General features: G+C 65.5%; 64 protein-coding genes (2 of these 64 running past the window's edge). 35 read left to right on the top strand and 29 right to left on the bottom strand.

The genetic code is table 11. The annotated features are described in order from the left end of the window. Both K3175_RS11920 and K3175_RS11925 read right to left on the bottom strand, forming a co-directional pair. Positions 1–1,219: the 5' portion of a TldD/PmbA family protein gene (locus tag K3175_RS11920; RefSeq protein ID WP_221543601.1), read on the bottom strand. Its footprint begins 128 nt before the window's first position; 1,219 of the gene's 1,347 nt are visible here — the first part of the coding sequence; it begins with the start codon at positions 1,217–1,219; its stop codon lies off the left edge, out of view. Between the two features lie 75 nt (positions 1,220–1,294). After that, positions 1,295–1,672 carry a hypothetical protein gene (locus K3175_RS11925; RefSeq protein WP_221543602.1) on the bottom strand — a complete coding sequence of 126 codons (378 nt, stop codon included), beginning with the start codon at positions 1,670–1,672 and terminating at the stop codon, positions 1,295–1,297. A 170-nt stretch (positions 1,673–1,842) separates the two neighbouring features. Between K3175_RS11925 and lptB the strand changes: the two genes are divergently transcribed. The 7 genes from lptB (at position 1,843) to K3175_RS11960 (ending at position 8,538) form a co-directional block, all read left to right on the top strand. Beyond that, positions 1,843–2,628 carry an LPS export ABC transporter ATP-binding protein gene (lptB, locus tag K3175_RS11930; RefSeq protein WP_221543603.1) on the top strand — a complete coding sequence of 262 codons (786 nt, stop codon included), beginning with the start codon at positions 1,843–1,845 and terminating at the stop codon, positions 2,626–2,628. 26 nt (positions 2,629–2,654) lie between these two features. Continuing rightward, positions 2,655–4,109: an RNA polymerase factor sigma-54 gene (rpoN, locus tag K3175_RS11935; RefSeq protein WP_221543604.1), complete on the top strand. Its 1,455-nt coding sequence runs from the start codon at positions 2,655–2,657 to the stop codon at positions 4,107–4,109. A 143-nt stretch (positions 4,110–4,252) separates the two neighbouring features. Next, entirely contained in the window at positions 4,253–4,951 is a 699-nt protein-coding gene (gene ctrA / locus K3175_RS11940; protein WP_221543605.1) for a response regulator transcription factor CtrA, read from the top strand. A 289-nt stretch (positions 4,952–5,240) separates the two neighbouring features. After that, positions 5,241–5,684 carry a response regulator gene (locus tag K3175_RS11945; protein WP_282098260.1) on the top strand — a complete coding sequence of 148 codons (444 nt, stop codon included), beginning with the start codon at positions 5,241–5,243 and terminating at the stop codon, positions 5,682–5,684. A gap of 60 nt (positions 5,685–5,744) precedes the next feature. Continuing rightward, entirely contained in the window at positions 5,745–6,446 is a 702-nt protein-coding gene (gene trmB, locus K3175_RS11950) for a tRNA (guanine(46)-N(7))-methyltransferase TrmB (RefSeq protein ID WP_221543607.1), read from the top strand. Between the two features lie 65 nt (positions 6,447–6,511). Further along, positions 6,512–7,879, top strand: a complete 1,368-nt coding sequence (locus K3175_RS11955; protein ID WP_221543608.1) for an NAD-dependent succinate-semialdehyde dehydrogenase — start codon at positions 6,512–6,514, stop codon at positions 7,877–7,879. 11 nt (positions 7,880–7,890) lie between these two features. Then, positions 7,891–8,538: an SDR family NAD(P)-dependent oxidoreductase gene (locus K3175_RS11960; RefSeq protein WP_221543609.1), complete on the top strand. Its 648-nt coding sequence runs from the start codon at positions 7,891–7,893 to the stop codon at positions 8,536–8,538. 13 nt (positions 8,539–8,551) lie between these two features. On the opposite strand, the gene K3175_RS11965 is transcribed toward K3175_RS11960, so the two are convergent. After that, complete coding sequence (locus K3175_RS11965) at positions 8,552–9,157, bottom strand: outer membrane protein (RefSeq protein WP_221543610.1); 606 nt, start codon at positions 9,155–9,157, stop codon at positions 8,552–8,554. Positions 9,158–9,383: 226 nt separating this feature from the next. Here K3175_RS11965 and K3175_RS11970 point away from each other — a divergent pair, with 226 nt between their 5' ends. Next, a complete protein-coding gene (locus K3175_RS11970; protein WP_221543611.1) occupies positions 9,384–10,091 on the top strand; it encodes a DUF3592 domain-containing protein in 708 nt (235 codons plus the stop codon). On the opposite strand, the gene K3175_RS11975 is transcribed toward K3175_RS11970, so the two are convergent. Continuing rightward, complete coding sequence (locus tag K3175_RS11975) at positions 10,088–11,239, bottom strand: aminotransferase class V-fold PLP-dependent enzyme (RefSeq protein ID WP_247710877.1); 1,152 nt, start codon at positions 11,237–11,239, stop codon at positions 10,088–10,090. The two genes, K3175_RS11970 and K3175_RS11975, sit on opposite strands and share 4 nt — an antisense overlap. 1 nt (position 11,240) lies before the next feature. Then, positions 11,241–13,505: an NADP-dependent malic enzyme gene (locus K3175_RS11980; RefSeq protein ID WP_221543612.1), complete on the bottom strand. Its 2,265-nt coding sequence runs from the start codon at positions 13,503–13,505 to the stop codon at positions 11,241–11,243. Between the two features lie 126 nt (positions 13,506–13,631). Here K3175_RS11980 and mutS point away from each other — a divergent pair, with 126 nt between their 5' ends. Together mutS and K3175_RS11990 are read left to right on the top strand one after the other, a co-directional pair. Further along, positions 13,632–16,256 carry a DNA mismatch repair protein MutS gene (mutS, locus tag K3175_RS11985; RefSeq protein ID WP_221543613.1) on the top strand — a complete coding sequence of 875 codons (2,625 nt, stop codon included), beginning with the start codon at positions 13,632–13,634 and terminating at the stop codon, positions 16,254–16,256. 27 nt (positions 16,257–16,283) lie between these two features. Further along, entirely contained in the window at positions 16,284–16,646 is a 363-nt protein-coding gene (locus tag K3175_RS11990; RefSeq protein ID WP_221543614.1) for a hypothetical protein, read from the top strand. Between the two features lie 108 nt (positions 16,647–16,754). Here the strand turns inward: K3175_RS11990 and K3175_RS11995 are convergent, their stop codons facing one another. Genes K3175_RS11995 through gluQRS form a run of 5 tightly spaced genes read right to left on the bottom strand, consistent with a single transcriptional unit; the run spans position 16,755 to position 19,775 of the window. Beyond that, positions 16,755–17,114, bottom strand: coding sequence for a hypothetical protein (locus K3175_RS11995; RefSeq protein WP_221543615.1), 360 nt, complete (start codon positions 17,112–17,114; stop codon positions 16,755–16,757). A gap of 53 nt (positions 17,115–17,167) precedes the next feature. After that, entirely contained in the window at positions 17,168–18,040 is an 873-nt protein-coding gene (locus K3175_RS12000; RefSeq protein WP_221543616.1) for a 3-hydroxyacyl-CoA dehydrogenase NAD-binding domain-containing protein, read from the bottom strand. Between the two features lie 60 nt (positions 18,041–18,100). Next, the gene (locus K3175_RS12005; protein WP_221543617.1) at positions 18,101–18,679 is read right to left on the bottom strand and encodes a cob(I)yrinic acid a,c-diamide adenosyltransferase; all 579 of its coding nucleotides are present in this window, start codon (positions 18,677–18,679) and stop codon (positions 18,101–18,103) included. Positions 18,680–18,692: 13 nt separating this feature from the next. Continuing rightward, positions 18,693–18,923, bottom strand: coding sequence for an HIG1 domain-containing protein (locus K3175_RS12010; protein ID WP_221543618.1), 231 nt, complete (start codon positions 18,921–18,923; stop codon positions 18,693–18,695). A 9-nt stretch (positions 18,924–18,932) separates the two neighbouring features. Further along, entirely contained in the window at positions 18,933–19,775 is an 843-nt protein-coding gene (gluQRS, locus tag K3175_RS12015) for a tRNA glutamyl-Q(34) synthetase GluQRS (protein WP_221544130.1), read from the bottom strand. Positions 19,776–19,903: 128 nt separating this feature from the next. On the opposite strand from gluQRS, the gene K3175_RS12020 reads away from it, so the two are divergent. From K3175_RS12020 to K3175_RS12030, 3 genes are all read left to right on the top strand, one after another. Next, complete coding sequence (locus K3175_RS12020; RefSeq protein ID WP_221543619.1) at positions 19,904–20,512, top strand: HNH endonuclease; 609 nt, start codon at positions 19,904–19,906, stop codon at positions 20,510–20,512. Between the two features lie 332 nt (positions 20,513–20,844). Beyond that, positions 20,845–21,372 (top strand): PEGA domain-containing protein, encoded by a 528-nt coding sequence (locus tag K3175_RS12025; RefSeq protein ID WP_221543620.1) that lies wholly within the window; start codon positions 20,845–20,847, stop codon positions 21,370–21,372. 248 nt (positions 21,373–21,620) lie between these two features. Then, complete coding sequence (locus K3175_RS12030) at positions 21,621–22,937, top strand: gluzincin family metallopeptidase (RefSeq protein ID WP_221543621.1); 1,317 nt, start codon at positions 21,621–21,623, stop codon at positions 22,935–22,937. Between the two features lie 63 nt (positions 22,938–23,000). On the opposite strand, the gene kynU is transcribed toward K3175_RS12030, so the two are convergent. From kynU to dksA, 7 genes are all read right to left on the bottom strand, one after another. Then, the gene (gene kynU, locus K3175_RS12035) at positions 23,001–24,245 is read right to left on the bottom strand and encodes a kynureninase (RefSeq protein WP_221543622.1); all 1,245 of its coding nucleotides are present in this window, start codon (positions 24,243–24,245) and stop codon (positions 23,001–23,003) included. Then, positions 24,238–24,885: an arylformamidase gene (gene kynB, locus K3175_RS12040; RefSeq protein WP_221543623.1), complete on the bottom strand. Its 648-nt coding sequence runs from the start codon at positions 24,883–24,885 to the stop codon at positions 24,238–24,240. The genes kynU and kynB overlap by 8 nt, the downstream gene beginning before the upstream one ends. Beyond that, entirely contained in the window at positions 24,882–25,673 is a 792-nt protein-coding gene (locus tag K3175_RS12045) for a tryptophan 2,3-dioxygenase (protein WP_221543624.1), read from the bottom strand. Before K3175_RS12045 ends, kynB begins: the two co-directional genes overlap by 4 nt. A gap of 36 nt (positions 25,674–25,709) precedes the next feature. Next, positions 25,710–26,180: a DUF4112 domain-containing protein gene (locus tag K3175_RS12050; protein ID WP_221543625.1), complete on the bottom strand. Its 471-nt coding sequence runs from the start codon at positions 26,178–26,180 to the stop codon at positions 25,710–25,712. A gap of 5 nt (positions 26,181–26,185) precedes the next feature. Beyond that, positions 26,186–27,649, bottom strand: coding sequence for an ABC transporter substrate-binding protein (locus tag K3175_RS12055; protein WP_221543626.1), 1,464 nt, complete (start codon positions 27,647–27,649; stop codon positions 26,186–26,188). A gap of 44 nt (positions 27,650–27,693) precedes the next feature. Continuing rightward, positions 27,694–28,062 (bottom strand): PilZ domain-containing protein, encoded by a 369-nt coding sequence (locus K3175_RS12060; RefSeq protein WP_221543627.1) that lies wholly within the window; start codon positions 28,060–28,062, stop codon positions 27,694–27,696. A 207-nt stretch (positions 28,063–28,269) separates the two neighbouring features. Then, on the bottom strand, positions 28,270–28,728 hold the full coding sequence (gene dksA, locus K3175_RS12065) for an RNA polymerase-binding protein DksA (protein ID WP_221543628.1): 459 nt from the start codon (positions 28,726–28,728) through the stop codon (positions 28,270–28,272). 277 nt (positions 28,729–29,005) lie between these two features. Here dksA and K3175_RS12070 point away from each other — a divergent pair, with 277 nt between their 5' ends. Further along, the gene (locus tag K3175_RS12070) at positions 29,006–29,335 is read left to right on the top strand and encodes a hypothetical protein (RefSeq protein WP_221543629.1); all 330 of its coding nucleotides are present in this window, start codon (positions 29,006–29,008) and stop codon (positions 29,333–29,335) included. Position 29,336: 1 nt separating this feature from the next. Here the strand turns inward: K3175_RS12070 and K3175_RS12075 are convergent, their stop codons facing one another. The 5 genes from K3175_RS12075 to K3175_RS12095 are packed head-to-tail and all read right to left on the bottom strand — an operon-like array spanning position 29,337 to position 32,641. Further along, positions 29,337–30,473 (bottom strand): GNAT family N-acetyltransferase, encoded by a 1,137-nt coding sequence (locus tag K3175_RS12075; RefSeq protein ID WP_221543630.1) that lies wholly within the window; start codon positions 30,471–30,473, stop codon positions 29,337–29,339. Next, positions 30,470–31,231, bottom strand: a complete 762-nt coding sequence (locus tag K3175_RS12080; RefSeq protein WP_221543631.1) for a glycerophosphodiester phosphodiesterase family protein — start codon at positions 31,229–31,231, stop codon at positions 30,470–30,472. Before K3175_RS12080 ends, K3175_RS12075 begins: the two co-directional genes overlap by 4 nt. A 41-nt stretch (positions 31,232–31,272) precedes the next feature. After that, entirely contained in the window at positions 31,273–31,728 is a 456-nt protein-coding gene (locus tag K3175_RS12085; RefSeq protein ID WP_221543632.1) for a RidA family protein, read from the bottom strand. After that, complete coding sequence (locus tag K3175_RS12090; RefSeq protein ID WP_221543633.1) at positions 31,725–32,354, bottom strand: HAD family hydrolase; 630 nt, start codon at positions 32,352–32,354, stop codon at positions 31,725–31,727. Before K3175_RS12090 ends, K3175_RS12085 begins: the two co-directional genes overlap by 4 nt. After that, a complete protein-coding gene (locus K3175_RS12095; RefSeq protein WP_247710932.1) occupies positions 32,351–32,641 on the bottom strand; it encodes a DUF3572 family protein in 291 nt (96 codons plus the stop codon). Before K3175_RS12095 ends, K3175_RS12090 begins: the two co-directional genes overlap by 4 nt. 53 nt (positions 32,642–32,694) lie before the next feature. On the opposite strand from K3175_RS12095, the gene K3175_RS12100 reads away from it, so the two are divergent. The 5 genes from K3175_RS12100 to K3175_RS12120 all read left to right on the top strand — a co-directional run bounded on the left by K3175_RS12100 (position 32,695) and on the right by K3175_RS12120 (position 36,859). Beyond that, on the top strand, positions 32,695–33,063 hold the full coding sequence (locus K3175_RS12100; protein WP_221543634.1) for a response regulator: 369 nt from the start codon (positions 32,695–32,697) through the stop codon (positions 33,061–33,063). A gap of 113 nt (positions 33,064–33,176) precedes the next feature. Then, positions 33,177–33,422, top strand: a complete 246-nt coding sequence (locus K3175_RS12105) for an acyl carrier protein (RefSeq protein WP_221544132.1) — start codon at positions 33,177–33,179, stop codon at positions 33,420–33,422. Further along, positions 33,419–34,669: a serine palmitoyltransferase gene (gene spt / locus K3175_RS12110; RefSeq protein WP_221543635.1), complete on the top strand. Its 1,251-nt coding sequence runs from the start codon at positions 33,419–33,421 to the stop codon at positions 34,667–34,669. The genes K3175_RS12105 and spt overlap by 4 nt, the downstream gene beginning before the upstream one ends. Positions 34,670–34,713: 44 nt before the next feature. After that, entirely contained in the window at positions 34,714–36,369 is a 1,656-nt protein-coding gene (locus K3175_RS12115; RefSeq protein WP_221543636.1) for an AIM24 family protein, read from the top strand. 58 nt (positions 36,370–36,427) lie between these two features. After that, positions 36,428–36,859 (top strand): OsmC family protein, encoded by a 432-nt coding sequence (locus K3175_RS12120; protein WP_221543637.1) that lies wholly within the window; start codon positions 36,428–36,430, stop codon positions 36,857–36,859. Positions 36,860–36,992: 133 nt separating this feature from the next. On the opposite strand, the gene K3175_RS12125 is transcribed toward K3175_RS12120, so the two are convergent. The 3 genes from K3175_RS12125 to K3175_RS12135 form a co-directional block, all read right to left on the bottom strand. Continuing rightward, complete coding sequence (locus K3175_RS12125) at positions 36,993–38,225, bottom strand: hypothetical protein (RefSeq protein WP_221543638.1); 1,233 nt, start codon at positions 38,223–38,225, stop codon at positions 36,993–36,995. An 81-nt stretch (positions 38,226–38,306) separates the two neighbouring features. Then, the gene (locus K3175_RS12130) at positions 38,307–38,624 is read right to left on the bottom strand and encodes a hypothetical protein (protein WP_221543639.1); all 318 of its coding nucleotides are present in this window, start codon (positions 38,622–38,624) and stop codon (positions 38,307–38,309) included. 94 nt (positions 38,625–38,718) lie between these two features. Beyond that, positions 38,719–39,348 carry a TetR/AcrR family transcriptional regulator gene (locus tag K3175_RS12135; RefSeq protein WP_247710878.1) on the bottom strand — a complete coding sequence of 210 codons (630 nt, stop codon included), beginning with the start codon at positions 39,346–39,348 and terminating at the stop codon, positions 38,719–38,721. A gap of 48 nt (positions 39,349–39,396) precedes the next feature. On the opposite strand from K3175_RS12135, the gene K3175_RS12140 reads away from it, so the two are divergent. Continuing rightward, positions 39,397–40,242, top strand: coding sequence for an oxidoreductase (locus tag K3175_RS12140; RefSeq protein ID WP_221543640.1), 846 nt, complete (start codon positions 39,397–39,399; stop codon positions 40,240–40,242). Between the two features lie 36 nt (positions 40,243–40,278). Here the strand turns inward: K3175_RS12140 and K3175_RS12145 are convergent, their stop codons facing one another. After that, positions 40,279–40,932 carry a YqaA family protein gene (locus K3175_RS12145; protein ID WP_221543641.1) on the bottom strand — a complete coding sequence of 218 codons (654 nt, stop codon included), beginning with the start codon at positions 40,930–40,932 and terminating at the stop codon, positions 40,279–40,281. A 176-nt stretch (positions 40,933–41,108) separates the two neighbouring features. Next, a complete protein-coding gene (locus tag K3175_RS12150; RefSeq protein ID WP_221543642.1) occupies positions 41,109–41,378 on the bottom strand; it encodes a DUF3892 domain-containing protein in 270 nt (89 codons plus the stop codon). Between the two features lie 451 nt (positions 41,379–41,829). Between K3175_RS12150 and K3175_RS12155 the strand changes: the two genes are divergently transcribed. Beyond that, positions 41,830–42,549, top strand: coding sequence for a DUF1804 family protein (locus K3175_RS12155; RefSeq protein WP_221543643.1), 720 nt, complete (start codon positions 41,830–41,832; stop codon positions 42,547–42,549). Between the two features lie 118 nt (positions 42,550–42,667). Further along, positions 42,668–43,981: a DNA-packaging protein gene (locus K3175_RS12160; RefSeq protein ID WP_221544134.1), complete on the top strand. Its 1,314-nt coding sequence runs from the start codon at positions 42,668–42,670 to the stop codon at positions 43,979–43,981. A 130-nt stretch (positions 43,982–44,111) separates the two neighbouring features. Here K3175_RS12160 and K3175_RS12165 read toward each other — a convergent pair whose 3' ends face one another. After that, the gene (locus tag K3175_RS12165) at positions 44,112–44,411 is read right to left on the bottom strand and encodes a GIY-YIG nuclease family protein (protein WP_221543644.1); all 300 of its coding nucleotides are present in this window, start codon (positions 44,409–44,411) and stop codon (positions 44,112–44,114) included. Positions 44,412–44,533: 122 nt separating this feature from the next. Between K3175_RS12165 and K3175_RS12170 the strand changes: the two genes are divergently transcribed. Beyond that, the gene (locus K3175_RS12170) at positions 44,534–45,676 is read left to right on the top strand and encodes a phage portal protein (protein WP_221544135.1); all 1,143 of its coding nucleotides are present in this window, start codon (positions 44,534–44,536) and stop codon (positions 45,674–45,676) included. On the opposite strand, the gene K3175_RS12175 is transcribed toward K3175_RS12170, so the two are convergent. Further along, positions 45,662–45,865 (bottom strand): hypothetical protein, encoded by a 204-nt coding sequence (locus K3175_RS12175; RefSeq protein WP_221543645.1) that lies wholly within the window; start codon positions 45,863–45,865, stop codon positions 45,662–45,664. The two genes, K3175_RS12170 and K3175_RS12175, sit on opposite strands and share 15 nt — an antisense overlap. Before the next feature lie 38 nt (positions 45,866–45,903). On the opposite strand from K3175_RS12175, the gene K3175_RS12180 reads away from it, so the two are divergent. From K3175_RS12180 to K3175_RS12235, 12 genes are all read left to right on the top strand, one after another. Further along, on the top strand, positions 45,904–46,224 hold the full coding sequence (locus K3175_RS12180; RefSeq protein ID WP_221543646.1) for a DUF6127 family protein: 321 nt from the start codon (positions 45,904–45,906) through the stop codon (positions 46,222–46,224). Further along, entirely contained in the window at positions 46,221–46,631 is a 411-nt protein-coding gene (locus K3175_RS12185; RefSeq protein WP_345719356.1) for an HK97 family phage prohead protease, read from the top strand. The genes K3175_RS12180 and K3175_RS12185 overlap by 4 nt, the downstream gene beginning before the upstream one ends. A gap of 319 nt (positions 46,632–46,950) precedes the next feature. Further along, complete coding sequence (locus tag K3175_RS12190; protein WP_221543647.1) at positions 46,951–48,120, top strand: phage major capsid protein; 1,170 nt, start codon at positions 46,951–46,953, stop codon at positions 48,118–48,120. Positions 48,121–48,316: 196 nt separating this feature from the next. Next, the gene (locus K3175_RS12195) at positions 48,317–48,607 is read left to right on the top strand and encodes a head-tail connector protein (RefSeq protein ID WP_221543648.1); all 291 of its coding nucleotides are present in this window, start codon (positions 48,317–48,319) and stop codon (positions 48,605–48,607) included. Beyond that, the gene (locus K3175_RS12200; protein ID WP_221543649.1) at positions 48,604–48,762 is read left to right on the top strand and encodes a hypothetical protein; all 159 of its coding nucleotides are present in this window, start codon (positions 48,604–48,606) and stop codon (positions 48,760–48,762) included. Before K3175_RS12195 ends, K3175_RS12200 begins: the two co-directional genes overlap by 4 nt. Then, positions 48,763–49,152 carry a tail completion protein gp17 gene (gp17, locus tag K3175_RS12205; protein ID WP_221543650.1) on the top strand — a complete coding sequence of 130 codons (390 nt, stop codon included), beginning with the start codon at positions 48,763–48,765 and terminating at the stop codon, positions 49,150–49,152. A 136-nt stretch (positions 49,153–49,288) separates the two neighbouring features. Then, complete coding sequence (locus tag K3175_RS12210; protein WP_221543651.1) at positions 49,289–49,696, top strand: phage major tail protein, TP901-1 family; 408 nt, start codon at positions 49,289–49,291, stop codon at positions 49,694–49,696. After that, a complete protein-coding gene (locus tag K3175_RS12215; protein WP_221543652.1) occupies positions 49,693–50,013 on the top strand; it encodes a gene transfer agent family protein in 321 nt (106 codons plus the stop codon). The genes K3175_RS12210 and K3175_RS12215 overlap by 4 nt, the downstream gene beginning before the upstream one ends. Position 50,014: 1 nt before the next feature. Further along, entirely contained in the window at positions 50,015–50,209 is a 195-nt protein-coding gene (locus K3175_RS14220; protein ID WP_345719357.1) for a phage tail assembly chaperone, read from the top strand. After that, the gene (locus K3175_RS12225) at positions 50,199–50,807 is read left to right on the top strand and encodes a tail tape measure protein (protein WP_221543654.1); all 609 of its coding nucleotides are present in this window, start codon (positions 50,199–50,201) and stop codon (positions 50,805–50,807) included. The genes K3175_RS14220 and K3175_RS12225 overlap by 11 nt, the downstream gene beginning before the upstream one ends. Before the next feature lie 22 nt (positions 50,808–50,829). Further along, entirely contained in the window at positions 50,830–53,136 is a 2,307-nt protein-coding gene (locus tag K3175_RS12230) for a DUF2460 domain-containing protein (RefSeq protein WP_221543655.1), read from the top strand. Further along, positions 53,133–53,326: the 5' end (the start) of a DUF2163 domain-containing protein gene (locus tag K3175_RS12235; RefSeq protein ID WP_221543656.1), read on the top strand. Its footprint extends 622 nt past the window's final position; 194 of the gene's 816 nt are visible here — the first part of the coding sequence; the start codon lies at positions 53,133–53,135; the stop codon falls past the right edge of the window. Before K3175_RS12230 ends, K3175_RS12235 begins: the two co-directional genes overlap by 4 nt.

Genomic DNA, 53,326 nt, shown 5'->3' on the forward strand with positions numbered 1-53,326 from the left:
CCGCAACCGGTTCGGCGATCTGGCCCTGGCGGATGCGAAAGCCCGTCGCCCCGCGGCTGTAATCGCCGGTGACGGTGTTGATGCCCTGCCCGAACAGCGAGGTGACATAGAGCCCGTCCTCGATATCCGCCATCAGCGCTTCGGGAGAAACCGCGCCGGGTTCCATATGCACATTGCTGGCGCTGACGCCCGGCGATCCGCCGCCCCCGCGCGAGGCATGGCCGGTCAGTTCGAGGCCGAGCTGGTCGGCGGAGGACACATTGGTGAGCCAGCCGGTAACGCGGCCACCGCGCACCAGTTCGCGCGGGCCGGTGCGCACGCCTTCGCCATCGAACGGCCGCGAACGCTGGCCGCGTTTGCGCAGCGGATCTTCCACGATGCGGATGGCCGGATCGAACAGTTCGTCGGCCTCATGCCCCAGGAGAAAGCTGGCCTTGCGCGCAATCGCCGGGGCCGACATCGCGCCCAGCAGATGGCCGACAAGCCCGCCCGCGATGCGCGGTTCGAAGACTACCGGCAGCTTGCTGCTGGGGATCGATTTCGGGTTCAACCGCTCCACCGCGCGCCGTCCGGCTTCGCCGCCAACGGTTTCCGGCGCGGGCAGATCGGCAAGGAAACGCGCGCCGCGCGAGGCATGATCGGTCTGCATCGAACTGCCCTCGCCCGCCACCACGCTGGCAGACAGCGAAAAGCCGCTGCCGGCATAACCGCGGGCGAAACCGGTCGATGTCGCCAGCGCGACCACGGCGCGGCTGGCGCCCGCGCTGCCGCCATTGCTGTTGGTGACGCCTGCCACGGCGCGCGCGGCCTCCTCGGTCGCGAGCGCGGCTTCGCGCAGGGCTGCCGGGTCGGGCTGATCGGGATCGTCGAGTTCGAGATCGGGCATGTCGCCGGTGAACTGGGCATCAGCAGGGGCGAGGCCAGCATGCCGGTCTTCGGGCGCGTGGCGCGCCATCTGCACCGCGCGTTCGGCCAGCGCCTTCAAACCTTCGGGCGCGAAATCGCTGGTATGGATCGAGGCGGAGCGTTTGCCGACAAAGACGCGCAGGCCGATCTCTTCGCTTTCGGAGCGTTCGACCTCTTCCAGCCGGCCGAGTCGCATGGACACGGATTCCGAAGCATTGGCCCGGGCCACGGCGTCGGCTGCATCCGCACCGGTCTTCTGCGCCAGTGCCACGAGTTCCTGGCAGCGCGCCAGTGCGGTTTCTTTATCGATCATGCCTCGCCTTCAACTCCGCAAACCCAGTGAAGGGTCCGGCTAGGGAGCCGGTGCGGGCGGCGCAAGCCCGGAAGGTCAGGCGGCGAAGATCGCCTTGAAGAATGCGGTCAGCACGAAGGGCAGGCCGATCGCAATCGCCCACAGCAGCACCTGATCGCGGCGATAGGCGCTGCGCAGGCTTGCATCATGCGCCTTGTCCCCTGGCAGATCCTTCCAGCGTTTTTCGAACCAGCGACACGCCGGGATGATGGCCCCGACCAGCAGGATCAGCGCGAAATAGGGGATGGTGCTGGAAACGCCGTCCTTCAGCGCTTCCACGGTCACGAAAATCTGGAGGCCGGTGTAGACGATGAGCGCCAGCGCGACATTGTCGCTCATTTTCTTGGACCAGTCCGGCGAACCGCTGTGCGTTGCGGTTGCGAAACCGTGTTCCCTATCCAGTGCTTTAGCCATCGCTCGTCTCCCCAGACTGTTGATGAAGGCATAGTTTCAAATTTGTGACCTTAAGGCAAGCGCCGCGCGAGAAGCCTAATCTTGGCGCCCGCCGGACTCTTCGCCGCGCTTTGCAGGGCAGACTTCGGTCGGGGGTTTTACAAACCCGTCCGCATGCTATGGCAAGCAGCATGGACCAAGACGTGATCAGCCCGGACAATGAAGAAGTCCATGATGCCGCCCCGCCCATCCCACAGGGCGGGCTGGAAGTCATCTCGATCGCGAAGAGCTATGACAAGCGGCAGGTGCTGACCGACATCTCGCTCAGCGTCGGCAAGGGCGAAGTGCTCGGACTGCTCGGCCCAAATGGCGCGGGCAAGACGACCTGTTTCTATTCGATCATGGGGCTGGTCCGGCCCGACGCCGGCCGCATCCTGATGGACGGCGAGGACGTGACCCGCCTGCCGATGTATCGCCGCGCGATCCTCGGGCTTGGCTATCTGCCGCAGGAAACCAGCATTTTCCGCGGCATGACGGTGGAACAGAACATCGCCTGCGTGCTCGAAATGGTCGAACCCGACCGGGACACGCGCGCGGCCGAACTGGACCGACTGCTCGACGAATTCGGCCTTACCCGGCTGCGCGAAAGCCCGGCGATGGCGTTGTCGGGCGGTGAACGCCGCCGCGCCGAAATCGCCCGCGCGCTGGCGGCCAAGCCGTCGATCATGCTGCTGGACGAACCCTTTGCCGGGATCGATCCGCTGTCGATCAGCGACATTCGCGATCTGGTGAAAGACCTGAAAACGCGCGGCATCGGCGTGCTGATCACCGATCACAACGTGCGCGAGACGCTGGAAATCGTCGACCGCGCCTGCATCATCTATGGCGGCCAGGTCCTGTTCGCCGGAACGCCCGAGGCGCTGGTGGCGGACGAGAACGTCAAGCGGCTCTATCTCGGCGAGAACTTCACGCTGTGATCGCGGACGGCGCCCGGAGATAGACAATGGCGCTCGGCCCGAGGCTGGACCTAAGGCAATCCCAATCGCTGGTGATGACGCCGCAGCTGCAGCAGGCGATCAAGCTGCTGGCGCTGTCCAATCTCGAAATCGAAAGCTTCGTCGCTGAGGCACTGGACAGCAACCCGCTGCTAGAAGTGGGGGAACTGCGCCACGAAAAGGGCGACGACCAGCCTGAAAGCGCGCCGGGCGAACACGAGTCGACACCCGATTTCGACGGCGAGACCGCGCTCGACATTGCCGATTATGCGCGGGACCCCGATTCCTCGCCAGCCGATCGCGGCGACTGGGCGCAGGCAGGCGGGCTGGCGAGCGGCGGGGAAGAGCTGCCCGATCTGGAGAACCGGTCGCGCAGCAATCTGAGCCTGGCTGAACATCTTGCCTCCCAGATCGGCGCGCTGGCGCATGACGCGCGCGAGGGACTGATTGCCGGGCGCATCATCCACGAACTGGATGAAGCGGGCTATCTCCTTACCTCGCTGCGCGAATTGAGCGACGATCTGGGCGCCCCGCTGGCCGAAGTGGAGCGGGCGCTCATGCTGGTCCAGTCGCTCGATCCTACCGGGGTGGGCGCGCGCAGCCTGTCCGAATGCCTTGCGCTGCAGGCGCGCGAGGCGGATCGTTACGATCCCTGCATGGCGCGGCTGATCGACCATCTCGATCTGCTGGGCAGCGGGGACATCGCCCGGCTGCGCCGCCTGTGCGATGTCGATGAGGAAGATTTCGCCGACATGCTGGCGGAGCTGCGCAGCTATGATCCCAAGCCTGGCTCGCGCTTCGGCGGGGAGGCCGAAACCGCCATCGTCCCCGACGTGATCGTGAAACCGGCCGAAGGCGGCGGCTGGCACATCCGCATCAACGAAGCCAGCCTGCCCCGGCTGGTGGTCAACCGCGACTATTACGTCGAACTGGAAGCGGGCGCGCGCGACAAGGCCTCGCGCGCCTGGCTGAACGAACAGCTGGGCGAAGCGGACTGGCTGATCCGCGCTTTGGACCAGCGCCAGAAAACCATTTTGAAGACCGCCACCGAAATCGTGACACGGCAGGAAGGCTTCTTCCGCGAAGGCGTATCTGCCATGCGCCCGCTCACCCTGCGCGAGGTGGCGGAAAAGATCGAGATGCACGAATCGACCGTCAGCCGGGTGACGAGCAACAAATATCTGTCCTGTCCGCGCGGCACCTTCGAGATGAAATATTTCTTCTCCAGCGGGGTCGCCGCCGCCGATGGCGAAGGCGCCAGCAGCGAAGCGATCAAGGCCCGCATCCGCGCCCTGTGCGATGCCGAGGATGTGAAGAAAGTGCTGTCGGACCAGAAGCTCGCCGACCTGCTGAACGAAGAGGGATTCGATCTCGCCCGGCGCACGGTCGCCAAATATCGCGAGGCCATCGGCATCGGCTCTTCCGCCCAGCGCCGGCGGGCGAAGAAACTCCGCGCGCTGTGAAGGCAACCGCCGCCGTTGCATTTGGCGTGGGCGAATTTTACGTCGTTTTAACCTTTTCCATTCATACCCGATCTGGGTAACAAGGGTTTGGGCTTTTTTCTGACGGGAACGAGCCAGCGGATTTAGAGGCAAGGGGGCCGCCCATGCGAGTATTGCTGATCGAAGACGAGCCGACCACGGCGAAAGCCATCGAGCTCATGCTGACTACCGAGGGCTTTAACGTCTATTCTACCGATCTGGGCGAAGAAGGCCTCGATCTGGGCAAGCTGTATGATTACGACATCATCCTGCTCGACCTCAATCTTCCTGACATGCACGGCTATGACGTGCTCAAGAAACTGCGAGTCGCCAAGGTTCAGACGCCTGTCCTGATCCTCTCCGGCGTGGCCGAGATGGACAGCAAGATCCGCAGCTTCGGCTTCGGCGCTGACGATTACGTCACCAAGCCGTTCCACCGCGAAGAACTGATCGCCCGCATCCACGCCGTGGTGCGCCGCTCGAAGGGCCATAGCCAGTCGATCATCCGCACCGGCAAGCTCGCAGTGAACCTCGACGCCAAAACGGTCGAAGTCGATGGCGCCCGCGTCCATCTGACGGGCAAGGAATATGCGATGCTCGAGCTGCTCAGCCTGCGCAAGGGCACTACGCTGACCAAGGAAATGTTCCTCAACCACCTTTACGGCGGAATGGACGAACCCGAACTGAAGATCATCGACGTCTTCATTTGCAAGCTGCGCAAGAAATTGAGCCATGCCTGCAACGGCGAGAATTACATCGAAACCGTCTGGGGCCGTGGTTACGTCCTGCGCGACGACGAAGAAGAAGAGGCCGCAGCAGCCTGATCTTCTTTTCGGGTCGGATCATTTTTCCGACCCGCCGCAGATCAGGGTTGATCTTGCACGCATAAAATAGTTAACGCCGATTTTCTTAAATCGTTAAGCCGCTCGAAGCTTACAGTTTCGGGCGGCCTAATATTTGATTAACCATAATGCGTATTCTTCCGTAATTGAATATTTCGGCTGAACTGCGAGTTTACTCCCGGGCAACAAGTATAACTTGGCGGGTAAGCGGCGGGACCACTCTCTGTATGGCGCCTGCTGGCTTCCTCGATGCGTTTGGGGGGTAGGGAAGATGAAGGTCTGTAAAGTGCCACGGATTGTCATAGTCGAAGCGGACCGCGCGCTCGCTTTCATGATGGCCGAATCGTTCACGTCTGCCGGGTTTAAGGTTGTCGGCTGCGCTCGAAATGCCGGGGATGCGATCGAACTGGTGCAGCAGCACAAGCCCGATATGCTGATTCTCGAATTCGATCTCGAGGGACAGATGAACGGACTGGAGCTGGTGGCCCAGATCAAGTTGCGTCACCCGGCCACGCGAACGATCCTCGTCACCGGATGGGACATCAACGATATTGCTGCACGGATCGAAGGGGTTCACCCAGATCGCATCGTGCGCAAGCCCTTCATGCCCCAAAAGCTGATCCAGGTTATCGAGCATGCGCATCACCGCGCATCGCCGCTGCCCGCCGTGGCGGCCACGCTTCCCCCACCGCCCCCTTCCTTTCACATGCATTGACTGGGGCGCGGGAACGACGGGCTGGACAAGCGCGGCCCGCTTGGCCTAGCGCGCCTGCCCATGTCAGCATTCAAGGAAGGCGATCCGACCACGCTCAACCGGCTCTACGGCCGCAGCCAGGGCAAGCCCCTGCGCGCCGCACAGCAGGAACTGGTCGACAAGCTGCTGCCCCAGATCGCCGTTCCCGCCGAAGGGCCGGTCACCGCTGAAGGCCTGTTCGGCTTCGACCGGCCATTGCATTTCGAAATCGGTTTCGGCGGCGGCGAACACATGGCTTATCGCGCCGACATGCTGCCCGATCACGGCTTCATCGGGGCCGAGCCTTTCGTCAACGGCGTCGCCCAGGCGCTGACCCATGTGCGCGACGGCGCCTTGGGCAATGTCCGCATCCATCACGGCGATGCGCTCGATGCGCTGGCCCGTGTGCCGGACGATGCGCTGACCATGGTTTATCTGCTCCATCCCGATCCCTGGCCCAAGAACAAGCATGCCAAGCGCCGCATGATGAACGATGGCCCGGTGCGCATGATTGCCGACAAGCTGAAGCCGGGCGGGGAATTCCGCTTCGGCACCGATCACGCGGTCTATCTGCGCCACGCGCTGATGGTGATGCGCCGCTTCACCGACGAATTCGAATGGATCGCGGCCGACCGGCATGCGTGGGAAAATCGCCCTTCTGGCTGGTGCGAAACGCGTTACGAACACAAGGCCCGCCACACCTATGGGCACGAGGTGTGGTATTTCCGCTTCCGGCGGAAATAGGCTTCGGAACGCTGCGGGGGGCGCGGCGATTGTTTGGGTGTAACCCCCAACCAAAGGCCCTCCCCTTGATCACCACAATTAATCCCGCAACCGGCGAAACCATCGCCGAATATGAAACGCTCGATAAGAACGGCATCGACCGCAAGCTCGAGACTGCGACGCGCACCTATCGCGAATGGCGCACCACTTCGATCGGCCAGCGCACCAAGGTACTCGCCGCCCTCGGCGATCTCTACGAGAGCAATAAGGAAGAGCTCGCAAAGCTCGCCGTGACCGAGATGGGCAAGCCCATCACCCAGGCGCGCAGCGAGGTCGAGAAATGCGCCAGCCTGCTGCATTATTATGCCGAGCATGGCCCGCCGATGCTCGAATCCAAATTCTGGGACCTGTCCGATGGCGGCCGGGCCGAGGCGCGCTGGCTCCCGCAGGGACCGGTGCTCGCGGTGATGCCATGGAACTTCCCCTATTGGCAGGTTATCCGCTTCCTGGCGCCGACGATCCTGGCCGGGAATGTCGGCCTGCTGAAACATGCCAGCATCGTGCAGGGCGTTGCCCAGCGGATGGAGGAACTGGTGGTCGAGGCTGGCGGTCCCGAAGGACTGTTCCAGAATCTGTGCGTATCCTCCGATCCGATTGCCGATGTCATTGCCGATACGCGCGTCGTCGCCGCCACGCTGACGGGCAGCGAGGGCGCCGGCAGCGCCGTGGCGCAGCAGGCGGGCAAGCATCTGAAGAAGGTCGTGCTGGAGCTGGGCGGCAGCGATCCCTTCATCGTCATGCCGTCTGCCGACATGGACCAGGCGGTAAAGGACGCCGTGACCGCCCGCATCCAGAACAACGGCCAGTCCTGCATCTGCGGCAAGCGCACCATCGTCCATGCCGATATCTACGATGATTTTTCCGAACGGTTCATCCAGGCACTGAAGGACGTTAAGCTCGGCGATCCGATGGATGAGGACACCGGCCTCGGACCGCTGTCGAGCGAGGGCCAGCGCGATACCGTGCTGGATCAGGTCGAGAAGGCGAAGAAGGAAGGCTGCACCCTGCTCTTCGGCGCGGAGAAGATCGACAAGCCGGGCGCGTGGATGACCGCGGGTCTGCTGACCGATGTCGCAGTGGGCAGCGAAACCGGCACGGACGAGATCTTCGGCCCCGTCGGCCAGCTCTACAAGGCGAAGGATATCGACGAGGCGACCACCATCGCCAATGCCATTCCCTTCGGCCTCGGCTCTGCCGTCTGGACCAATGACGAGGGCGAGAAGGAGCATTTCGCCAACGCCATCGAAGCGGGCATGACGACCTTCAACGGCGTCAACGGCTCGAAGATCGAGGCGCCCTTCGGCGGCATCAAGCGGTCGGGCCACGGCCGCGAACTGGCCGAATTCGGCCTCCATGAATTCATGAACCTGAAAACGCTGGTCCACCCGGCATAAGGAGACATCCAATGAGCAAGCATATTCTTATCGTCGGCGCATCGCGCGGCATCGGCCTCGGCCTCGCCGAGGAGTTCAAGGCGCGGGGCTGGCAGGTCACCGGAACCGAACGCTCGAAAAGCGATGATCTCCACGCGCTGGAGAATGTGTCGGTGGCGACGCTCGACGTCACCGATCCATCGACCTTCTCCATCGACGGCGAATTCGATGCGGTGATCGTCAATGCCGGGATCACCGGGGCGGAGCACCAGTCGAGCGAGAAGGCGACTGCGGACGAAGTGGCCAAGGTCATGATGACCAACGCCTTCGGCCCGGCGCATTTGGGCAAGGCGCTTCTGCCCCAGATCAAGAAGGGCGGATCGCTGTCCTTCATGAGCTCGCTGATGGGTTCGATCGAGGACAGCTCGGGCGGCTATGAACTCTACCGCACCAGCAAGACCGCGCAGAACATGCTCGCCAAAGGCATCGCCGAGCAGGAGGCGAAGGAACGCGGCGTGACCGTGCGTTCGCTCCACCCGGGCTGGGTGCAGACCGACATGGGCGGCCCCAATGCCAAGATCACGGTAGAAGAAAGCGTGAAGGGCCTTGCCGATGTCGTCGAACAGGCGAGCGGTGACTACGCCTATGTCGATTACACCGGCAAGACCCTGCCGTTCTGATCGGCTCTAAAGCCTAGAAGCGCAGTGCGAGACCGGCCACGACCTGGTCGGTCGTCGCATCGCCCTGACCCGCATCGGCGAGGTCATTGTATTTCGAGCGGCGGTATTCGAGGCGGCCTTCCAGCGGTCCGGGCAGCTGCACCTGCAGCCCCGCGCCGTAGCGGATGCCGTCGGCGTTCTCGTCCAGCTCGTCGAGCGAGCCGCTGTCGGTGAACGCCTTGGTGTCGAGCGCGGTATAGCCCACCTTGCCATAGGCCGCGATGCCGGGCGTCAGCGCGACACCGGCGCGCGCGCCGATGTAATACTGGCCGCCGGTCTCCAGCCCTTCGCGCGCGCCGCCGAAGCTGTCTGGGAAGCTCGTGGTGCCGTCGCTGGTGGACAGTTCGCCTTCCACGCCGACGAAGGCGCTACCGAGGCTGAGGTCGTAACCTGCGTTGATGCCGTAAACCGCGCTGTCGGCGCTGGCCGTGGCGCTGCCGTCGGCCGCATCGACATCGACGCCTTCATAGCCGCCGAGCACGCCGACATAGAGGCCGCCGGGTGCGCGCGTGTCCTGCGCCATGGCCGGAGTGGCCGCGAGGCCGGCGCCGATCACGGCGAGTGCGAATGCTTTTTTCATTATTCGTCCTTTCCAGTGCGATCCCTTGCACATGTCCCACTGAGGTGGGGAAAGGCCCTTAGCCGCGAGTGCGCTTGCCAAAAGATGAACCTGCGAAATTTCGTCCGCCGAGCCGTTCCGGCAAGGGGTTCGGGCGTGATTGTTATGCCCGCCGAAGTAGCGCGATCGACGCGCGCTGGCAGTTTATCGGCAACCCGCTAAACACGGGTTCGGGAGGGGGACGCGGATGCAGAAAAGGATGATCTTGCCGGGGGCGCTCTTTACGCTGGCGGGTGCGGCGGCGCTGGCGCTCGGCCTGTGGCTGGGCGCGGAGCAGTGGCAGTTCACCCGCTCCGCCGTCGCTACGCAGGGGACTGTCGTCGGCCGTGCGGAATTCGAGGGCGAAGACGGCGAGCCGAATTTCGCGCCCCTTGTGGAATGGCGGGACGCGCAAGGCCGCACACGCCGGTTCCGGGGCCAGATCGGCGGGCCGAACCCATCCTATCGCCTGGGCCAGAGCGTCGAGATGGCCTATCTGCCCGGCAATCCCAGCGATGCCCGTCTCACCGCTTTCTGGCCGTCATGGATGAAACCGATCATCGCCGTGCTGATCGGTATTGCCTTCCTTGCCGCAGGCCTCTGGCTGCTTCGCGTCTTTCGCACCGAGCGCCGCCGTATCGCCTTCCTGATGCAGAACGGCAAGCCGATCGAAGCGCGCTTTCTCTACGCCCTGCCCGTGTCGAGCAGGCGGCAGGGCCCGCATGACTGCTGGCGGATCGTCTGCACGGGCGCCGATCCGCAGACGGGCGCCAAGCGCAATTTCAGGAGCGGGCCGGTGACGATCCACCCTGCGGCGCTGGAGAATGCGTCCTTCCGCGTCCTGATCGACCCAGCCGATCCGCGCAATTACCTCGTCGAGCTACCCGCTGGCCTGCCGCAATCGGTGCCGGCCTAGGCGAGGCATTCGCGCAAGGTCGCCAGCAGCGCGTCCGTGTCGGCGGCGCTGTTGTAGAGATGCGGCGTGACGCGCAGCGAGCTGCCGCGCACCGAGACATGGACCTGCCGCCGAGCGAGCGTCTCGGTGAGCCCGGCGGGCAGGCCGTTGGGAAAACCGAGCGCGAGGAAATGCGGCGCGCGCGTGCCCACGGGGGCGGACGTCAGCCCCAGCTCGGCCGCTTCGCGGGCGATGGCATCGGTCCGGCGGCCTAGCTCATCGGCGATGGCCGCGATCCCGAATTCCATCAGAAAATCCATTCCCGCGCCTGCGCCCATCAGCAAAGGCGCGTTCGATTTTTCGCCCATGTCGAAACGCCGCGCGCCGGGCTGGAAATCGCTGCGATACTCGACCAGCCGCGAAAAATCTTCCGAGCCTGCCCGGTTGATCCAGTTATGTTCGATCGGCGCGCCATCATGGTGCTTCGGATCGGCATAAAGCAGGCCGATCCCGTAAGGCCCCATCAGCCATTTGTAGCAGGCCGCCACGGCGAAATCGGGCTGCACCGCCGCAAAATCGAGCGGCATCGCGCCGAGCGACTGGGTCAGATCCAGCACCAGCGCGGCCCCATTCGCGCGCGCCTTTTCGCCCACCGCCACCAGATCGACCATGCGCCCGTCCGCCCAGTGATTGTGCGGCACCGCCACGATGGCGGTATCCGGGCCGATGGCATCGAGCACCGCCCCGCTCCAGCAGCTTTGCGACGGGCGCGACACGGCGATCACCTCGGCCCCGGCAGCCCGCGCCTTTTCCTGCCAGACATAGACGTTGGAGGGAAACTGGTCGCCCAGCGTCACCACATTCTGCCCGGCGGCAAGCGGCAGGTTGGCCGCCGCCACCGCCAGCCCGTAGCTCACCGATGGCACGATCGCGATAGTGTCGGGTGAAACGCCCGCCAGCCGCCCCGCGCTTTCGCGAAAGCTCTCGGCCACGCGAAAGAAATCGGCGGGGAGGAAATTCCACGGCTGTTCCTTCAGCCGCGCGCCCTCCACCATGGCCCCGCTCACCTCGCGGGAAAGCGGGGCCATGTAGGCGCAGTTCAGGTAATGGACGTCGCCCGGAATGCTGAAGCGATGGCGCTGGTCGGCAATGCCCATCGCTTCCGCCATCTCAGCCCACCACCCCGGCGCTGGCCAGCACGGCCAGCGTCAGCAGGTCGGGCGCGATCGCGGTCATCGGCGCGATCTGCACCGGCTTCTCGCTGCCGATCATCATCGGGCCGACCATGGTTTCGCCGCCCAGTTCGCGCAGCAGCTTGGCCGACAGATTGGCCGATTGCAGCCCCGGCATGATCAGCACATTGGCCGGGCCCGACAGGCGGCTGAACGGATAAAGCGCCATGACCTTGCGGTTGAGCGCGGCATCGGGGGCCATTTCGCCTTCATATTCGAAGTCCACCGTATCGTCCGCATCCAGCAGCGCCACGGCATCGCGCAGATTGCCCAGCCACTGGCCCGAAGGATTGCCGAAGGTCGAATAGGACATGAAGGCGACGCGCGGTTCGTGGCCCATGCGGCGCGCCACGGCAGCCGTTTCGCGCGCGATATGCGCCAGCTCGGCCGCGGTCGGGCGTTCGTTGATGGTTGTATCGGCGAGGAAGGTGGTGTGGTTCTTGCCGATCATCATGTGCACGCCGAAGGGCGTTGCGCCCGGCTTGGGATCGATCACGCGGGCCACTTCGCGCGCGGTCTGCGCATAGGTGCGGGTGAGGCCGGAGATCATGCCTTCGCCGTGGCCCAGCGCCACCAGCAGGGCGGCAAACACGTTGCGTTCCTGATTGACCATGCGCTGCACGTCGCGCTCGGTATAACCGCGGCGCTGCAGGCGCTTGTAGAGATAATCGTTCATCGCCGGCACCTTGTCCGACACGTTCGAATTCTCGATGATCCAGTCGCTCGGATCGTCGACGCCCAGTTCCTGGAGCTTGGCCAGCACCTTCTCGGTGCGGCCGACCAGGATGGGTTCGCCGTAGCCATAATCGCGGTACTGGATCGCGGCGCGCAGGGCGACGTCTTCCTCGGCTTCGGCGAAAACCATCCGCTTGGGGTTGGCCTTGGCCTGCTCGTAGATATTGGTGAGCGCGCCGGTCGTCGGGTTCAGGCGGGCCTTCAGCGCATGGCGATAGGCGTCGAAATCCTCGATCGGGGCCTGCGCCACGCCGCTGTCCATCGCGGCCTTGGCGACGGCAGAGGACACGACTTCCATCAGGCGCGGATCGAAGGGCGCGGGAATGATGTATTCCTCGCCGAACTGGTGGACCACGCCGTAAGCGGCGGCCACTTCCTCGGGCACGCGGTCGCGCGCCAGTTCCGCGATCGCGCGGGCGGCGGCGATCTTCATCTCTTCATTGATCGCGGTGGCCTGCACGTCCAGCGCGCCGCGGAAGATGAAGGGGAAGCCCAGCACATTGTTGACCTGGTTGGGATAATCGCTGCGCCCGGTGGCGATGATCGCATCGGGGCGCACGGCCTTGGCATCTTCGGGCATGATTTCCGGCACCGGATTGGCCATGGCGAAGATGATCGGGCGCTGGGCCATATTGGCCACCCATTCGGGCTTCAGCGCGCCGGCTGCCGACAGGCCGAGGAAGATGTCCGCGCCCTTCAGCGCTTCTTCCAGGCTGGTCGCATCGGTCGGTACGGCATGCGCGCTCTTCCACTGGTCCACATCCGCGCGGCCCGGCGTGATCGGACCGGAGCGGTCGCACACGATCACGTTTTCGTGCGGAATGCCCATCGCCTTGATCAGCGCTGTACAGGCCAGCGCCGAAGCGCCCGCCCCGTTCACCACCATCTTGCAGTCTTTCAGTTCGCGGCCCGTCACATGGCAGGCGTTGATCAGACCGGCGGCAGCGATGATCGCGGTGCCGTGCTGGTCGTCATGCATCACCGGGATGTTCATCTTCTCGCGCAGGGCCTGCTCGATGATGAAGCATTCGGGCGCGGCGATATCTTCCAGATTGATGCCGCCGAAGCTGGGTTCCATCAGCGCGACGGCATTGATGAAGGCTTCCGGGTCTTCGGTGTCGAGTTCGAGATCGATCGAATCCACATCGGCGAAGCGCTTGAACAGGACGGCCTTGCCTTCCATCACCGGCTTCGATGCCAGCGCGCCCAGATTGCCGAGGCCGAGGATCGCCGTACCGTTGGAAATCACCGCGACGAGGTTGGAGCGGGCGGTATAGCGCGCCGCATCCTTGGGATTGGCCGCAATCGCCTCGACCGGGGCCGCAACGCCCGGCGAATAGGCCAGCGCCAGATCGCGCTGGGTCGCCATCGGCTTGCTGGCAACGATCTCGATCTTACCGGGACGGATCGTTTCGTGATAGAACAACGCTTCGCGCGTGTTGAAACCGTTCTGCTTTTCTTCGGCCATGCTTGTCCTTTGGGCGGGTCTCTGAGGTCTTGTGCCCGCCCCTAAGAGCATTTTGCGCGAAGTCATAGGGGAAACACCCGCTGCGCCGCTTCCCGAATCGCAAAGCGGGCCGCTACGGCATGGCCCATGGCCGACTCACCCACTCCGATGATGCAGCAATATCTCGCGCTCAAACGCGAAGCTGGCGATGCGCTGCTGTTTTACCGCATGGGCGATTTCTTCGAACTGTTCTTCGACGATGCCAGGGTGGCCGCGCAGGTGCTCGACATCGCGCTGACCACGCGCGGCGAACATGGCGGGGAGCCGGTGCCGATGTGCGGCGTGCCGGTCCATTCAGCGGAAGGCTATCTCGCCCGGCTGATCAAGGGCGGCTGCCGCGTCGCGATTGCGGAGCAGACCGAGACCCCCGACGAAGCGAAGGAGCGGACGAAGCGCGAAGGCAAGCCGGTGTCGAAAGCGCTGGTCTCGCGCGATATCGTGCGCTTCGTTACCGCGGGCACGCTGACGGAAGAGGCACTGCTCGAACCGCGGCGCGCCAATCTGCTGGTCGCGGTGGCCCCGGTGCGCGACGGGGTGGGCATTGCGTCCTGCGATATTTCCACCGGGCGGATGGAGCTGGAAGACTGCGCGCCCGACCGACTCGATGCCGCGCTCGCCCGCCTCGGCGCCAGCGAGGTGGTGGGGCCCGACGACTGGGACGACGCCCCCGCCGATGTGATTGCCCGCCCGCGCCCCGATTTCCGCAGCGAGGACGGCGAAGCGCGGCTGAAGGATATTCACAGCCTCGCTACACTGGATGGGTTGGGCGATTTCTCGCGCCCGATGCTGGCAGCCGCCGCCGGGCTGATCGCCTATCTCGACCATGCGGGGCGCGGCAAGCTGCCCTTCCTCCTGCCGCCCGTGGCGCGCGGTAGCGAAGCGCATCTGGCGATGGATGCCGCCACGCGCAGCAGCTTGGAAATCCTCGCCGCGCAGAACGGCGGGCGCGATGGCAGCCTCGTCGCCTGTGTCGATCGCTGCGCCACCGGTGCGGGCGCGCGCCAGCTGGCCGAAGACCTGTCCGCCCCGCTCGCCGACCGGCTTGCGATCGAACACCGGCTCGCCAGCGTGCGCCATTTCCATGACGATCCGCTGCTGCGCGGCGATATCCGCGCCGTGCTGCGGCAGGCACCCGATATCGGCCGCGCGCTGGGCCGGATCGTGGCCGGGCGCGGCAGTCCGCGCGATCTGGGGCAGATCCGCGATGGCCTTGGCGAAGCGCGGCGGCTGCGCGGCATGCTCTCGGCCGGGGTCGACCTGCCGCCGCTGCTCGCGCAGGCGGTAGAAAGGCTGGGCGGGCACGGCGCCCTGACCGATCATCTGGACCGCGCGCTGGTCCCCTCCCCGCCGACCGAACGCGGCCAGGGCGGCTTCATCGCCGCGGGCTATGACCATGCGCTCGATGCTTTACGCGAAACCAGCGGCAATGCGCGCAAGGCCATCGCCGCGCTGGAGGCGAAATACCGCGAGGAGACCGGCACGCCCTCGCTCAAGATCAAGCACAACAAGGTGCTGGGCTATTTCATCGAAGTGCCTGCCAAGCATGGCGACAAGCTGATGGCCGCCGACAGCGGCTTCACCCACCGCCAGACCATGGCCGGGGCGGTGCGCTTCAACTCGGTGGGCCTGCACGAGGAAGCCAGCCGCATCGCCGAAGCCGGGGCCCATGCCCTCGCCGCCGAAGACAGCCATTTCGAAACGCTGGTCGGCGAAGTGGTCGCCTGCCGCGAAGCCATCGCCGCAACTGCTGCCGCGCTGGCCCGGATCGATGTCTCGGCCGCGCTCGCCGAACGGGCGGCGGAAGGCGACTGGTGCCAGCCGGACATGCTCGACGAACCATGCCTCGAAGTCGTCGCCGGCCGGCACCCGGTGGTGGAACAGGCGCTGATCAAGACGGGTGATCGCTTCCGATCAAACGACTGTTCGGTGGGTTTTTCGGAACGTTTGTGGCTGATCGGCGGGCCCAATATGGGCGGCAAATCGACCTTCCTGCGGCAGAATGCGCTGATACTTTTGCTGGCCCAGGCCGGCAGTTTCGTCCCCGCAACCAGCGCGAAAGTGGGCATCGCAGACCGCCTTTTCAGCCGCGTCGGCGCCTCCGACAACCTCGCGCGGGGCCGCTCCACCTTCATGGTGGAAATGGTCGAAACCGCCGCAATTCTAAGCCAGGCGACCGATCGCAGCTTCGTGATTCTCGATGAAGTGGGCCGCGGCACATCGACCTACGATGGCATGGCCCTCGCCTGGGCCGTGGTCGAGGCCGTACACGAACAATTGAAGTGTCGCTGCCTCTTCGCGACGCATTACCACGAACTCTCGCGCCTCGCCGAAACCTGCGACGCACTGAGCCTCCACCACGTCCGCGCCCGCGAATGGAAGGGCGATCTGGTCCTCCTACACGAACTGGCGAGAGGCGCCGCCGACCGCAGTTACGGCCTCTCGGTCGCCAAGCTGGCAGGTGTTCCGCCGCCGGTAATCAAGCGCGCCAAGGCCGTGCTCGACCGGCTTGAAAAGGGCCGCGCGGAAACCGGCGGTCTGGCAGCGGGGCTGGGCGATCTGCCGCTGTTCGCGGCCACAGCGCAGGCGGAAGACGAAAAGTGCGATACCCTGCGCGATGCGCTGGAAGCCCTCGACATCGATGCCCTGTCCCCCCGCGAGGCGCTGGACGAGCTTTACCGCCTCAAGGCCGAGGCCGCGAAGAGCAATTATTAACCATTCGGCGGCTAGGGTTGGAAGGCTATGTCGTTACGCAACACTTTCTACTGGGTCGCGGGAATGCTGGTGGGCCTGGGCGTCCTCCTTTACGCCGCGAAAAGCTTCTTCCCCGATGCCGGTGAAGACACTTACGCGATGGAGAGCCGTGATGCTCCTCCCTCGGAATTGGGTCCTCCTGTTCTCCCAGGCGGAAGCAACCAGGAATATTCAGGGCCGAGCGAGCGCGAAGACCCCGATCTCGATAGCTGGTATGCCGAGGCGGGAAGCGAACAGAGCAATACGTTCGATGACATGCCCGAAGGGCCCGTCCCCGGCGGATCACCGTTCGACGCGCCTCCGCCGATCGACAGCCAGGGACGTTTCATAGGGCCGCCCGAAACCTACTGAACACATTTTCGGAAGACAACGCGCCTTCCATTCCAACTACATCAAAAAGGCGGGCACCCCTCGTTGGAAGGGTACCCGCCTGCATTGCTGCAAGCCTGTCGGCTTGGCTCAGGTGCCGTCGCCGCGCAGACCGTCGGGCTTGTGCTCTTTGCCGTATTTATCGACGTTGTCGTCATGATTGGGCTCGCCCTTATAGGCGTCCATATCGATCCGGCCCGAACTTTCCATGTCCCGCATGTGGTCGATGGTATCCTGCGTGGAATCGCCCATCAGGCCGGACTTGTTGTCGCCCTTCCCGCTCTCGGTCGGCGACACCGTCTCGGTAGTCACGCCCTTGGCTTCCTCGGCAACTTCCTGCGCCTGGTTGCGGTGATCGTCCTGCTCGTCATTATGCGTTTCAGGAGCGAGGCCTGCCTGCCGCGCTTCCTGGCTTTCGCCGACGGGGGTGTTTGTCTTGCTATCGCTCATGGCGTAAAATTCTCCTTTGCCCATGAACGAGCGGGCCTCGCAGGCCGTTCCCGTCAGCGGGTGGGAACCGGCTCCTCGCCCGCATAATCGTAGAACCCGCGGCCCGTCTTGCGGCCGAGCCAACCCGCTTCGACATATTTCACCAGCAGCGGCGCGGGCCGGTACTTGGTGTCGCGCGTGGTCTTGTAGAGCACCATGAGAATATCGAGGCAGGTATCCAGCCCCACGAAATCGGCCAGCTGCAGCGGACCCATCGGGTGGTTGAGACCAAGCCGGCACCCCTTGTCGATATCCTCGATGCGGGCAGTCGACTGGCCGAGCACGAAGACCGCTTCGTTGATCATCGGCAGGAGGATGCGGTTGACGACGAAGCCGGGTTCGTCCTGGCTCAGCACCACTTCCTTGCCCAGCGCTTCGGCCAAAGCCCGCGTGCGTTCGGTCGTGACTTCGGCCGTGGCGAGGCCGGGAATGACTTCGATCAAGCCCATGACCGGGACCGGATTGAAGAAATGCAGGCCGATGAACCGCGCGGGATCGGGCGCATAATTGGCCATCCGGGTGATGGGGATCGAGCTCGTGTTCGATGCCATGATCGCATCCGGGCCAAGCTTTTCGCCAGCCTTTTCGAAGATGGCCTTCTTGATCTCTTCTTTCTCGGTTGCCGCCTCGATGATGAACTCGGCTTCATCCATCCGGCTGTAATCGCCGACCGGCGTGATCCGCTTCAAGGCGCTTTCGGCATCGGAGACTTCGATCTTGCCGCGTCCGACAAGCTTGCCCAGCGCCTTGTCGATCTTGCCGACGGCCTGCTCGGCCACGTCCAGGCTGACATCGGCCAGCAGCACATCCATTCCGTTCTGGGCGAATGTTTGCGCTATGCCCGAGCCCATCTGGCCCGCGCCGATTATGGCGATCGTCTTGCTCATCGAGAAATCCCTTCGCATGTGCAGCAAAACGCGGCGTCTAGCGGGGCGAAGGAGGCTTGGCTAGCGGTTAGCGCCGGGGACCCATTTGACATCGCCCTTACCGTCATCGTTGGCCACCCGGGCCAGCACGAAGAGATAGTCCGACAGGCGATTAATGTAGGAAAGCGCCTGCGGATTGACGGGTTCGGCAGCAGCCATGGCAGCCATCGTGCGTTCTGCGCGCCGCACTGCCGCGCGGGCGAGATGGACGCGGGCCGCGGCTTCGCTGCCGCCGGGTAGGACGAAGCTGGTCAGTGGCTCGAGCCGCGCATTCAGCGCATCGATCGCCGTTTCCAGCCAGGAGACCTGCGCCGATACCACGCGCAGCACCATGTCCGAGGGCGCAAAATCGTCTCCCTCTTCGGCCGGGGTCGCGAGATCGGCGCCCAGATCGAACAGATCGTTCTGGATCCGGTAGAGCGGCTCTGCGTGGGGTCCGTCGGCCAGCGTTACCGCCGCAAGGCCGAGCGCGGAGTTCGCCTCGTCCACCGCACCGATAGCGTCCATGCGCGCGGCGTGTTTGGGCAGACGCGAGCCGTCGACGAGGCCGGTCGTGCCATCGTCACCCGTGCGGGTGTAGATCTTGTTGAGCTTGACCACGCCGGGGCTAAATTCAGGTCGCGACGCCGAGCAGGACGGCGATGATCAGGATCGCGATCGCCTGCCACTTCACACGCGCCATCATCGCCTTGTTCTGCTTCAGCTGCATTTCCGTGGCGTCCTGTTGCTCGCCGGTTTCGAGATCCACTTTCGTGCTTTGCAGGAAGGCGACGACGCCGCGCACGAGCGAGAGGAGAACCATGGCCATGGCCGCGATCAGCAGGATGACGAGAAATGTGTTCATGGTCCCTATCTAAGCGCTCGCCAGCGTAATTCCAGCGGGGAATTCGCCGCGGCGCAGACGCTCGGCCAGCGCGCGCCCATCCTCGCCCGCAGCGCGCCGGTCCGCCAGGCTGGGCGAATTGCGGCGCTTGGCGAGCTTTTCGCCGTTCTCGTCGAGCAGGATCGGATGATGATGCCAGGTCGGCACCGGCAGGCCGAGCAATTCCTGCAGCAGGCGGTGGATATGGGTCATGGCGTAAAGGTCCTGCCCGCGCGTGACCAGCGTCACCCCGTCGGCGGCATCGTCCAGCGTGGCGGCGAGATGATAGCTGGCCGGGGCATCCTTGCGCACCAGCACCACGTCGCCGAAGGGGCGCGGGTCGGCCACCTGGGTTCCGCAGATCTCGTCCTCCCAGAACAGCTCGCCGGCATCTGCCCCCACCTGCGCAAGCGCGCGATCGACATCGAGCCGCAGCGCAGCCGGCCGCGACGGATCGAGGCGGCTCCCTTTGCAGGTGCCCGGATAGACCGCCCCTTCGGGCCCGAGGCGCGGTTCGAGCGCGGCGATCTCCTTGCGGGTGCAGCTGCAGGGATAGAGCAGCCCGTCGCGCAGCAGCCCGCGTGCGGCCTCTTCATAGCTGGACAGGCGGGTGGACTGCGCAGGCACTTCCTCCCATTCCAGCCCCAACCAAGCGAGGTCTTCGCGGAACTCCGCCGCCTTTTCGGGCAGCGAGCGTTCGCCGTCGATATCCTCGATCCGCAGGAGGAAACGCCCGCCGCGCGAACGCGCGATATCGTGGGCGCAAATGGCAGAATAGGCATGGCCCAGATGCAGCGATCCGTTCGGACTGGGGGCGAACCGCGTAACGACCATGTTCATACTCTAGCCCGCATGATCGGCAGATCAACGGGACAAGTCTGTGGAAATCCTGTCCGTAACACACTTGACGCTTTGGCGTGCAAGTGGATGTATCCGGAACAGGAGTATCGGGAGGACGCAACGTGTTCAGGGCCGAACTGCTTGAAAGAGCCGCCAGGTTTCGCAGCGCCGAAGGGGATCCGACGCGCAATCTGCAATCCTGCCCCAGCCTCGTGCTGAATGCAGATTACACGCCGCTGTCTTATTACCCGCTCAGCCTGTGGCCGTGGCAGACCGCGATCAAGGCGATCTTCCTCGACCGGGTCGATGTGATCGCGACTTATGATCGCGAAGTGCATTCGCCCAATCTCGACATGAAGATCCCCAGCGTGATCGCGCTGAAGCAATATGTGAAACCCTCCGAATTCCCGGCCTTCACGCGCTTCAACCTGTTCCTGCGCGACCGCTTCGCCTGCCAGTTCTGCGGGTCGATGGAGAACCTGACCTTCGATCATGTCGTGCCGCGCCGCATGGGCGGGAAGACGACGTGGGAGAACATCGCCACCGCCTGCGCGCCCTGCAACATGAAGAAGGGCGGCCGCACGCCGAAACAGGCGGGCATGAACCTCTATGCCGAACCGATCCGGCCGACGCACTGGCAGTTGCAACAGCATGGCCGCCAGTTTCCGCCAAACTACCTCCACGAAACCTGGCGCGACTGGCTTTACTGGGACATCGAACTGGAAGAGTGATTCGTTCAGCTTCGCCAGTGCGGCGCTGAATGATGGAGCGCCTGGAGCACAGTCCAGAGCAAAAAAACTCCGGCCGCGTTCCGGCCCCGTGAGGGCAGTCGGGAGGGATGGAATGCGCTGGGCCATGCCCGGTCAGTGGCATGGGCGGGAGCGTGTAGGACAGCAGCTTTTTTCCGCTAGCGATCAGCGACGCGGCTCTTTTCCTAAAGCTCACTGAAAAAGCGATATTGTTTCACGCCTTGCAACGAATCCCTATCGACAAAGAAGAAGTCCCCAGTAAAACCCTGTTTGTCTTCGATTGAAGGCAGGGGTCATTACCAACAGGGGAAATCATGAAGAAGTATTATACCGCTCTTGCGGCCATTGCGGCCGTAGGTCTTTCGGGCTGCGCGACTGTCGTGAACGGGCCCAATCTGGACTATGCGATCGACACCACGCCGGGCGGCGCCGAGGCGACCTTCCTCGATGGTCGCAGCTGCACCACGCCGTGCGAACTGGTGATGCCGCGCAAGACCTCCAGCCGCGTCGATATCGTGCGCGAAGGGTACGAACCGACTTCAGTTCTCGTGTGGAGCAAGACCGGCGCAGCGACGATCGGCAATGTGCTGATGGGCGGCGCCATCGGGGCCGTGGTCGACGGATCGAACGGATCGAACCGCTTCCTGTCGCCGCGCCCGCTGATCGTGCGCCTCGCACCGCTGGGTTCGGGCGAAGAAGCCGTCCTGCTCGACAAGAAGGGCGAAGTCATCATGACCGTGGCCGAGCACAATGCCGAAGCTTACGAGAAGGTCGCCAAGCAGATCGGCGATGCCGCCGCTGACGTGCCGATGGCCGCCAATGTGGCGGTTGATGCCGAGTAAAGAGGTTCCAGGGGGCGGCACTGCCCCCGGCTGAGCGTGAGAGGCCCGGGAGCGCAAGCCGCACTCCCGGGCCTTTTCGTACGCGATCTGGCGGGACTGGCTCTGAAGGGACATCGAGCTGGAAGAATGAGGCTAGGGAGTCATGTCCGCTAACGCCCCTAATTGCGGACGTTGCATGCCCTTGTATGTTTAGCTGGAAGCGGACATCGTGCGATGCGCCGCGGTTGGCATTCCTAGGAGAGCGCTGCTTGGTTAGGCTGTTTCATGGTTTGTTTTTTGCGAGCGCGGTAACGATTACCAGTTTCATGTCGCTACCCGCGTACGCAGCATGCGGTGCTGGAGATGAGCTCGCTAACATCTATGATCTCGACGCGACCTTTTCACCGACTTCGGGTGAGTTGTCGGTAAGAGGGAAGATGCTCCTCGTCCCCGATGCCGAGACGAGTTCGGTCGAACTGCTCTTGAATAAGGCGATGAAGCTTGAACGCTTCGAAATCGCCGACGATACCGTAAAGTTAGCGATCGAAGATGACATTGAGATCTCGGGGCAGGCTTTGCCGCGCACCCGTCGCATCTCACTCATTCCCGCGCACTCGTTCGGCGTAGGAGATCATTTGGAGATCGAGCTTCAATATTCCGGACGTTTGACAACCGAAGATATCGAACTCGGCAGAGGAGCAGTATCACCTGACTGGACCGAGCTGACGTTTGAGGCTGCCTGGTATCCCATCTGGCTGAATGAACCGATTATCTGTTCAACGGTCGATCTGGTGCTTCCGGAAGGCTTCGAAGTGATCGGTCCGGGGGCGACTATACCCATTGGAACGAACAGGTGGTATCTGGACCCCGGCGCACCTGTCCTGGGTCGCATAACCTTTGCCGCGTCCAACAGCTGGACCGTAGAGCGGCGGCAATTCGGACCGTTGACCATAGCACTCTACAGCGCCATTCCCGAGCCACGGGCACCGCAGATATTCGGTACGGTGGAGGATACTTACTCGTATTATCGCGAACTGTTCGGGGAGCCGGATGGTTCGGAGCAATCCATGACTTTGCTACTTCCGAATGGTCAGGTTGCGCTCAAGCAACCTAACCAATCGTATTCTACGAACGGCGATTTTATCGCAATGGACCAGTCCGACCCCATCGTCCAACTAGACGCACTGAACCACGAAATCGCCCACCTATGGTGGTCCGCAGGCAAGCCGGGGACGCAGGATGAATTTGTGTCGGAGTCGATAAGCGAATATCTGGCAATGCGCCGAGGTGGCCAGATATGGGGAGAAGACTGGCTTCGTCAGCGACGCGCTTCTGCCGCCGCCCGCGCGGAAGAGATACCAAGCTCGCTGCGAGATATCGATGGGCCCGGTGGCGACCGGCAAAGCCTTCTTTACGACCGAGGCCCAACCGCGCTGTGGGCGCTCCATGAGCGTATTGGAGAAGAGGCGATGGACGCACTTCTTCTCTCGGTCCGTGCCTCCGAGATCGATACTCTGGAAGGTTTTCTGACTAAGGCTGAGATTGAGCACCCAGGCTCCGCTCGCCTGTTAAACGAAAAGCTCTAGCGACCGTTCTTGCCACTCTGACCCCAAGCAGCGCAAGGTCCGCACCCCACCCCATAGCGGACCTCAAGTAACCGCCGCGCGCTCGCGGAATTCCTCGCGCTGCCATTCGCCGGTTTCGATCACTTCGGTCAGGTGGCGCACCGCCTCCGCCATGTCCGCAAACCGCAGATAGGCGGGTGCGAAGCCGAAGCGCAGGATGTCGGGATCGCGGAAATCGCCGATCACCCCGCGTGCGATCAGCGCCTGGCAGATGGCATGGGCTTCTTCGTGGCGGAAAGAGAGCTGGCTGCCTCGCTGCCCCGGGTCCGCCGGGCTGACGAGATCGAGTTCGAGCCCGCTTTCAGCCAGGCACTGGCGGAAGAATTCGGACAATTGCTGAGACTTGGCATAGAGAGGCTCGATCCCGATTTCGGCGATGATATCGACGCCCACTTCCAGCGCGGCCAGGCCCAGAATGCCGGGTGTGCCGCACATCAGCCGCTCCACCCCCGGTGCCGGACGGTAATCGTCGCTGAAGGCGAAGGGCGCGGCATGACCCATCCACCCGCTGAGCGGTTGCTGCGTCGCTTCCACATGCCGTTCGGCGATGAAGGCATAGGAAGGCGCACCGGGGCCGCCATTGAGATATTTATACCCGCAGCCAACGGCGAAATCGGCATGAGCGCCATTCAGATCGACCGGCAGCGCGCCGCCCGAATGCGACAGATCCCACAGGACCAGCGCGCCTGCATCATGCGCGGCCTCGGTTAGCGCGGGCATGTCGAACAATTCGCCGGTCTTGTAATGCGCATGGGTCAGCAGCAGCAGCGCCACATCGTCTCCCAGCGCATCTTTCATGGCGCCGCGATCCACCAGCCGCCGCTCGGCCAGACCCTGCTTTTCCAGCCCTTCGATCATGTAGATATCGGTCGGGAAATTGCCCGGCTCGCTCAGCACGACCTTGCGGCGCGCCCCATGTTTTTGGGCCTGCATGGCGAGCGCGGCGGAAATCAGCTTGAACAGGTTTACCGAAACGCTGTCGGTCGCAATCACTTCATGCGGCTGCGCGCCGATCAGCGGGGCGATCTTCGCGCCCACGCGCTTGGGCATGTCGATCCAGCCCGCGCTGTTCCAGCTGCGGATGAGATCGCGCCCCCATTCCTGCCGCACCACCTCTTCCAGCCGCGCGGGCGTAGCCCGGGGCAAGCAGCCGAGCGAATTGCCATCGAGATAGATCACCCCGTCGGGCACATCGAAACGGTCGCGATACAGGGCCAGCGGGTCACCGGCGTCGAGGATGCGCGCGCGTGCGCCAGGCGGCTCAGTCATCGCCCAGCTCCCGCAGGATCGCGCGGCACAGCCCGGCATCCCCGCCGCCCACTTTCAGCGGCAGGGCAATCAGCTCGTAGCGGCCTTCGGGCACATCATCGAGCACCAGCCCTTCGAGAATGCGCATGTCGTGTTTCAGCACGGCTTTATGGGCGGCCATGGTCTTGCTCTCCTGCGGATCGACGCTGGGCGCGTCGGTGCCGATCAGCTTGACGCCCTGAAGCGCCAGCCACTCGATCGTTTCGTCCGCAATCGGCAGCCAGTCGCTGCGCCATTCGTCATGCGGGAAGGCGTCCCAAGTGCGGAACAGCACTCGGTCGACGCTGTCGATATGCGGCAGGTCGGCCACGTCGACTTCGCCGTTCACGCCGCGCGCATCCACCACCAGGCAGGTGCCGATATAGGGGTCGAGTTCCATGCTGGCGGCATCCATCCCGTCTGCGGCATAATGCAGCGGCGCATCGGCATGCGTGCCCGAATGCGTGCTCATGCTCATGCGGCCGACATTGACGGGCGAACCTTCATCCATCCGCCAGGTCCGCTCGAAAGCGAAGTGGGTATCGCCGGGCCAGACCGGCAGTTCGGGGCGCAGAACCTGGCTGATGTCCCAGATGCGGCGCTTGCTCTTCCAGGAACTCATAGGGCCGTCCTCACGCTGAGCAGTTCGGGGAAAAAGGCGGCCTTCAGCACGCCCGCCAGATAGGGCACGCCGGGCGTGCCGCCGGTGCCCTTCTTGAAGCCGATGATGCGTTCAACCGTCTTCAGATGGCCGAAGCGCCAGCGCTGGAAATGGTATTCCAGATCGACCAGTTTTTCGGCGAGTTCGTAAAGGTCCCAATATTCCTTGGGATCGCGGTAGATCTGCGCCCAAGCTGCCTCTACCCCGGGCACATGCTCCCACGCGCTGCCGTGATCGCGCTCCAGCACCTCGGCGGGAATGTCCAGCCCGCGGCGGGCGAGCAGCGCGATGGCTTCGGCATAGATGCTCTTGCGGGTCAGTTCCTCGCGCAAGCCCGCAGCCACTTCCGGCGTCGCCTCGTGCATGGTGATCATGTCGGGATTGCGCCCGCCCAGAAGGAATTCCATCATCCGGTACTGCGCGCTCTGGAACCCGCTCGACCCGCCGAGGAAGGGGCGGATGGTCGAATAGTCGTGCGGAGTCATGGTGCTGAGTACGTCCCAGCTCTGGATCAGCTGCCCCTGCGCCCGCGCCACGCGCGCCAGCATCTTGAACGACGGGCGCAGGCGATCCTCGCGGATGCATTCGCGCGCTTCGGTGAGTTCGTGGAGGCACAGCTTGAGCCACAGCTCGCTGGCCTGGTGGACGATGATGAACAGCATCTCGTCATGCGCATCGGATGACGGATGCTGGGCCGACAGGATGCGGTCGAGATCGAGATAGCTCGAATAGGTGATATCGGAAGCCATGTGCGCTGCCCTAGCGCGCGGGAACCGACAAGCAAACTACTGGTCGATAACCTTCGTTTGGGGATGGTGCTTGTCGAGATGCTTGATGATGGTCTTCAAATTCTTCGTGTTCGACCGGTATACGAGGTCGAACGCGTCCCCCACCAGCGGAACCGCGCCCACGGCGGTATCGAAACCGATGCGCCCCATCATGTGCCACAGCTTCCATTTCGGCAGGCCGAGATTGCGCGCCTCCCAGACGATGTAGCTGCCCATGGCCGCGGTAATCAGATCGCCCAGAACGGGGACGAGACCGATCACCGTGTCGAGGCCGATGCGGTAATTCGTGCCCGGCAGCGTCATTGAACGTTCGAGGATGATTTCCATCGCTTCGACCCGGCGGCGGATCGATTGCGGATCGCGGCCACCCGGAAAATCGAAACGCAGCGGGGCTGCCCCGCCCTGCGGTCCGAAGGTTTCGTCCTGTCGGGGCTGCGGCTCGATCGGCGTGAGGCGTCTGTCGTCCATACGCTCTAGATGGGGGCTTTGGACAGCGGGAACAAGGGATGCACGGCCCAGCCGTTCTCGGAGAACCCCTCCACCCCGGCGCGCGCCTGCGACCAGCGGATCGGCGTGCCCAGCGGGATGTAGAGATTGGTCGCCGTCAGCGTCTGCTCGGCCTCGGCAAGGTAGGAGGCTTCTTCGGCCGGATTGGCGGCATCGAGCGAGAGTTCGACCAGATAATCGGTGTCGGGCGAACAGACCGGGGCCGAGAAGGCGCAGTTGAACTGGTTGAGGAACCAGCGGGCTCCGGCAAACCGCGCCGTACTGTCACGCAGGGCCAGGTCCGCACCATCGCGCTGCTCGGCGCGCTGCAAGGTCACGCCGACCGAGGCGAGATCTTCGGCTAGGGCGGCGAACAGGAAATCCGATCCCGGCCCCTGTGGCAGATAGACAGATACAGCCGCTGCGGCGCCGTTCTGGACCTGCCACTGGCGCACGCGCAAGGCGGCTTCGTTACGGCGCTGGTCGAGCGAGAGGGTAGTCCAGCGCTCGGCCACGCTCCCGTCGTCGCCCGGCATGTCGGCGGCCACGATGCGGTTCGACCCGGTCCAGCCCGAGAGGTTGAACTGCGCCACCAGCGAAGGGCGATCGATCGCCAGCGCCAGCGCCTCGCGATTGGCGGGGGTTGCGAGAAAGCCTTCGGGGCGTAGCACGTCGAGGCCAAACAGGCCGATCGCCGAATCGAGCCGAACGGTGCCGCGCGACAGCGCCCCGGTAATGGCGAGCGGGAGGGTTTCCAGACGGCCGCCGAGCAGCAGGTCGACCTGCCCTTGCTCGAACGCCTGAGCGGCAGCGCGCGGGGCATAGGGCGCCAGCTGAACCCGGTCGACGATCTCGAACCAGTTACGGCGCGGGGACTGGCCGCGCAATTCCGGCGGGATCGGCACCAGGACAGTGGCATCGCCTTCGCGTTCGGCCAGCATCGGTCCGGCATTGCCCTCGTCCAGCGCCACGCCCAGTTCCGGCTGGGCGATGAGATGGAGGAACCCCGGCATGGGGCTGCGCAGGCGAATTTCGATGACCCGGCCGGTCATCACGCGCACTTCCGAAATCTTCGCCAGGTCGAGACCGAGGCTGGTGCCCTTCACCCGTTCGATGCTTTCCTCCAGCCCTTCGGCCACGGCGCGCGCCGTCAGACGGGTGCCGTCGGGCAGATCGAATTCGGTGATGCGGAAAATATAGCTGCGGCCGTCATCGGTGACGATCCAGCGTTCGGCCAGGCCGGGGACGATCTCGCCAGCGGCGTTGAACCGGACGAGGCCCTGCTGCTGCGCCCCGTGAAGCAATTGCGCGCCGGGGGCCAGTTCCAGACCGACCGCATAAAGCGACGCCGCATCTCCCATATGGGCGACCCTGACCAGGCCATCATCAGCCGCCCCGCCGCAGGAAGCCACGAGCGCGGCGGACAACAACAGGGCAGAATGGCGAAGCATGCGTGTGACCTAGCAGCGCGGCAGGCACACGCAAGATTAACGGCTTAGACGCTGCGCGGCTTTCCGTAGCTTTCGCGCGGCGTGATCGCGGCGCGGGCATAGCGGGGGGCTTCGGGCATGTCGCCGACAAGGCTGGTGCGCGCTGCGTCGGCCTTGATCGGCTCGTCAAAACGGATGCCGATTCGCGCGCTTCTGGTCCAGGTTACCGTGCCGCCGACATCGCCGATCTGCCGGATGGAAACCACGGCGCGCTGCCCTTCGCCGGCCAGGACCGGACCTTCGACCTGGATCCCCGAATTGGACAGATTGCGGATCTTGACCCTCTCGCTCGCGCCAGCACCTTCGACCGTCAGCTGCGCCATCATCAGCACGCTGTCGCGTTTTTCGTTTCGCAAGTCGGTGTCAGGCATCATTCTGGCCTCCAGCGAGCAGTGGGCGTTATCCATTGGCTGAAAGGGTAATACAGGGATCGGCTTAAAAGATAAACTGCGGTTAACCTTGTTCGTTAACGATCGCCGGGTGCCGCGCTGCCCTGCCCGGTCAGACGGCCGGAAAGCGCAAGGGTCCGCCAGAGTTACGATCCGCCAGTGAACAGGTTCGTCAGCGCGAGGCGGGACGCCTCACTCGTCGCGCGAAACCTTTTCGCGGCGCTCGTGCGCTTCCTGCGCTTCTACGGTCATGGTCGCAACCGGCCTTGCGATAAGACGGCGCAAGCCGATCGGATCGCCCGTCACTTCGCACCAGCCATATTCGCCCTGATCGATCCGGCGCAGCGCCGCATCGATCTTAGCGATCAGCTTGCGCTGGCGGTCACGCGTGCGCAGTTCGATCCCCCAGTCGGTTTCCGACGAGGCGCGATCGTTGAGGTCGGAATCGCGGATGGGCCCGTCCTGGAGCGATTGCAATGTCTGCCCTGCCGCGTCGTGGATCGACTTCTTCCAGTCGAGCAGCAGCACGCGGAAATAATCCAGCTGCGTGTCGCCCATATATTCTTCGTCGTCCGACGGGACGTAATCGGGATCGACGGCAGCTTTTGCCTGGGCAAGTTTTTCCGAAACATTCGATGCCGATGAGGCCATTGAGCGTGGTACCTTCTTCCCAACTCTCGAGTGTTCGGCGAGCCGCCATCCTGCTGGGCCGGATTTTTCCGGTCCCTGAAGCCCTCCGAAAGCGCGGCCTATAGAAGCGGGGCGGTAGGCCCGCAAGCGGCTTTCGGGCGATTTACCCGAAAGTTGCGACCCATTCGCAAGCGCGGTTAACGCCTATTGCACCGAAGTTAACCATATGTTGACCAAGAGATCGCAGTCTGGGCCTTGCCGGCCGCCGAGCTGGCGTTCGAAACGGGGAGTTCGGGATATGGTTTTCAAGGCAATCGACGGGGGCGCAGGCCGCATCGAACAGAGTGACCGGGGCATGGTCACGATCGCGGAATATCTGGCCAATTACGAGCAGGGCAGCGTGGACGCGCTTTACGATCTTGGCGTCGCGCTCTCCACGGGCAGCCACGGCTGCATCGTCGACATGATCGAAGCGCACAAATGGTTCAACATCGCCGCATCGATGTATCACACGGAAGCCGCCTGGGCGCGCGCCGACGTGGCCGACGAAATGACGGCACGCGAAATTCACGAAGCCCAGCGCCGTGCGCGCAGCTGGCTGGACGCGGATCAGCGCAAAGTTGCGTGATCTAGGCCTGCCGTTTGAAGGGCGTTCGACGCTCGAGATAATTGCGGTCGGCGGCCACGCCTTCGCGCTCGCGCTCGAGGAACTCCGCCACCGCCGCGCGGAAGCCGGGATCGGCGATCCAGTGGGCGGAGACGGTTTCGACGGGCTCGTAGCCGCGGGCGAGTTTGTGCCCGCCCTGGGCCCCGGCCTCGACCCGCGCGAGGCCTAGCTCGATCGCGACATCGATCGCCTGGTAATAGCAGAGCTCGAAATGAAGGAAGCGCACCTGCCGGGTGCAGCCCCAATAGCGCCCGTATAGCGCATCGCCGCCGATGAAATTGAGCGCACCGGCGATCGGTTCGCCATCATCGAGCGCCAGCACCAGCACGATGGCATCGCCCATGCGCTCGCCCATCAGGTCGAAGGCGGCGCGGGTCAGATAGGGCTGGCCCCATTTGCGCGCGCCGGTGTCCTGATAGAAATGCCAGAAGGCATCCCAGTGTTCGGGCTTGATCTCGCCGCCCGTGAGCCGCACGATCTCCAGCCCTTCCTGCGCCGCGGCACGTTCCTTGCGCAGATCCTTGCGCTTGCGCGAGGTCAGCGTGGCGAGGAAATCGTCGAAGCTGCCGAAACCCTGATTGACCCAGTGGAACTGGATATCGGTGCGCAGCAGCCATTCGGCCTCTTCGAACAGCGGCACCTGATCGGGCTCGATGAAAGTGGCATGAGCGGACGAAAAGCCGTTCTGCAGGCAGACCTGCTGCGCCGCCGAGAGCAGCGGTGCGGCCAGCGCCGGATCGGACAGCAGCAGACGCGGACCGGTAGCGGGCGTGAAGGGCGCCGCGATCTGGAGCTTGGGGTAATAATTGCCCCCCGCCCTTTCATAAGCATCGGCCCAGGCATGGTCGAAGACATATTCGCCCTGGCTGTGACCCTTGGCATAAGCGGGCATGGCGGCGAGCGGCGGCCCGTCGTCCGCCGAGATCACCAGCGGCACGGGCTGCCAGCCGGTACCAGGCCCCACGCTTCCCGAATCTTCCAGCGCGGTGAGGAATTCGTGGCGCATGAAGGGATTGTCCCCGGCCAGCGCATTCCACGCCGCAGCGTCGAACGTACCGACCGAACCGGACATGCGCGCGGCGAGACCTTCTCCGCTCATGCCAGCCCTTCCCCTTCCGCGATCAGCGCATCGGCATGCGCCGCGCCCTGTTCGCGCCGTTCGGGCGAATCAACGGTCCAGGTGAGGACGGGCATTCCGCGGGCGCGGAGCGAGGCGACCATGGGATTGGGCAAGGCCGCGACATGATAGGCGATGAATTCGGGCCGCGCGACCCAGAGCGCGAGATGCCGCTGCCAGGCCTTCTGGGTCATGCCCACCTCATCCTCGCGCATGACGAGGCCGCGCACGGTCTGCGGCGAATGCTTCGCGAACCAGATGCAGACGCGCGGATCGAAGCTCATCACGGCGTGCGGCCCGGCATATTGCTCCAGCGCCTTCGCCACCGCGCGGCAGCTGCGTTTCACATCGTAGCCGCGCCGCGATTTCACCTCGATCAGGATGGGCACCTTGCCTTCCACCAGCGCCAGCAGATCGTCCAGCCGCGCGAGCTTGTGTTCGCTGTCGAGGAAGGCGATCTGCGCCAGTTCTTCCGCGCTATGCGCAGACAGCGGCCCTCTGACGCCGGTGAGCCGGTCGAGTTCCCAGTCATGCACCAGCATCGCCTGCCCATCGCGGCTGCGCTGGATATCGCATTCCACGCCCAGCCCGCGTTCGACCGCCAGGGCAAAGCCCGCGAGCGAATTTTCCGGCACGCCGGCCGAATGCAGCCCGCGGTGGGCATAGGTCCAGTCGCGCAGCCACCCGACCCGCGCGGGATCGGGCGGCCGGACGACAAGCCGGTCAAACAGCGAGAGCACGCCCGCTCACCGCTGCCAGCCGTGCCGCAAGTGGCGCAAGATCAGTCCTTAAGCGCAATGATCGCGTCGACTTCGACCGCCGCATCGAGCGGCAGGACCGGCACGCCGACCGCGCTGCGCGCATGGCGGCCCGCGTCGCCGAAGACTTCGAACATCAGATCGCTGGTGCCGTTCACGACCTTGGGCTGGTCGGTGAAACCGGGCACGCTGGAGACGAACCCGCCCAGCTTGACCACCTTTTCCACGCGTTCGAGCAGCCCCGCCGCCTTGAGCTGGGCAAGGATCATCAGCCCGCAGGCGCGCGCGGCCTGCTGCCCGCGTTCCAGCGTGACGTCCTGCCCCAGCTTGCCGGTCACGAGCGTCCCGTCGACGAAGGGTAGTTGGCCCGAGACATAGGCGGTGGAGCCGGACACGACGAGCGGCTGATAACTGGCAACCGGTGCCGCTGCTTCGGGCAGCGTGATGCCCAGTTCTTCCAGTTTGGCCTCGATAGTCATGCGTTTTCCTTCTGCAATTGTTCTTCCAGCCAGGGCAGCGCTTTGTCCCAGGTGTCGATCCGCGCATCGGCGTGGCCCGCACTATGGGCGCAGTCGATATGCGGAGCGAGCTCGGGTTCGCCGCACAGGTGGAGCGTGGTGATCTGGGCGACAGTCTCGCGCGCGGAACGGTGATGCTGCGGCAGATCGTCGATGAAGATGGCTTTCGACGGCTGATATTCGTCGAGAATGGCCTGCAGCGCCGGGCCCTTGGGGCCCTGGTTGGTGAAGACCCGCGCATCGAGGCCATGCCCGGCCAGCTGTTCGGTGCGCATCTGCTGGCGCTTGTCGACCAGATTGGTGAGGATCACCACATCGGCCTGGTCCGACAGCGAATTGAGCCCTTCGATCGCGCCGGGGATGGGTTCCTGCCGGTGCATTTCGGTATCGAAGAACATTCCCAGCTTGCGCCAGATCTCTTCCTGTTCGAGCACGGCGCCGCTGTCCTGCCAGCGCAGCGCCTGCGAAAAATCATTGCTGCCCATGTGGAAATCCACGCCTTGGGTTTCGGCAAGCCAGGTCCGGAAGGGCGAGACCATGTAGAGCAGCACCTCGTCGCAGTCGGAGATGATCAGCGGGCGGTTCATGTGTTCAATTCCCTTGCAGCGGCGACCAGAGTTTCGGGCGTCGTGTTCAAAGCGTCTGCGGCCAGAATAAGGTCCGGTTCGTGATTGGCGAGGAATTCCAGCACCGCCGCCTGCACGCTGCGATCTTCCAGCCCGTGGCGCAGCCGCTCCGGCGTGAGGCCGGTGAGAGAGAGCAGGCGTTCGGCCCGCTTTTCGTCGGTCAGCGCCCAGCCGAGCGCTTCGAGCGCCAGCACTTCGGGCGCACGATCGTCTCTACCCGCCGATTTGTACCCGCTCGTAATTGTCAGTCCTTCCGCATCTCTATAGGGGGTCACCCCTAGTGGCAGGAGTGACTGGGCAAGTGGCAAAGAGAATCCTCGTTGTCGAGGACAACGACCTCAATCGTAAGCTGTTTTGTGACGTTCTGAAGGCGAACGGTTACGAGGTAGTGCCGGTTGCCGATGGCAGCAATGTCGTGGGCACGGCAAAGAAATCCGAACCGGCTCTGATTATCATGGATATCCAGCTGCCCAATATCAACGGGGTGGAGCTGATCGCCCAGCTCAAATCCGACAAGGCCTTGAAACATGTGCCGGTTCTGGCCGTCACCGCCTATGCTGGAAGGGGCGATGAAGACCGCATCCGTGAAGCGGGCGCGCAGGATTATCTGGCCAAGCCGGTGTCCATCGGGCCCTTCATGAACTCCGTCCGCCAGCTGCTGGATGACTGAGCGCAGCGCCGCCAAGCTTGACAAGCGGGGCCGGAAACCGCTTTGCCGCCCCATTCGTTAGGGCCTGCAATACTGCAGGTCGCACCCGCATTTTGAAAGAACTGGACCAAGCCATGGACCGTGCCGAGGTAGACGCGAAAATCCGCGAACTCGCAGAACCCTTCAACAAGAAGGGCATCGAGATCAAGGAAGACACCACCTTCCAGAACGATCTCGAATTCGACAGCCTGACGGTGATGGATTTCGTTGCCGAGATCGAGGATGAATTCGACATCATCATCTCGATGAACCAGCAGGCCGAGATCGAGACCTATGGCCAGCTCGTCGATGCGGTTCACAAGCTGCAGGCCGCCGCATGAGCGAAGGCATCATCCAGGCCGACCAGCCGCAGACGCTAGAGGGGGACGGCAAGGACCTGTTCTCCAAGTTCGACGACATCATCAACTTGCGCGAAAACCTGCTCGCCAGCGGGCAGGAAGATCCCTTCAACCTGGTGATGGAAAAGGTCCTCTCGCCGACCCGGGCGGTGTGCAACGGGCGCGAGACGATCCTGCTCGGCACCTATAATTACATGGGCATGACCTTCGATCCCGACGTGATCGAGGCGGGCAAGCAGGCGCTGGCCGACTTCGGATCGGGCACGACCGGATCCCGGGTGCTCAACGGCACCTATCAGGGCCACAAGGAGTGCGAGGATGCGCTGCGCGAATTTTACGGCATGGACCATGCCATGGTGTTCTCGACCGGCTACCAGGCCAATCTGGGCATCATCTCCACCATCGCCGGCAAGGGCGATTACATCATCCTCGACATCGACAGCCATGCCAGCATCTGGGACGGCTGCGCGATGGGCCAGGCCGAAGTCGTGCCGTTCAAGCACAATGACATCGAAGCGATGGAAAAGCGTCTCAAGCGCGTTCCCGAAGGCGCGGGCAAGCTGGTCATCCTCGAAGGAGTCTATTCGATGCTCGGCGATGTCGCACCGCTGAAGGAAATGGTCGCCGTCGCCAAGAAATACGGCGCCATGGTGCTGGTCGACGAAGCGCATTCGATGGGCTTCATCGGCGAAAACGGCCGCGGCGTGGTGGAAGATGCAGGCGTGATCGACGATGTCGATTTCATCATCGGCACCTTCTCCAAGAGCGTGGGCACCGTGGGCGGTTTCTGCGTCTCGAACCATCCCAAGTTCGAAATCATGCGGCTCGTCTGCCGCCCCTATGTCTTCACCGCCAGCCTGCCGCCATCGGTGGTGGCAACCGCCGCGACCTCGATCCGCAAGCTGATGAGCGGGTCCGAAAAGCGCGCGCATCTGTGGGAAAATTCGCGCACCCTGCACAAGGGCCTGCGCGATCTCGGCTTCAAGCTGGGGACCGAGGAACCGCAGAGCGCAATCATTGCGGTGATCATGCCCGACCTCGAAAAGGGCGCGGCCATGTGGGAAGCGCTGATCAAGGGCGGCCTTTACGTGAACCTCGCCCGTCCGCCGGCAACGCCCGCCAATATGACCCTGCTGCGCTGTTCGCTCTGCGCCGAGCATAGCGAGGAAGAAGTCGGCAAGATCCTCGACATCTTCGAGACGGCGGGCAAGGAAATCGGGATCATCTGATCGGCACGCGATGACGGCAGGCGGATGACAGCGGGCATGGCGACATGAAGGCCCTGCTCGGCTGGCTGGGGCGCACCGGGGTGCTCTACCTCGCGCTGTGCCTCGCCTTTGCCTTCTACATCCTCGTCTGGCCGCGGCTCGCGTCCGAATTTTCGAGCGAGAGCCTGCGGCAGGACACGATGTCGGTCGCGGATATCCGAGACACCATCGCGCAGGAAAGATCGCAGCTGGAAGCCGATCTACGCCGGCGCGAGGCGGGTATTCGCGAGCTCGGCAAGGAACAGCTCGATACGCGGATTGCCGCGGCCCGGGAGCAGCGGGCGGATTTGCAGCGCGAACTGGACGAGGGCGGCGGGCTGCTCGACACTGTGCGCCCGTCGCGCCTGCTCGCGGCGCAGCGGACCCGCCTGCAGATCGCCGCGCTCGATGCCGAGCTTGCCGCGCTGACCTCGGCACGCGAGGCGAAGCTGTCGCAGATCGCGGTGGAGGCCGCCGACCGGCAGTTCGACCGCTATCGCCGCATTCCCACCGAAAACGCCATTACCGTCTCCTATCGCCTGTGCCGCGAAGCCGAGGGCCGGCTCGCCGAATTCGAGCGGCTCAACGAGGTCGAGCAGCAGGCGCGCGACATCTTCCTGCGCGAGCGGCAGCAGCTCGAGGACCGGCGCGACACGCGCTGCGAGGCCGCCCGGACGCGCGCGGCCCGGCGCGAGGCCGGGATCGCCGCGCGCGAGCGGTTGGCAGAGGCGCAGCGGGCCTATGCCGCGGCGCAGGACTGGACCACCGCGCCGCTTGGCGACACGACCGAAGGCATGGCCGATACCACCTTGCGCGATGTGCTGGTGGCAGCCGCATGGGCGCTGCTGGGCATCTTGCTCACCCCCTATCTGATCCGCGCGTTTCTCTACTACGTGGTGGCCCCCTTTGCCGAACGGCGCCGCGCGATCCGCATCGCGGTCCCGGGCGCGGAGATTGGTGCCGGGTCCAGCAATCGGGTGGCGGCGGCGGAGCAATCGCGCGCCTCGGTCGCCATCACGCTGGCCCCCGGCGAAGAGCTGCTGGTGCGGCAGGGTTTCCTGCAATCCAGCCCGGCGGGTGCGGAACTGCGCACTAAAGGAATGCTCGACTGGAAGAGCCCGCTCACCAGCTTTGCCAGCGGGATGACCTTCCTCACCAGGGTGCGGGGGCCTGAGACGACCACCGTCATTTCCGCCGACGAGGATCCCTTCGCCGAAGTCACCGCCATCGACCTTCCGGCAGGCGCGGCGATGGTGTTGCAGCCCCGCGCGCTGGCCGCCGTGGTGCAGCCGCAGGACCGTCCGCTCCGCATCGAGAGCAGCTGGCGCATCTTCAATCTCAACGCCTGGCTGACGCAGCAATTGCGCTTCCTCGTCTTTCACGGCCCGGCGCGGCTGGTGGTCAAGGGCGGGCGCGGCGTGCGGGTCGAGCCGGTCGATAGCGGCCGCCGCTTCGGGCAGGACCAACTGGCGGGCTTTTCCGCCGATCTCAGCTATTCGGTCGCCCGCAACGAGACTTTCGTCCCCTATCTGCTCGGCCGCGAACCGCTATTGCGCGACCGCGTGGAAGGCGGCAGCGGCGTGCTGGTGCTGGAAGAAGCGCCCCATGCCGGCCGCCGCAAGGGGGTGCGCGCCGGGCTGGAAGGCATGATGGATGCCGGGCTCAAGGCCTTCGGGATCTAGCCCGCGCGGAACGATTGCCCCGCCCTGGTCTTCTCCTAAGGGAAAAGGAGATTTCATCATGGCAATCACGAACAATGGCAGCGCAACCTACGAAGGTCTCGGCAAGGACGGCAAGGGCCATGTCAGCACCGGATCGGGCGCGCTATCGGCCCAGCCCTATGGCTTCAACACCCGCTTCGAGGATGCGCCGGGCACCAATCCCGAAGAGCTGATCGCGGCCGCCCACGCCAGCTGTTTCACCATGGCGCTGAGCTTCAAACTGGCGGAAGCCGGCTATTCCGACGGCAATCTGACGACCGATGCCAAGGTCAGCCTGGAGAAGCAGGATGGCGGTTTCACGGTCACCAAATCGGCGCTGCACTGCAAGGGCAAGATCGGCGGCATCGACAAGGCGAAGTTCGAGGAAATCGCCGCCGACGCCAAGGAAAACTGCCCCATCTCGCGCCTGCTCGACTGCGAGATCACGCTGGAAACCACTTTCGAAGGCTGAGCCTTTCATCACCCCATAAGGGCACACAAAAGGGAGGGTGCCGACCATCGGCGCCCTCGCTTTACTGTTCCGGATTGGTGCCCGAACACCCGCTTGATCGGTGGGCGCGGGCCCGGAACGCCGGATTCCCGCGCTATTCTCCGTAATAGATCGGCCCCAGCGCATCGATTACCGCCAAGGCATCCACTGCCTGCGCGGAATTGGCCCCGCCATCATCCAGCAGCGCGATCGTCATCACGGTCTTGTAGCCGGTCAGCGTGCGCGAGCGTTCGACGCCATATTGCGACTGGGTGAGATAGCGCTGGTAATCCTCGCGCCCGGCGATGTGGAAATGGGTCTTGCCCGCTTCCTGCGCGATTTCGGCGGCGCGCAGCAGGGTCATTTCCTGCACCATCGCGCCCGATGTGGTGTTGCCGGTATATTCGACCTTCACCGTGCCATCCGGCAATTCGGTCTGCTCGAAGCCCGAGGTGCGCGGGATGCCATTGAGCAGGCCGACCCCCATCGTCACCGCGGCGCCCGCCAGCGCGGCGAGCACATTGGGCCGCGACTTCTTGTAATCGATCAGCTTGCGTTCCGATTCGGGCCGCATCAGCAGGTCCGGCGCCAGCGCCGCCAGCTTGGGCGATGTGCGTTCGGGCGCATCGCCCAGCGCGGGCAGAGCGGGCGCATCGCCATCCGCCGTGGCGGCGGCATAGGCATCCCACAGATCGTCGGTGATGGGCGAGTGCTTGAAGTTCTTGCCGTCCAGCGCGGCGGCGGCATCGGCAAAGCGTCCCTCGTTCACCGCAATGCGCGCCTCGACCATGGCGGCATAGGGGTCGAACGCTCCGACCATGGACAGCTTGCGCACCAGCGTGTCGAGCCCGCCGGGCTTTGCCTCATCGCCCTTTGCCTCCGCAGACAGCGCCGCGCGCGTGGCTTCGACCCAGCGGCGCGCCGTCTCCGCATCGCCGGTGGCGGCATGGGCATAGGCGGTCCGCATCACCTTGCCGGTCGCGGCGAGCCATTTGCCCGCAAAGGCTTCGGCGCCGCCGCCCCGCATCATCTCCTCGAGCGTCGGCGGCGGCGGCATCTCCACCACCGGCTCGCCCGAGGTCGCCGCCAGCATGCGGAAATCGTCGGGAGTGCCCGCCAGCTGGCTCGTCAGCGAGCGGGTCGCCGGGTCGATCTGCGCCAGCGTCTGCCACAGCGCCGGGTCCGTCGGCGCGTCGCCATTGCCCGCGCGCAGGAAAGTGGCCACCCGCTGCACGGCAAGCGCATAGGGCCGCTTGGCCAGCGCCGCATCGGACAGCGCCAGCGCTTCCTCGCGCCGCCCCAGATCATTCAGCGCAATGGCGCGCAGCAGGTCGAGCGAGACCCCCATCGAGCGTTCGTAAAAGAAGTCGCCGTCATATTCGCGGCCCGCCGCGCGCGCGGACTCGAAATCCGCCAGCGCCTTGGCATATTAGCCCAGCTGCAGCTGCGCCGCCCCGCGTGCGCGCAGGACATGCGCCCGGCGCAGGGTCTGTTCGTCCAGCAGCTTGCCGCTGTCCAGCGCGCGGTTGCAGGCATTGACCACCGTGATCGGCTGAGCGCCCGGATTCTGGCCCGGCCAGCCGCCCCAGGAGGCGATCGTCGCTTCCCCCCGCATGCCGTCATCGCTGCGCTTGGGCTTGCGCAGCCCGTCGCAGCCGGCGAAATCCTCGCTCACCCCGGCCTGCGCCGGCACAGCCAGCACCAGCGCCAGCGACGCGAGGCCAAGCCCCGCCCGTAAATTTTTCATGAATTCGATCCCCCCAAAGGATTGCCCAGATCGGCTTTATCCTAAGTGCCGAATTTTGAAAGATTGTTTAAGAGGGGCCAGATCACGGCGCGGCCTATCCCCTCGGCAACAGCGCGCGGGCCATGGCGTGGGCGGCGGGGCGCAGGGCTTCGTCGGGTAGCTCGCCTGCGGTCCAGAAGGACAGGACGCCGCGGAAGGCGAAGGCCAGCCGCTGGGGCAGGTCGGGATCGGCGGGAGACGCATCCGGACCCACCGCCCCCACCGCCTTTTCCCAGAGCATCGTGGAATGGTCGAGCACACGGACTGCCGGCTCATCCTGCCCCGCGGGCGGCGAACCGATGGCGCCCATCACCGCGCGGTTGACCTGCGGCTGGGCCAGCATGGTGTCCACCGCGATGTCGATCGCCAGCGCCACGCGGGTCGGCAGATCATTCGGCACATCACCGGCGGGCGCTTCTGCCCCATAGCGGGCGATCATCGCGTCGATCCGCCGTGCCGACAGGGCGCGCATGATGGCCAGCTTGCTGCCGAAGCGGTTGAAGGGCGTGGCAAAGCTCACCCCCGCCTCCGCCGCCAGATCGCGCATGGAGAAATCCGCTTTGCCGGTGCGCAGCAGCCGCTCCGCCCCGTCGAGGATTTTCGCGCGCATCGCGTCGGCGCGGCCAGGCGTGGGGGCCGGGGCGCGTGTCGGAGCGGGGGTGGGACTTGTGTCTTTCTTTGCCATTGCCTATTTATATCATGATATATTTAAAAGCACAGGACGGAGTTTCGCATGACCACCCCGCAAACCAAGACATTTTTCATCACCGGCGTCAGTTCGGGCCTCGGCCGCGCCTTTGCCGAGGCCGCGCTGGCCGCCGGGCACCGCGTGGCGGGCACGGTGCGGCGGGCGGAGGACGGCGCGCAATTCGCCGCGCTGGACGGGGAGCGCGCCTTCCCCGTGACGCTGGACGTGACCGATTACGCGGCGATCCCCGCCGCCGTGGCCGAAGCCGAAGCCGCGCTGGGTCCGATCGACGTGCTGGTGAACAATGCGGGCTATGGGCACGAGGGCGTGCTGGAGGAATCCTCGATTGAGGAGCTGGAGCGCCAGTTCGCCGCCAATGTCTATGGCCCGGTGGCGCTGATCCAGGCGGTGCTGCCCTCCATGCGCGCGCGGCGCAGCGGGCATGTGGTCAATGTCACCTCCATGGGCGGTTTCATCACCATGCCGGGGATCAGCTTCTATTGCGGCAGCAAGTTCGCGCTGGAAGGAATTTCGGAGGCGCTGGGCAAGGAGGTCGCCGCGCTCGGCATCCATGTCACCGCGCTGGCGCCGGGCCAGTTCCGCACCGATTGGGCGGGCCGCTCGATGCAGCGCACCCCGCGCGCCATCGGCGATTACGATGCGGTGATGGATCCGCTGCGCGCCGCCCGCAAGGAAAAGAGCGGCAATCAGCCCAACGATCCGGCCAAGGCGGCGGCGGCGTTGCTCAAGCTGGTGGCGAGCGACAATCCGCCCGCGCGCCTGCTGCTGGGCGAGGATGCGCTGGCGCTGGTGGAGCAGAAGCTGGACGCCGTGCGGGGCGAAATCGCCGCGTGGGAGGATGTGACCCGCTCTACCGGTTATGCCGGATGAGGTGAGGCGGCTGGCCCTTTTGGCTGGCCGCCCTCTTCAGGCCGCCGGATTGACCTCGGTCGCATTCGCGCAGACGCCGCCGTCCTCGTCGCTGCTGCCGCCCAGCTGGGTCAGCACCAGCACGCCGCCCACCACCAGCACCACGAAGACCGTCGTCACCGTGCCCAGGTACTTATCGATCACGCGCTTGATCGGGGCGCCGAAGACGCGGAACAATATGCCCACCGTCATGAAGATGAGCGCGCGGGCGAACAGGCTCGACAATACGAAGGTGACGAGGTTCATGCCCACGAAGCCCGCCGTGATCGTCAGCAGCTTGAACGGCACCGGCGTGGCGCCCGCGATCAGGATCGCCTCGAAATCATATTCGCGTAAGTGGCACGCGGCGACGGGGAAGGCCTCGGTCAGGCCCAGCGCGTCTATCAGCCACACGCCCACCGTGTCGTACAGCCCCCAGCCGATCGCATAGCCCAGCAGCGCGCCCGCGACCGAGGCCAGCGTGGCGACGAGTGCAAACTTCACCGCCTTCTTGGGTTCGGCCAGGCACATGAGGCCCAGCAGCGGATGCGGCGGGATCGGGAAGAAAGAGGATTCGACGAAGCAGAAGAACGCCAGCCACCACACCGCATAGGGGTGCGAGGCCTTGTCCATGGTCCATTCGTAAAGCCCGCGCAGCGGTTTCATCAGCATGGCGAGGCGTTTAGGGGCTGTTGCGGGGGCGGGCAAGCGGGTGTGTGGTCGGGTGCCACTTCACCACGAAGCAAAGGGTTGGAACCCGCTTACCGCGCCCCAACCCTCCATTCCCAATTCTCAACCTGAGTACCCTTTCTCTCAGGCTTATTTGAGACTGGCGCAGTCAGAGTCCTTTAAAGACAACGCGGAAGGGCAAGGATATTGTTCGGTTCTACGCCATCCGCGTCCGTCTTGAGGTAGAGGCGATACGTCCTTGGATGCTGAGCCACGATAATCCTCCGATTCACGGCAAGAGGAGGAGCTGTGAAGAAAATTGCTCCGTTTTTGATGAGATTGATGATCTGATCAATCGCGAGCCAACCGAATGAACCGCCCAGACCTTGAATACGGCGGTCCAAGTCAGCGTTATCGGGGGTGTGGCAGGTTACGTAGTATGTGGTCATTGATCGTCTGTCCTGTCTTTAGGTTAGTTGACCTTGACCGTTCCCAGACAATGAATCATAGCGAGGGTGCACCACGGTGACGGGTCAACTAACCCGTTACTTAAGCCCCGCAGGTCCGAACGACTTGTGGGGCTTATTTTTTAAATATGCGAGAATGCCCCTGATTCGAACCGGAGCGGTGATCTTCAATGGGGATAAAGACGGTGTAACTTTTAGGTCCCCAAAGCTCGGCCTCCCAAGAAATGTCCGATTCTGTCGAAACCCTGTTAGATAAGCAAATCACCTCGCCATGCGATCATGCTGAGGTTCAAATAACCCATTTGGTTCTTTGTGCTTGACATCGTCACGCTGTTCTGGCACAAAACAAGAGCATCGCGATGGTGTGATTCGAACGGGCGGGGCCTTCTATTAGGCCGCCGCCCGTTTTGCGTTTTCGAGCAGATGGAGGACGATGATGAGCAGGCCGGAGGAGATCGGGGCCGGGGCGGCGGCGGCGTGGCCCGCGTGGATGGGGCCGTTCCTGGCCGCGCTGCGGGCGGGACACGGGGTGCGGCGCGCTGCGGGCATGGCGGGGGTGGCCCTCTCCACCGCCTATGACTGGCGGCGGCGCGATGCCGAGTTCGCCTTCGACTGGGACGATGCGCGCGGGCGGCCCGTGGTGGGCGCGGCCTGCTGGGGCGGCGCGCGGCGCATGGGGCCGCGCAAGGTCGCCCTGTTCCTGGAGGCGCTGGCCGAAAGCTCCAACGTGCGCGCGGCGGCGGCGGCGGCGGGGCTGGCGGTGCGGACGGTCTATCACCTGCGCCGCACCGATGCCGATTTCGCGCGCCAGTGGTATGCCGCGCTGGCCGAGGGTTACGACAATCTGGAGATGGAGCTGCTGGCGCATCTGCGCGCGGGCGGGGAGGTTCCGGCCAGAGAGACCGGGAGCGAAACCGGCGGCGAGAGCCAGAGCGCGCCTGCGCGCAAGTTCGACACCGCCGCCGCGCTGCGCAGCCTGGCCGCCCACCGCGAGAGCGTGGCGCGCGAGAAAGGCCGCCGCGCGCTGGCCGACGAGGCGGCGACCATCGCCTCGATCAACCGCAAGATCGACCAGTTGCGCCTGCGCGGTCAGGCGAATGAGGAGGCCATCCGCGCCTCGCGCAAACGGGCGGCGAAACGTGCCCGGGGCTGAGGGCGTGGGCGGCGGCGCTGGACCACCCTCCCCCATTCCTTCGCCTATTCCCTCTCGCGGCGTGTGGCTGCGGCGCGGCGGGCGCGAGGGCGAGCGGGACCGCGCCATTCTGGGCGACATGCTCACCCCGCACGAACTCGCCGCGCTGGGCAGCTATTACTGGGAAGGGTGGGCGCGCGACGAGCAATTGCCGCCGCAGCGGCACGCGGACCAGCCCTGGCGCATCTGGCTGATCTGCGCGGGCCGCGGCTTCGGCAAGACCCGCGCGGGCGCCGAATGGGTGCGCGATGTGGCGCGCAGCGATCCCGCCGCGCGCATCGCGCTGGTCGGGGCGACGCTGGCCGAGGTGCGCAGCGTGATGGTGGAAGGCGACAGCGGCGTGCTGGCCGCCGCGCCCGGCGCCCTGCCCCCGCATTACGAACCCAGCCTGCGCCGCCTGACATGGGAAAACGGGGCCACGGCCTGGCTCTATTCCGCCGGCGAGCCCGAGGCCCTGCGCGGCCCCCAGCACAGCCATGCCTGGTGCGACGAGATCGCCAAATGGGATAATTCGCGCGACCGCGCGATGACATCTTGGCACAATCTGCAGCTGACCATGCGGCTGGGCGACAGCCCTCGCGTGCTCGCCACCACCACCCCGCGCGCCGCGCCGCTGATGCGCCATTTGATGGCCGGGGCGAAAAGCGGCGCGGTGGCGGTGGCGACCGGCCGGACGACCGACAACCGCGAAGTGCTGCCCGGCGCCTATCTGTCCGCGATGATCGAACAGTTCGAAGGCAGCGCTTTCGGGCGGCAGGAACTGGCCGGGGAAATGGTCGACACGCTGGAAGGCGCGCTGTGGACGCGGGCCCTGCTCGACCGCTGCCGGGTGGGCGTTGGCGACATTTCCTCCGCCCTGCCCGAAGCGCGGCGCGTGGTAGTGGCGGTTGACCCTCCTGCGGGGACTACGTCAGGCAGCGGCTCGCGCACGGGCGATGCCTGCGGGATCGTGGTCGCCATGCTGGGGGCCGACGGGCTGGCCTATGTGCGCGCCGATTGCACGGTGGAGGGCGCCACACCCGAAGGCTGGGCCCGCGCCGTGGCCGCCGCCGCCAGCGCGTGGAACGCCGACCGCGTGGTGGCCGAGGCGAACCAGGGCGGCGCGATGGTGGAAAGCGTCCTGCGCGCCGCCGACATCGCCCTGCCGCTCAAACTGGTCCACGCCGCCACCGGCAAGACCGCCCGCGCCGAACCCGTCGCCGCGCTGTACGAGGCCGGCCGCGTGCGGCACGCGGGCCTGTTCGCCGAACTGGAAGACCAGCTGTGCGGCCTGATGGCAGGCGGAGGTTACGAAGGCCCCGGCCGCTCCCCCGACCGCGCCGACGCCCTGGTCTGGGCGCTGACCGAGCTGATGCTGGGCAAGCGCCGGGAGCCGGGGGCGCGGGTATTGTGAGGGGGGATTTTCTGGAGAGATGAGAAGCACCGGCCCGGGTCAAGCCCGGGCCGACGGTTGGGGATGAAGCATCTTCTCCGCCCCGTCGTCCCGGACTTGATCCGGGGCCGGTGCTCGCTTCGAGATGCCCTCACGCCAGACGGTCGAACAGATCATCCCACTGCGGATTGGCCTTTTCGATCAGCGCGAATTTCCACTCGCGCCGCCAGCGCTTCAGGCGTTTCTCATGGGCGATACAGGCCTCGATGCTGTCGCCGCGCTCCGCCCAGACGAGGCGGGTGATGCCGCGCCGGGTGCAATAGTCCGAGCCGGCGCCCTCACGGTGCTGGGCGACGCGGGCGGCAAGCGCGCTGGTGACGCCCACATAAAGTGCGCCGCGATAGCGATTGGCCATGATGTAGACCCAGCCGCCGGTTTGCCTGCCCTCCATCGGGCCAGCAGAAACGCAGCACTCGCCCGGGTCAAGCCCGGGCTTACGACCAATCAGATACCACGACCTACCGAACCACCCTGACCCCGGTTTCCCGCCGGGGCCATTTGCGGAGAAACCCCATGTCCTTCCTCACCAGTCTCGCTTCCGCCTTCAAGGGCGGGGGCGGTGTTCGTGTGCCTGTGGCGCGCGGGTTCGTCTCGCCCTGGGATGCGGCCTTCGATGCGGGGCCCAGCGGCGCGCCGTTCGATTACCGGCAGGCGGTCGGCGAGGCCTATCTTGCCAATCCGGTGGCGCAGCGCAGCGTGCGGATCGTGGCCGAGGGGGTCGGCGGGGCGCCCGTCGCCTGCACCGATCCTGCTCTTGCCCGATTGCTCGCCGGGTCCTGCGGCACACAGCCGCTGCTGGAGGTGCTGGCGGCGCAATTGGCGCTGCACGGCAATGCCTTTGTTCAGATCCTGCGCGACGGGGCGGGCGTGCCGGTGGAACTGTTTCCGCTGCGCCCCGAACGCGTGCAGGTGGTGGCGGGCGAGGATGGCTGGCCCGCCGCCTATCGCTATGTGCTCGCCGATCGCAGCCTCACCCTGCCGGTGGAGGACGAAAGCGGCTGGCCTGCGGTGATCCATCTGAAACACTTCCACCCGGCCGACGATCACTACGGCGCGGGCTGCCTCGCCGCGGCGGCCTCGGCGGTGGCGATCCACAATGCGGCGAGCGAATGGAACCGCGCGCTGCTGGCCAATGCGGCGCGGCCATCGGGCGCGCTGGTGTTCGCCAATGGCGATGCCCCGCCGCTGAGCGCGGACCAGTTCGACCGGCTGAAGGCGGAACTGCACGGCGCGTTCCAGGGCAGCGGCAATGCCGGGCGGCCGATGCTGCTCGAAGGCGGGCTGGACTGGAAGGCGATGAGCCTGACGCCCGCCGACATGGATTTTGCCGCATTGAAGGCGGCGGCGGCGCGCGACATCGCGCTGGCGTTCGGCGTGCCGCCCATGCTGCTCGGCCTGCCGGGCGACAACACCTATGCCAATTATCGCGAGGCCAGCCGCGCGCTGTGGCGGCTGACGCTGCTGCCGCTGGCGGCGAAGATCCTCGACGGGCTGCATGCGGGCCTTGCCGACTGGTTCGCGCAAGGGCCGCGCGTCGATCTCGACCGTGTGCCCGCGCTGGTGGAGGACCGCGAGCGGCTGTGGGCGCAGGTGAGCGGGGCCGATTTCCTCAGCGCGGCGGAAAAGCGCGAGCTGCTGGGGCTAAACGGGCCATAGATCCGGGACTTCGCCACGATAGGTTTCGGTGAAGCTGCATTCTCCGCGATCATAGTGAAAACTGCCACCCGCATCCGAGCAATTGTCGGCTGCGAAGAAATCGATCGAATAGAGATAGGCCAGATAGGCGACCAACAGAGCCGCCAGCGGGCCGCCAATCCAGAGACATCCAAATTTCAAACTCCGCATCGCGCCCCTGTGCCCGATCGCAAACCGATGGTGAACCCATGACGAGAGAAGACATGCTGGCGCGGCTGATCGCGCAGGCCGAATTGCCGCGCCGCCACGGGGGCGTGCATCTGGTGACGCTGCGCGCGATCGTGGAGGAGGCGAGCGAGCTGGGCGCGGCGCGGGCGCTGGACCGGCTCGGCCTGGGCGACACCCAGGCGGAGGAGGATCTGGGCGAGTTGCGCGAGCTGCTGTCGGCCTGGCGCGATGCCAAGGCGAGCGCGTGGAAGGCGGCGATCGACTGGCTGGTGAAGGGCGTGCTGGCGCTGCTGCTGGTCGGCCTCGCCCTGCGGCTGGGGCTGGGCGAGGTGGTCTCGTGAGCGCGGGCCCGGCCTTGCGCATCGCGGGCTATGCCGCCCTGTTCGGCCGCGCGGACGCGGCGCGCGACACGATCCGGCCCGGCGCCTTTGCCCGCACGCTGGCCGAGCGGCGCGGCGCCCTGCCGCTGTTCTGGCAGCACAGCCCCGCCCGGCGCATCGGCTGGGTCGAACGGGCGGGCGAGGATGCGCGCGGCCTGCGCGTGGTCGCCCGGCTCGACGATCCGCTGGGGCGCGCGGCGAAGCTGCTGCGCGAGCGCGCGGTGAGCGGGCTGAGCTTCGGCTACCGCGCAAAGGTGTTTCACCAGACGCCGCAGGGCCGCGAGCTGGCCGATATCGAACTGTTCGAGGTGAGCGTGGTGACGCACCCGCTGCAACACGAGGCGCGGGTGCATTTCGTGGGGGTGTGAGGGGGGGCGCTCCGCGAACACCTCTCACCACGTCATCGCGAGCGAAGCGCGGCGATCCATCATGCGACGGTGCGCCTTGGTGCGAGGGCTGTAAATGGATTGTCCTTCGGACAGCTGCGCTTCGCCGCGTCGCCTTACGGCTCCTCGCAATGACTGGGTGAAAGCATCGCCACCCACCCCCGTCATTCCCGCGCAGGCGGGAATCCATTCCGACCTCCCACGCCCCGCGCTGGATCCCCGCCTGCGCGGGGATGACGGCAAACCACCAACACGCCGCCCCCACGGGCGGCTTTTTCATTTCTCAAGGAAGGAAATATCCATGGACATCCAGACCCCTACCCCCGCCCCCACGCCAACGCCCACGCCCACGCCCGATCAGGCGGAGGCGAGTTTCGACATCGTCGCGCGGCAGGACCGGACCGAGGCCGATCTCGCCAGCCTGCGCGGCGAGGTGGACGAGGTGAAGGCGCGCGTCGACCGGATCGGCCGGGCGGCGGCGCGCCCCGCGATCGGCGGCACCGAAGCCGCCGCGCCCGAAGTGAAGGGCTTTGTCGATGGCTATCTGCGGCGCGGGGCCACGGCGGAATACAAATCGGTCAGCGGGGCAGTGCCATCCGATGGCGGCTATGCCGTGCCGCGCCAGATCGATGCGCTGATCGCCCGCCAGCTCAGCGAGGCCAGCCCGATCCGCGCCATCGCGCAGGTCGTGCAGACGGGCAGCGCGGGCTACCGCAAGCTGGTGACCACCGGCGGCACGGCGAGCGGCTGGGTCAGCGAGACGCAGGCGCGGCCCGAGACCGATACGCCCAGCTTCGCCGAAATCGCCCCGCCCACGGGCGAGCTCTATGCCAATCCGGCGGCCAGCCAGGCCATGCTCGACGATGCGGGCTTCGACATTGAAAGCTGGCTGGCGGGCGAGATCGCGGCGGAATTCGCCCGCGCGGAAGGGGCGGCTTTCGTGAATGGCAGCGGGGTGAACCAGCCGCGCGGTTTCCTCGCCGCGCCCGCTTCCAGCGCCGGGGATGCGACGCGCGCTTTCGGCACGCTGCAATATGTCGGCTCGGGCGATGCGGCGGGGCTGGGATCGGCGGCGGAGATCGCGCTGATCGATCTGGTCCATGCGCTGAAGGCGGGCCACCGGCAGGGCGCGAGCTTCGTGATGAATTCCGCGACGCTGGCCGAAATCCGCAAGCTGAAGACCGATGACGGCGCGTTCCTGTGGCAGCCGGGACTGGTCGAGGGGCAGCCCGACCGCCTGCTGGGCTATCCGGTGGTGGAGGCCGAGGACATGCCCGATGTGGCGGCGGGCACCTGCCCCATCGCCTTCGGCAATTTCCGCAATGGCTATCTGATCGCCGAACGCAGCGCGACGCAGGTGCTGCGCGATCCCTTCACCAACAAGCCCTTCGTCCACTTCTACGCCACCAAGCGCGTGGGCGGGCAGGTGCTGGATTCGGACGCGATCAAGCTGCTGAAGATCGAAGGATAAAGAAGAGGGAAGAAGGCGGGTGGTTCGCGCCAATCGGGCTGCGACCAGCAGCCCGCAAGGGCGGAAGCGAAGTCGAAGACGCAGCTGGCCAAAGGCCACCTGCCCGCCCGCCCGCAGCGGGCGCAGCTTGCTGCGCATCTAGCGAGGACGCCCCCGCGGAGGCGGGGGCTCAAACAAAAAGGAAACCAACCCCACCATGCCGACAGACCTTTCCGGCCAGCCGCTCGACGAACTCAAGCAATGGCTGGCGATCACCACTCCGGGCGAGGACGCGCTGCTGCTGCGGCTGCTCCACACCGCCTGGCAGATGTGCGCCAGCTTCACCGGCCATGCCGCGCCCGGCTGGGACGCGCTCGACATGGGGCTGCGTCATGGCGTCATCCGCTTTGCCGCACACCAGTACCGCGAGCGCGACCGGGGCGAGGCGAGCGCCATGCCCGCTGCCGTGGCGGCGCTGTGGCGGCCCTTCCGCGAGGTGCGGCTGTGAGCTGGGACAGGCTCGCCGCCACGCTGGCCCGCCGTGCCGCAGGGCTGGTGAAGACGCGCAAGGCCCGTACCGATGACGATCCGCAGCGCTGGCGCGATGCCCGCTGGCTGTGGCCCGATCTCACCGGGCCAGATTACACGGGAAAGGAGGGCTGAATGGAAAGCACGCTCAAAGCCGCCCTCATTGACTGGCTGCGCAGCGATGGCGAACTGGCGGCAAGCCTCAATGCGGTGGCCGAGGAAGCCCCCAGCCCCGCCCCCGCGCCCAGCCTCGCCATCGCCGCCAGCGCCGCCGCCGACTGGTCCACCAAGACCGCCCAGGGGCGCGAGGTGCGCATCGCCCTCCAACTACTCGACCGCAACGATGACGCGGCCCGCACCGCCACCCTCGCCAGCCGCATAGAACACCGCATCGTCACCCTCCCGCCCGCACAATCGGGCCTGCGCGTGGTGGTCACACAATTCCTCCGCAGTCGGACCGAACGCAGACCAAGAAACCTGCGCGCGGTCTTCCTCGAATACCGCTTCAAATTACTCGAAACCTAAGTGGCTAACCCACCGGGCTGCGACCAGCAGCCCGCAAGGGCGACCGCCCGCCCGCAGCGGGCGCAGCTTGCTGCGCGTCTAGCGAGGACGCCCCCGCGGAGGCGGGGGGCGCGAAACAAGAAGGACAACCCCAAAAATGACACCCCAGAAAGGCGCCGCTTTCCTGCTGAAAGTCGGCAATGACGCCGTGCCTGCCGCCTATGAGACGGTGGCGGGCCTGCGCACCACGCAGATGTCGATCAATGGCGATACCGTGGTGGTCACCCACAAGGATAGCGGCGGCTGGCGCGATCTGCTGTCGGGAGCGGGCACGCGCTCGGTCTCGGTCAGCGCGTCGGGCGTGTTCCTCGGCTCCGATGCCGAGAATAGGGTCCGCACCCATGCGCTGGCGGGCACCGTCCATCCCTACGAACTCAGCTTCGAGGACGGCGCGCGGATGCGTGGGCGGTTCCTGGTCCAGCGGCTGGATTATGCGGGCGATTTCAACGGCGAGCGTACCTATGCGATCCAGCTCGAAAGCTCGGGCCAGGTAATGCCGTCGTGAGCGGCACCTCGACACAGGCCAATCCCCAGCGCGGCGAGGCGGAGCTCCATGTGAACGGGCGCGAGGTGCTGCTGCGGCCCACATTCGCGGCGCTGGTGCGCGCGGAGGAGGAACTGGGCTCGCTCTTCGCGCTGGTCGAGCGGGCCGGGCGCGGCGAGCTCAGGCTGGCCGACATCGCGGCGCTGTTCTGGTTCTGCCAGCATGGCCACGCCCCGCTGCCGCGCGAGGAAATCGGCGAGGCGGTGGTGTCGATGGGGCTCGCCAAGGCCGCGCCGCCGCTCAAAGCCGTGCTCGGCCAGATCCTGCGCGGGCGATGATGTGGCGGATTTTAGCGTGGGCGCACGGCGGCTGGCGGGGCTGAGCGCGCGGGCGCTGGGCTGGCCGCCCGACATCTTCTGGAACGCCACGCCCGAAGACCTCGCACTCAGCCTTGGCACGCACGACCCCGCCGTCGCCCCGCCCAGCCGCGCGGAAATCGCGGCGATGATGGAAAGGGACCGGAATGGAAGATGATTACGACGATCTGCTGGTTGCCGTGCGCGCCGACACGCGCGGCTTCGCACAGGACATTGCGGCGATGCGGCGGGATTTCGACACCACGCTGGTGAGCGGGTTCGAGATGGCCGGAAAGCTGCTGGAAACGAGCCTCACGGGCGCGCTGCGCAATGGCAAGCTGGAGTTCGAGGATCTGAAACGCGTGGCACTCTCCGCGCTCGACCAGATCGCGGCCCGCGCGCTCAACGCCGGGCTCGACAGCATCATGGGCGGCGGCAATCCGGCGGGCGGCATGGGCGGCGGGGCCGGTGGAGGCCTTGCGCAGATGGCGGGCCTGTTCAGCCAGCTGATCGGCAGCTTCCTCGGCCTGCCCGGCCGCGCCACCGGCGGGCTGGTCGGGCCCGACCGCCCCTATCTCGTCGGCGAGCGCGGGCCGGAGGTCTTCGTGCCGACCAGCGCGGGCCATATCGAACCCAGTCACAAGCTCGGTGGCCCGCCGCGCGAGGTTCGCGTCGCCATCAACATCGCCACGCCACCCGGGACCAGCGCCCCGGTCGCCCTGCAACGTTCGTCCCGCCAGGTGGCCAGTGCACTGCGAAGGGTGTTGGTGATTTAGGTTTTTGTTTGGAGACAAACCCATGCCCTTCTGGCTCGCGGACACGCGCCGCAAACAGCATTCCGACTGGATCGCGCGCTTCGATCCGCGCTTCTGGACGGTCAATTTCCCCCGCCCGATGATGGCCAGCGTCGTCACCACCGCGCCCGATGCCTTGCGGGTGGAGTGCGAATTCTATCACGAGGGCGAGCTGTCGGGGCTGATCTGGGACAGCGAGGACAGGCTCGACCACCCGCTGCTCGCCTATCGGACCGAGCGCGATTACCGCCACTGCGTGCTGCGCTTTCGCTGGCGGTCATCGGGCCTCGTCCCGCTCGACCAGCCGAACGGACCCACGCTGACCATCGAGGGCAAGGATGCCAGCGGCACCTCCCGCGCCTGGTATGTGCGGCTGTGGAACTATGCCAGCGGATCGCCCGAGGATGCGGAGATCACCCTGCCCTTCTCGCAGCTGCAATCGGGCTGGGCGCTGCCCGGCGAGCCGGTTCATGTCGCCGCGATCGAGCGCATGTTCATCAGCCTGGCGCCGCAGGGTTTCGCCCCCGGCTCTGCCACCGCTTTCCCCGCCCGCCGCACCGGCTGGGCGGAAATGCGCGCCATCGCCTGCGAGGGCGAACGCGCGGTGATCGACATCGGCGATGTCATCCTGCCCGCGCATGGCGAGCAGATGGCGACCGCCTATGACGACAGTTTCAACCAGACCCCGGCGCGGCTGCTGCGCCAGATCGAACAGCTCGGCTATCGCGGGCGGATCGTCCATTATCTGGGCATGAGCCATTATTACCGGCTGCGGGCCGGCAGGCTGACGGTGGAGGAGGACGGCGCGCTGAGCACGCCCGCCCGCCTCTGGCACGAAGACTATTTCGCCCGCGCGGCGGCGATGGATTTCGCGCCCATCGCCTCGCTCTCCTTCGAACTGCTGGCGCAGAATTGCCCCGAAGACTGGAAGCAGCGCGATCATGCGGGCCGTGCGGGCGAGACTGGCTGGGACCCGCCCTCTGCCCTCCTCTCTCCCTGCAACGGCGCAGCCATGGCCTATCTGCGCGCGGTCGCGGTGCAATGGGCCGCCGTGCTGGAGGGCGCAGGGGCAGACGTGCTGTTCCAGATTGGCGAGCCATGGTGGTGGGTGCAGCCCGGCAGCGGCGCGCCCTGCCTCTATGACGCCGCCGCGCGCGCGCAGTGGGGCGATGATGCGCTGATCATCACCGACATGCGAGGGCCGCTGGACGATGAGCAGAAAGCGCTGCTCGACCGGGCTGGCGCGGCGCTGGGCGCGGCGACCGCTGGCATGGCCGATGCGGTGCGGGCGGCGGCGGGAGGTGCGGCGGAAATCCTGCTGCTGGCCTTCACGCCCACCGTGCTCGATCCGGACATGCCCGAGCTTTACCGGGCCAATTTGCCGCATGCCTGGGCCTGGCCCGCCTTCGACCGGCTGCAGCTGGAAGATTACGACTGGCTCACCGCCGGGCGCGATGCGGCGCGGCGCGAGGCGCGCGCGCTGGTGGACCAGAGGCTGGGCTATCCAACCGCGCGGCAGGATTATCTGTCCGGCTTCGTCTTGCAGCGCGGCGATGCCGAAAGCTTCTGGCCCCGCATCGACAAGGGCCTGGACGAGGCGCGCGCGCAGGGAATTTCGCAGCGCTTCGTCTGGGCGCTGCCGCAGGTGGTGCGCGATGGATACGTGCGCCTGCCCTATCACGAGGAGGAGAGCATGAACGCATTCGACGATGTCGCCTATCCGCTGGCGCTGGGGCGCGATGCCTCGGTCAGCCCGGAATTTTCCACCAGCGTGGCGGTGACCGCATCGGGCCATGAACGGCGCAATGCGCTGTGGAGCGATGCGCGCCTGCGCTACGATGTCGGCCCCGGCATCCGCGGCGAGGCCGAATTACGCGAATTGCTCGCTTTCTACCGCGCCCGTTATGGCCCCGCCCGCGGCTTTCGCCTGCGCGATCCCTTCGACCACAGTTCGGCCGGGGGCGACGGCCAGCCCTCGGCCGTGGATGAAGCCATCGGCACGGGCGACGGCGCGGCGGGCGATTTCGCGCTGGTGCGCAATTATGGCGATCAGCAGCGCCGCATCACGCGGCCGGTGCCGGGCAGTATCCTCGTAAGCCTCGACGGCGTGCCCGCATCGGGCTGGCGCCATATCGGCAAGGGCGTGATCCGCTTCGAGACGCCGCCCGCCGCAGGCGCGGCAGTGCGCGCGGGCTTCCTGTTCGACGTGCCGGTGCGCTTTGCCGAGGACCGGCTGGATATATCCGGCGCGACCTTCGCCGCCGGGGACGCGCCCTCGGTTCCGCTGGTCGAAATCCGGGAGGCGGTATGAGCCGCGCCTTCTTTGCCGGCGAGCTGGATAACGCGGCGAGCTGGTGGCGCATCTATCGCAGGGACGGCGTGACGCTGGGCTTCACCACGCATGACCGCGATCTCTATTTCGGCGGCATTCTCCACCGCGCCGCGCCGGGCATGCTGCCTTCCGCCATCCGCCAGTCGATACTGCTGGACGATGACGAGGC

The organism is Qipengyuania aestuarii (genome assembly GCF_019711535.1).
Classification (GTDB): Bacteria; Pseudomonadota; Alphaproteobacteria; order Sphingomonadales; family Sphingomonadaceae; genus Qipengyuania; species Qipengyuania aestuarii.

Excerpts from the sequence above, each read along its gene's own strand:
- K3175_RS11925 (WP_221543602.1), bottom strand. The coding sequence starts at position 1,672 with ATGGCTAAAGCACTGGATAGGGAACACGGTTTCGCAACCGCAACGCAC.
- lptB (WP_221543603.1), top strand. The coding sequence starts at position 1,843 with ATGGACCAAGACGTGATCAGCCCGGACAATGAAGAAGTCCATGATGCC.
- rpoN (WP_221543604.1), top strand. The coding sequence starts at position 2,655 with ATGGCGCTCGGCCCGAGGCTGGACCTAAGGCAATCCCAATCGCTGGTG.
- ctrA (WP_221543605.1), top strand. The coding sequence starts at position 4,253 with ATGCGAGTATTGCTGATCGAAGACGAGCCGACCACGGCGAAAGCCATC.
- K3175_RS11945 (WP_282098260.1), top strand. The coding sequence starts at position 5,241 with ATGAAGGTCTGTAAAGTGCCACGGATTGTCATAGTCGAAGCGGACCGC.
- trmB (WP_221543607.1), top strand. The coding sequence starts at position 5,745 with ATGTCAGCATTCAAGGAAGGCGATCCGACCACGCTCAACCGGCTCTAC.
- K3175_RS11960 (WP_221543609.1), top strand. The coding sequence starts at position 7,891 with ATGAGCAAGCATATTCTTATCGTCGGCGCATCGCGCGGCATCGGCCTC.
- K3175_RS11965 (WP_221543610.1), bottom strand. The coding sequence starts at position 9,157 with ATGAAAAAAGCATTCGCACTCGCCGTGATCGGCGCCGGCCTCGCGGCC.
- K3175_RS11970 (WP_221543611.1), top strand. The coding sequence starts at position 9,384 with ATGCAGAAAAGGATGATCTTGCCGGGGGCGCTCTTTACGCTGGCGGGT.
- K3175_RS11975 (WP_247710877.1), bottom strand. The coding sequence starts at position 11,239 with ATGGCGGAAGCGATGGGCATTGCCGACCAGCGCCATCGCTTCAGCATT.
- K3175_RS11980 (WP_221543612.1), bottom strand. The coding sequence starts at position 13,505 with ATGGCCGAAGAAAAGCAGAACGGTTTCAACACGCGCGAAGCGTTGTTC.
- mutS (WP_221543613.1), top strand. The coding sequence starts at position 13,632 with ATGGCCGACTCACCCACTCCGATGATGCAGCAATATCTCGCGCTCAAA.
- K3175_RS11990 (WP_221543614.1), top strand. The coding sequence starts at position 16,284 with ATGTCGTTACGCAACACTTTCTACTGGGTCGCGGGAATGCTGGTGGGC.
- K3175_RS11995 (WP_221543615.1), bottom strand. The coding sequence starts at position 17,114 with ATGAGCGATAGCAAGACAAACACCCCCGTCGGCGAAAGCCAGGAAGCG.
- K3175_RS12000 (WP_221543616.1), bottom strand. The coding sequence starts at position 18,040 with ATGAGCAAGACGATCGCCATAATCGGCGCGGGCCAGATGGGCTCGGGC.
- K3175_RS12010 (WP_221543618.1), bottom strand. The coding sequence starts at position 18,923 with ATGAACACATTTCTCGTCATCCTGCTGATCGCGGCCATGGCCATGGTT.
- gluQRS (WP_221544130.1), bottom strand. The coding sequence starts at position 19,775 with ATGGTCGTTACGCGGTTCGCCCCCAGTCCGAACGGATCGCTGCATCTG.
- K3175_RS12025 (WP_221543620.1), top strand. The coding sequence starts at position 20,845 with ATGAAGAAGTATTATACCGCTCTTGCGGCCATTGCGGCCGTAGGTCTT.
- kynU (WP_221543622.1), bottom strand. The coding sequence starts at position 24,245 with ATGACTGAGCCGCCTGGCGCACGCGCGCGCATCCTCGACGCCGGTGAC.
- kynB (WP_221543623.1), bottom strand. The coding sequence starts at position 24,885 with ATGAGTTCCTGGAAGAGCAAGCGCCGCATCTGGGACATCAGCCAGGTT.
- K3175_RS12045 (WP_221543624.1), bottom strand. The coding sequence starts at position 25,673 with ATGGCTTCCGATATCACCTATTCGAGCTATCTCGATCTCGACCGCATC.
- K3175_RS12050 (WP_221543625.1), bottom strand. The coding sequence starts at position 26,180 with ATGGACGACAGACGCCTCACGCCGATCGAGCCGCAGCCCCGACAGGAC.
- K3175_RS12055 (WP_221543626.1), bottom strand. The coding sequence starts at position 27,649 with ATGCTTCGCCATTCTGCCCTGTTGTTGTCCGCCGCGCTCGTGGCTTCC.
- K3175_RS12060 (WP_221543627.1), bottom strand. The coding sequence starts at position 28,062 with ATGATGCCTGACACCGACTTGCGAAACGAAAAACGCGACAGCGTGCTG.
- dksA (WP_221543628.1), bottom strand. The coding sequence starts at position 28,728 with ATGGCCTCATCGGCATCGAATGTTTCGGAAAAACTTGCCCAGGCAAAA.
- K3175_RS12070 (WP_221543629.1), top strand. The coding sequence starts at position 29,006 with ATGGTTTTCAAGGCAATCGACGGGGGCGCAGGCCGCATCGAACAGAGT.
- K3175_RS12075 (WP_221543630.1), bottom strand. The coding sequence starts at position 30,473 with ATGAGCGGAGAAGGTCTCGCCGCGCGCATGTCCGGTTCGGTCGGTACG.
- K3175_RS12085 (WP_221543632.1), bottom strand. The coding sequence starts at position 31,728 with ATGACTATCGAGGCCAAACTGGAAGAACTGGGCATCACGCTGCCCGAA.
- K3175_RS12090 (WP_221543633.1), bottom strand. The coding sequence starts at position 32,354 with ATGAACCGCCCGCTGATCATCTCCGACTGCGACGAGGTGCTGCTCTAC.
- K3175_RS12105 (WP_221544132.1), top strand. The coding sequence starts at position 33,177 with ATGGACCGTGCCGAGGTAGACGCGAAAATCCGCGAACTCGCAGAACCC.
- spt (WP_221543635.1), top strand. The coding sequence starts at position 33,419 with ATGAGCGAAGGCATCATCCAGGCCGACCAGCCGCAGACGCTAGAGGGG.
- K3175_RS12115 (WP_221543636.1), top strand. The coding sequence starts at position 34,714 with ATGAAGGCCCTGCTCGGCTGGCTGGGGCGCACCGGGGTGCTCTACCTC.
- K3175_RS12120 (WP_221543637.1), top strand. The coding sequence starts at position 36,428 with ATGGCAATCACGAACAATGGCAGCGCAACCTACGAAGGTCTCGGCAAG.
- K3175_RS12125 (WP_221543638.1), bottom strand. The coding sequence starts at position 38,225 with ATGGGGGTCTCGCTCGACCTGCTGCGCGCCATTGCGCTGAATGATCTG.
- K3175_RS12130 (WP_221543639.1), bottom strand. The coding sequence starts at position 38,624 with ATGAAAAATTTACGGGCGGGGCTTGGCCTCGCGTCGCTGGCGCTGGTG.
- K3175_RS12135 (WP_247710878.1), bottom strand. The coding sequence starts at position 39,348 with ATGGCAAAGAAAGACACAAGTCCCACCCCCGCTCCGACACGCGCCCCG.
- K3175_RS12140 (WP_221543640.1), top strand. The coding sequence starts at position 39,397 with ATGACCACCCCGCAAACCAAGACATTTTTCATCACCGGCGTCAGTTCG.
- K3175_RS12145 (WP_221543641.1), bottom strand. The coding sequence starts at position 40,932 with ATGCTGATGAAACCGCTGCGCGGGCTTTACGAATGGACCATGGACAAG.
- K3175_RS12150 (WP_221543642.1), bottom strand. The coding sequence starts at position 41,378 with ATGACCACATACTACGTAACCTGCCACACCCCCGATAACGCTGACTTG.
- K3175_RS12155 (WP_221543643.1), top strand. The coding sequence starts at position 41,830 with ATGATGAGCAGGCCGGAGGAGATCGGGGCCGGGGCGGCGGCGGCGTGG.
- K3175_RS12160 (WP_221544134.1), top strand. The coding sequence starts at position 42,668 with ATGCTCACCCCGCACGAACTCGCCGCGCTGGGCAGCTATTACTGGGAA.
- K3175_RS12165 (WP_221543644.1), bottom strand. The coding sequence starts at position 44,411 with ATGGAGGGCAGGCAAACCGGCGGCTGGGTCTACATCATGGCCAATCGC.
- K3175_RS12170 (WP_221544135.1), top strand. The coding sequence starts at position 44,534 with ATGTCCTTCCTCACCAGTCTCGCTTCCGCCTTCAAGGGCGGGGGCGGT.
- K3175_RS12175 (WP_221543645.1), bottom strand. The coding sequence starts at position 45,865 with ATGCGGAGTTTGAAATTTGGATGTCTCTGGATTGGCGGCCCGCTGGCG.
- K3175_RS12180 (WP_221543646.1), top strand. The coding sequence starts at position 45,904 with ATGACGAGAGAAGACATGCTGGCGCGGCTGATCGCGCAGGCCGAATTG.
- K3175_RS12190 (WP_221543647.1), top strand. The coding sequence starts at position 46,951 with ATGGACATCCAGACCCCTACCCCCGCCCCCACGCCAACGCCCACGCCC.
- K3175_RS12195 (WP_221543648.1), top strand. The coding sequence starts at position 48,317 with ATGCCGACAGACCTTTCCGGCCAGCCGCTCGACGAACTCAAGCAATGG.
- gp17 (WP_221543650.1), top strand. The coding sequence starts at position 48,763 with ATGGAAAGCACGCTCAAAGCCGCCCTCATTGACTGGCTGCGCAGCGAT.
- K3175_RS12210 (WP_221543651.1), top strand. The coding sequence starts at position 49,289 with ATGACACCCCAGAAAGGCGCCGCTTTCCTGCTGAAAGTCGGCAATGAC.
- K3175_RS12225 (WP_221543654.1), top strand. The coding sequence starts at position 50,199 with ATGGAAGATGATTACGACGATCTGCTGGTTGCCGTGCGCGCCGACACG.
- K3175_RS12230 (WP_221543655.1), top strand. The coding sequence starts at position 50,830 with ATGCCCTTCTGGCTCGCGGACACGCGCCGCAAACAGCATTCCGACTGG.